Annotated in this window: 48 protein-coding genes and 1 tRNA gene (2 of these 49 cut by a window edge); 21 read left to right on the top strand and 28 right to left on the bottom strand. The window is 70.1% G+C overall.

Annotated elements, in window-relative coordinates:
• Nucleotides 1-29 carry the final stretch of a LacI family DNA-binding transcriptional regulator gene (locus tag OG828_RS39205; RefSeq protein WP_328367733.1) on the top strand. The gene continues 991 nt to the left of window position 1, outside the view, so 29 of the gene's 1020 nt are visible here — the last part of the coding sequence; the start codon falls outside the window, past its left edge; it ends in the stop codon at nucleotides 27-29.
• 81 nt (nucleotides 30-110) lie between these two features.
• On the opposite strand, the gene prcA is transcribed toward OG828_RS39205, so the two are convergent.
• The 6 genes from prcA to arc all read right to left on the bottom strand — a co-directional run bounded on the left by prcA (nucleotide 111) and on the right by arc (nucleotide 6226).
• Nucleotides 111-857 (bottom strand): proteasome subunit alpha, encoded by a 747-nt coding sequence (gene prcA / locus OG828_RS39200; protein WP_328367731.1) that lies wholly within the window; start codon nucleotides 855-857, stop codon nucleotides 111-113.
• 59 nt (nucleotides 858-916) lie between these two features.
• The gene (gene prcB / locus OG828_RS39195; RefSeq protein WP_328503847.1) at nucleotides 917-1762 is read right to left on the bottom strand and encodes a proteasome subunit beta; all 846 of its coding nucleotides are present in this window, start codon (nucleotides 1760-1762) and stop codon (nucleotides 917-919) included.
• The gene (locus OG828_RS39190; RefSeq protein WP_328367726.1) at nucleotides 1714-2307 is read right to left on the bottom strand and encodes an endonuclease VII domain-containing protein; all 594 of its coding nucleotides are present in this window, start codon (nucleotides 2305-2307) and stop codon (nucleotides 1714-1716) included. The genes prcB and OG828_RS39190 overlap by 49 nt, the downstream gene beginning before the upstream one ends.
• Nucleotides 2308-2339: 32 nt before the next feature.
• Entirely contained in the window at nucleotides 2340-2558 is a 219-nt protein-coding gene (locus OG828_RS39185; RefSeq protein WP_094055289.1) for a ubiquitin-like protein Pup, read from the bottom strand.
• 155 nt (nucleotides 2559-2713) lie between these two features.
• Nucleotides 2714-4225, bottom strand: a complete 1512-nt coding sequence (dop, locus tag OG828_RS39180) for a depupylase/deamidase Dop (protein WP_328503846.1) — start codon at nucleotides 4223-4225, stop codon at nucleotides 2714-2716.
• A gap of 234 nt (nucleotides 4226-4459) precedes the next feature.
• Nucleotides 4460-6226 carry a proteasome ATPase gene (gene arc, locus OG828_RS39175; protein WP_328367714.1) on the bottom strand — a complete coding sequence of 589 codons (1767 nt, stop codon included), beginning with the start codon at nucleotides 6224-6226 and terminating at the stop codon, nucleotides 4460-4462.
• Nucleotides 6227-6730: 504 nt separating this feature from the next.
• Between arc and OG828_RS39170 the strand changes: the two genes are divergently transcribed.
• Nucleotides 6731-7036, top strand: a complete 306-nt coding sequence (locus OG828_RS39170) for a ferredoxin (protein WP_210574857.1) — start codon at nucleotides 6731-6733, stop codon at nucleotides 7034-7036.
• 53 nt (nucleotides 7037-7089) lie between these two features.
• On the opposite strand, the gene OG828_RS39165 is transcribed toward OG828_RS39170, so the two are convergent.
• The 3 genes from OG828_RS39165 to OG828_RS39155 form a co-directional block, all read right to left on the bottom strand.
• Nucleotides 7090-7668: a hypothetical protein gene (locus OG828_RS39165; protein ID WP_328503845.1), complete on the bottom strand. Its 579-nt coding sequence runs from the start codon at nucleotides 7666-7668 to the stop codon at nucleotides 7090-7092.
• A gap of 358 nt (nucleotides 7669-8026) precedes the next feature.
• Nucleotides 8027-8929 (bottom strand): tRNA (adenine-N1)-methyltransferase, encoded by a 903-nt coding sequence (locus OG828_RS39160; RefSeq protein ID WP_328441465.1) that lies wholly within the window; start codon nucleotides 8927-8929, stop codon nucleotides 8027-8029.
• A gap of 38 nt (nucleotides 8930-8967) precedes the next feature.
• The gene (locus OG828_RS39155; RefSeq protein WP_328367703.1) at nucleotides 8968-10482 is read right to left on the bottom strand and encodes a site-2 protease family protein; all 1515 of its coding nucleotides are present in this window, start codon (nucleotides 10480-10482) and stop codon (nucleotides 8968-8970) included.
• Nucleotides 10483-10655: 173 nt separating this feature from the next.
• Here OG828_RS39155 and OG828_RS39150 point away from each other — a divergent pair, with 173 nt between their 5' ends.
• Together OG828_RS39150 and OG828_RS39145 are read left to right on the top strand one after the other, a co-directional pair.
• Nucleotides 10656-11657, top strand: a complete 1002-nt coding sequence (locus tag OG828_RS39150; protein ID WP_328503844.1) for a RecB family exonuclease — start codon at nucleotides 10656-10658, stop codon at nucleotides 11655-11657.
• Between the two features lie 122 nt (nucleotides 11658-11779).
• Complete coding sequence (locus OG828_RS39145) at nucleotides 11780-12451, top strand: response regulator (protein WP_210574852.1); 672 nt, start codon at nucleotides 11780-11782, stop codon at nucleotides 12449-12451.
• A gap of 71 nt (nucleotides 12452-12522) precedes the next feature.
• Here OG828_RS39145 and OG828_RS39140 read toward each other — a convergent pair whose 3' ends face one another.
• The 4 genes from OG828_RS39140 to metH form a co-directional block, all read right to left on the bottom strand.
• Nucleotides 12523-14103 carry an ABC transporter substrate-binding protein gene (locus OG828_RS39140; protein ID WP_328503843.1) on the bottom strand — a complete coding sequence of 527 codons (1581 nt, stop codon included), beginning with the start codon at nucleotides 14101-14103 and terminating at the stop codon, nucleotides 12523-12525.
• A gap of 67 nt (nucleotides 14104-14170) precedes the next feature.
• Nucleotides 14171-15778, bottom strand: a complete 1608-nt coding sequence (locus tag OG828_RS39135) for an ABC transporter substrate-binding protein (protein ID WP_328367691.1) — start codon at nucleotides 15776-15778, stop codon at nucleotides 14171-14173.
• A gap of 420 nt (nucleotides 15779-16198) precedes the next feature.
• Nucleotides 16199-16900 (bottom strand): HAD family hydrolase, encoded by a 702-nt coding sequence (locus tag OG828_RS39130; protein ID WP_328503842.1) that lies wholly within the window; start codon nucleotides 16898-16900, stop codon nucleotides 16199-16201.
• A 149-nt stretch (nucleotides 16901-17049) separates the two neighbouring features.
• Nucleotides 17050-20562, bottom strand: coding sequence for a methionine synthase (metH, locus tag OG828_RS39125; protein ID WP_328441460.1), 3513 nt, complete (start codon nucleotides 20560-20562; stop codon nucleotides 17050-17052).
• Nucleotides 20563-20869: 307 nt separating this feature from the next.
• Between metH and OG828_RS39120 the strand changes: the two genes are divergently transcribed.
• From OG828_RS39120 to OG828_RS39085, 8 genes are all read left to right on the top strand, one after another.
• On the top strand, nucleotides 20870-21634 hold the full coding sequence (locus OG828_RS39120; RefSeq protein ID WP_328367682.1) for an IclR family transcriptional regulator: 765 nt from the start codon (nucleotides 20870-20872) through the stop codon (nucleotides 21632-21634).
• Nucleotides 21635-21953: 319 nt separating this feature from the next.
• Nucleotides 21954-22748: an MIP/aquaporin family protein gene (locus tag OG828_RS39115; RefSeq protein ID WP_210574841.1), complete on the top strand. Its 795-nt coding sequence runs from the start codon at nucleotides 21954-21956 to the stop codon at nucleotides 22746-22748.
• 62 nt (nucleotides 22749-22810) lie between these two features.
• Nucleotides 22811-24352 carry a glycerol kinase GlpK gene (gene glpK, locus OG828_RS39110; protein WP_328367679.1) on the top strand — a complete coding sequence of 514 codons (1542 nt, stop codon included), beginning with the start codon at nucleotides 22811-22813 and terminating at the stop codon, nucleotides 24350-24352.
• Between the two features lie 46 nt (nucleotides 24353-24398).
• A complete protein-coding gene (locus tag OG828_RS39105) occupies nucleotides 24399-26015 on the top strand; it encodes a glycerol-3-phosphate dehydrogenase/oxidase (RefSeq protein ID WP_328441459.1) in 1617 nt (538 codons plus the stop codon).
• A 167-nt stretch (nucleotides 26016-26182) separates the two neighbouring features.
• Nucleotides 26183-26635 (top strand): phospholipase, encoded by a 453-nt coding sequence (locus OG828_RS39100; RefSeq protein ID WP_328503841.1) that lies wholly within the window; start codon nucleotides 26183-26185, stop codon nucleotides 26633-26635.
• 68 nt (nucleotides 26636-26703) lie between these two features.
• Complete coding sequence (locus OG828_RS39095; RefSeq protein ID WP_328367672.1) at nucleotides 26704-27453, top strand: nucleoside phosphorylase; 750 nt, start codon at nucleotides 26704-26706, stop codon at nucleotides 27451-27453.
• Between the two features lie 85 nt (nucleotides 27454-27538).
• Nucleotides 27539-28210 carry a FadR/GntR family transcriptional regulator gene (locus tag OG828_RS39090; RefSeq protein WP_210574836.1) on the top strand — a complete coding sequence of 224 codons (672 nt, stop codon included), beginning with the start codon at nucleotides 27539-27541 and terminating at the stop codon, nucleotides 28208-28210.
• 233 nt (nucleotides 28211-28443) lie between these two features.
• Nucleotides 28444-29424, top strand: a complete 981-nt coding sequence (locus tag OG828_RS39085; protein ID WP_328367668.1) for a PAC2 family protein — start codon at nucleotides 28444-28446, stop codon at nucleotides 29422-29424.
• Nucleotides 29425-29481: 57 nt separating this feature from the next.
• Here OG828_RS39085 and OG828_RS39080 read toward each other — a convergent pair whose 3' ends face one another.
• Nucleotides 29482-30450 (bottom strand): SMP-30/gluconolactonase/LRE family protein, encoded by a 969-nt coding sequence (locus OG828_RS39080; protein WP_328367665.1) that lies wholly within the window; start codon nucleotides 30448-30450, stop codon nucleotides 29482-29484.
• Between the two features lie 317 nt (nucleotides 30451-30767).
• Between OG828_RS39080 and OG828_RS39075 the strand changes: the two genes are divergently transcribed.
• Together OG828_RS39075 and OG828_RS39070 are read left to right on the top strand one after the other, a co-directional pair.
• The gene (locus tag OG828_RS39075; protein WP_328503840.1) at nucleotides 30768-32495 is read left to right on the top strand and encodes a S8 family peptidase; all 1728 of its coding nucleotides are present in this window, start codon (nucleotides 30768-30770) and stop codon (nucleotides 32493-32495) included.
• Between the two features lie 35 nt (nucleotides 32496-32530).
• The gene (locus OG828_RS39070; protein WP_328367659.1) at nucleotides 32531-33085 is read left to right on the top strand and encodes a hypothetical protein; all 555 of its coding nucleotides are present in this window, start codon (nucleotides 32531-32533) and stop codon (nucleotides 33083-33085) included.
• A 60-nt stretch (nucleotides 33086-33145) separates the two neighbouring features.
• Here the strand turns inward: OG828_RS39070 and mshC are convergent, their stop codons facing one another.
• The 4 genes from mshC to OG828_RS39050 all read right to left on the bottom strand — a co-directional run bounded on the left by mshC (nucleotide 33146) and on the right by OG828_RS39050 (nucleotide 36655).
• Complete coding sequence (gene mshC, locus OG828_RS39065) at nucleotides 33146-34375, bottom strand: cysteine--1-D-myo-inosityl 2-amino-2-deoxy-alpha-D-glucopyranoside ligase (RefSeq protein ID WP_328503839.1); 1230 nt, start codon at nucleotides 34373-34375, stop codon at nucleotides 33146-33148.
• A 118-nt stretch (nucleotides 34376-34493) separates the two neighbouring features.
• Nucleotides 34494-35315, bottom strand: coding sequence for an SCO1664 family protein (locus tag OG828_RS39060; RefSeq protein ID WP_328503838.1), 822 nt, complete (start codon nucleotides 35313-35315; stop codon nucleotides 34494-34496).
• The gene (locus OG828_RS39055) at nucleotides 35279-35869 is read right to left on the bottom strand and encodes a DUF3090 domain-containing protein (RefSeq protein ID WP_328367652.1); all 591 of its coding nucleotides are present in this window, start codon (nucleotides 35867-35869) and stop codon (nucleotides 35279-35281) included. Before OG828_RS39055 ends, OG828_RS39060 begins: the two co-directional genes overlap by 37 nt.
• A 99-nt stretch (nucleotides 35870-35968) precedes the next feature.
• Nucleotides 35969-36655, bottom strand: a complete 687-nt coding sequence (locus OG828_RS39050; protein WP_328367649.1) for a histidine phosphatase family protein — start codon at nucleotides 36653-36655, stop codon at nucleotides 35969-35971.
• A 62-nt stretch (nucleotides 36656-36717) separates the two neighbouring features.
• On the opposite strand from OG828_RS39050, the gene corA reads away from it, so the two are divergent.
• Complete coding sequence (corA, locus tag OG828_RS39045; protein ID WP_328503837.1) at nucleotides 36718-37716, top strand: magnesium/cobalt transporter CorA; 999 nt, start codon at nucleotides 36718-36720, stop codon at nucleotides 37714-37716.
• Nucleotides 37717-37732: 16 nt separating this feature from the next.
• Here the strand turns inward: corA and OG828_RS39040 are convergent, their stop codons facing one another.
• Together OG828_RS39040 and OG828_RS39035 are read right to left on the bottom strand one after the other, a co-directional pair.
• Nucleotides 37733-38521 (bottom strand): ferritin-like domain-containing protein, encoded by a 789-nt coding sequence (locus OG828_RS39040; RefSeq protein WP_328441452.1) that lies wholly within the window; start codon nucleotides 38519-38521, stop codon nucleotides 37733-37735.
• Between the two features lie 220 nt (nucleotides 38522-38741).
• On the bottom strand, nucleotides 38742-39797 hold the full coding sequence (locus OG828_RS39035) for an LLM class F420-dependent oxidoreductase (RefSeq protein WP_328367642.1): 1056 nt from the start codon (nucleotides 39795-39797) through the stop codon (nucleotides 38742-38744).
• A gap of 119 nt (nucleotides 39798-39916) precedes the next feature.
• Between OG828_RS39035 and OG828_RS39030 the strand changes: the two genes are divergently transcribed.
• Both OG828_RS39030 and OG828_RS39025 read left to right on the top strand, forming a co-directional pair.
• Nucleotides 39917-40900 carry an aldo/keto reductase gene (locus OG828_RS39030; RefSeq protein WP_210574824.1) on the top strand — a complete coding sequence of 328 codons (984 nt, stop codon included), beginning with the start codon at nucleotides 39917-39919 and terminating at the stop codon, nucleotides 40898-40900.
• On the top strand, nucleotides 40897-43227 hold the full coding sequence (locus OG828_RS39025) for a helix-hairpin-helix domain-containing protein (RefSeq protein ID WP_443062469.1): 2331 nt from the start codon (nucleotides 40897-40899) through the stop codon (nucleotides 43225-43227). The genes OG828_RS39030 and OG828_RS39025 overlap by 4 nt, the downstream gene beginning before the upstream one ends.
• Before the next feature lie 90 nt (nucleotides 43228-43317).
• On the opposite strand, the gene OG828_RS39020 is transcribed toward OG828_RS39025, so the two are convergent.
• Entirely contained in the window at nucleotides 43318-44046 is a 729-nt protein-coding gene (locus OG828_RS39020; RefSeq protein ID WP_328503836.1) for a hypothetical protein, read from the bottom strand.
• A 47-nt stretch (nucleotides 44047-44093) separates the two neighbouring features.
• Here OG828_RS39020 and OG828_RS39015 point away from each other — a divergent pair, with 47 nt between their 5' ends.
• Nucleotides 44094-44282, top strand: a complete 189-nt coding sequence (locus OG828_RS39015) for a DUF5703 family protein (RefSeq protein ID WP_005485166.1) — start codon at nucleotides 44094-44096, stop codon at nucleotides 44280-44282.
• 68 nt (nucleotides 44283-44350) lie between these two features.
• Here the strand turns inward: OG828_RS39015 and OG828_RS39010 are convergent, their stop codons facing one another.
• The 3 genes from OG828_RS39010 to OG828_RS39000 form a co-directional block, all read right to left on the bottom strand.
• A complete protein-coding gene (locus OG828_RS39010; RefSeq protein WP_328503835.1) occupies nucleotides 44351-45151 on the bottom strand; it encodes a chaplin in 801 nt (266 codons plus the stop codon).
• A gap of 117 nt (nucleotides 45152-45268) precedes the next feature.
• Entirely contained in the window at nucleotides 45269-45502 is a 234-nt protein-coding gene (gene chpH, locus OG828_RS39005) for a chaplin ChpH (protein ID WP_210574820.1), read from the bottom strand.
• Between the two features lie 145 nt (nucleotides 45503-45647).
• Nucleotides 45648-46973 (bottom strand): M20/M25/M40 family metallo-hydrolase, encoded by a 1326-nt coding sequence (locus tag OG828_RS39000; RefSeq protein WP_328367631.1) that lies wholly within the window; start codon nucleotides 46971-46973, stop codon nucleotides 45648-45650.
• Between the two features lie 187 nt (nucleotides 46974-47160).
• On the opposite strand from OG828_RS39000, the gene OG828_RS38995 reads away from it, so the two are divergent.
• From OG828_RS38995 to OG828_RS38985, 3 genes are all read left to right on the top strand, one after another.
• Nucleotides 47161-47245, top strand: a tRNA-Leu gene (locus OG828_RS38995).
• 295 nt (nucleotides 47246-47540) lie between these two features.
• Nucleotides 47541-51407 carry a Pls/PosA family non-ribosomal peptide synthetase gene (locus tag OG828_RS38990; RefSeq protein WP_328503834.1) on the top strand — a complete coding sequence of 1289 codons (3867 nt, stop codon included), beginning with the start codon at nucleotides 47541-47543 and terminating at the stop codon, nucleotides 51405-51407.
• 68 nt (nucleotides 51408-51475) lie between these two features.
• The gene (locus tag OG828_RS38985; RefSeq protein WP_328441448.1) at nucleotides 51476-52846 is read left to right on the top strand and encodes a M1 family metallopeptidase; all 1371 of its coding nucleotides are present in this window, start codon (nucleotides 51476-51478) and stop codon (nucleotides 52844-52846) included.
• A gap of 107 nt (nucleotides 52847-52953) precedes the next feature.
• Here OG828_RS38985 and OG828_RS38980 read toward each other — a convergent pair whose 3' ends face one another.
• The 4 genes from OG828_RS38980 to OG828_RS38965 all read right to left on the bottom strand — a co-directional run.
• Nucleotides 52954-53850: a peptidoglycan-binding protein gene (locus tag OG828_RS38980; protein ID WP_210574815.1), complete on the bottom strand. Its 897-nt coding sequence runs from the start codon at nucleotides 53848-53850 to the stop codon at nucleotides 52954-52956.
• Nucleotides 53850-55397, bottom strand: coding sequence for a DUF6519 domain-containing protein (locus OG828_RS38975; RefSeq protein ID WP_328503833.1), 1548 nt, complete (start codon nucleotides 55395-55397; stop codon nucleotides 53850-53852). The genes OG828_RS38980 and OG828_RS38975 overlap by 1 nt, the downstream gene beginning before the upstream one ends.
• A 77-nt stretch (nucleotides 55398-55474) precedes the next feature.
• On the bottom strand, nucleotides 55475-57631 hold the full coding sequence (locus OG828_RS38970) for a hypothetical protein (protein ID WP_328503832.1): 2157 nt from the start codon (nucleotides 57629-57631) through the stop codon (nucleotides 55475-55477).
• Nucleotides 57631-57671: the 3' portion of a putative baseplate assembly protein gene (locus OG828_RS38965; RefSeq protein WP_328503831.1), read on the bottom strand. The gene runs 3721 nt beyond the window's last position; only the last 41 of its 3762 coding nucleotides appear in the window; its start codon lies off the right edge, out of view; the stop codon is at nucleotides 57631-57633. Before OG828_RS38965 ends, OG828_RS38970 begins: the two co-directional genes overlap by 1 nt.

Below are 57671 nucleotides of genomic sequence, written 5' to 3'. Positions count from 1 at the left end.
GCTCCACAGCGCCGCCCAGCACCCCCTGACACGCCTGTGCCCCGTCCGCACGACAGCGGCCGGGGCACACAAGGCAAGGCAGGGCGAGCAGCGGGCCTACATCGGCCGACCTACTCCTCGTCCTCGGAGCTCTCGGCCTCCGCCGCGGTCTCCGCACCGTCCGCCTCCAGCAGCCGGCCCAGCTGCGGACCCGTGATCCGCCTGAACTTCCGCGCCTGCGGACGCGTACGGTCCAGCACCGCGACCTCCAGCCGCTCCGCCGGAATCTCCCGCTGCGTACCGTTGGTATCCCGGGACAACGCCTGCACGGCCAGCTTCAGCGCCTCCGCCAGAGACATACCGTCCTGGTGACGCTGATCGAGATAACTACTGATCTGCTCCGCATTGCCACCGACCGCGACCGAACCATGCTCATCGACGATCGAACCGTCATGCGGCAACCGGTAAATCTGATCGCCCTCCGGCGTCTCCCCCACCTCGGCGACGACCAGCTCCACCTCGTACGGCTTCTCGGCCGCACTCGAGAAGATCGTGCCCAGCGTCTGGGCGTACACATTGGCCAGACCACGAGCGGTCACGTCATCACGGTCATAGGTGTAACCACGCAGGTCGGCGTACCGCACGCCACCGATCCTGAGGTTCTCGTACTCGTTGTACTTACCGGCCGCCGCAAAACCGATCCGGTCATAGATCTCGCTGAACTTGTGCAGCGCGCGGGACGGATTCTCCCCGATGAACACGATGCCATCGGCATACTGCAACACGACCAGGCTGCGGCCACGCGCGATGCCCTTCCGGGCGAACTCCGCACGGTCGGTCATCGCCTGCTGAGGTGAGACATAGAACGGCGTCGACACCGGCTACCCATCCCTTTCTGTCGAAGTCACTGGATCACCTTGCAACAAGAGCCCGCCGCCTACAGCAGCGCGGCCCGCGGGCCGTCCGGCTGCTCCAGACGCCGCTCCAGAATCGAGCGGGCGATCTCGGAGGACTCCTCCTCCGTCAGCCGACGGAAACCGTCCTCGGTGATCACAGTGACGATCGGGTAGATCCGGCGCGCTACATCCGGACCACCGGTCGCCGAGTCGTCGTCTGCCGCGTCGTACAGGGCCTGCACCACAAGAGTCGTGGCCTCGTCCTCGGCCAGATCGCTCCGGAAGAGCTTCTTCATGGCACCGCGCGCAAAGATCGAACCCGAACCGGTGGCAGCGAAGCCGTGCTCCTCGGAACGGCCGCCGGTGACGTCGTACGAGAAGATCCGCCCCTTGCCGCGATCCACGTCGTAACCAGCGAAGAGCGGCACCACAGCCAGCCCCTGCATGGCCATACCGAGGTTCGACCGGATCATGGTCGACAGACGGTTCGCCTTGCCCTCCAGCGAGAGCTGCGCGCCCTCGACCTTCTCGAAGTGCTCCAGCTCCAGCTGGAACAGCTTCACCATCTCCACGGCGAGACCCGCCGTGCCGGCAATACCCACGGCCGAGTACTCATCCGCCGGGAACACCTTCTCGATGTCCCGCTGCGCGATGACGTTACCCATCGTGGCCCGACGGTCACCGGCCAGCACGACGCCCCCGGGGAACGTGGCCGCCACGATCGTCGTGCCGTGCGGCGCCTCGATCACGCCCTTCGTGGGAGGCAGTTGCCGGTTACCGGGCAGGATGTCCGGCTGATGCTCGGACAAGAAGTCCATAAAGGACGACGACCCAGGCGTCAGGAAGGCAGCCGGTAGACGCCCGGTGCTACGAGTGTTGGCTTCCACGAGGATCCTTCCAAGTAGGCGGCAACCCGACGGGCAGCGTCGGGATCGTCTCCCAATTTGCCGATGGCTGAATTGCAGTTGAAGCACAGTACGCCACGGACCCTACCCGTCGAATGGCAGTGATCCACATGCACAGCCGGAGCGTTCAGGCAGATCACGCAGAGCCCCATCTGGGAGGCGATCATCTCGTCCCGCTCGGCTTCGGTCATGCCGTACTGACGCTTCAGATGTCCCGCACGACCCTTGGCCGCTCGGCATGCCTTGCAACTCGTTGAGAGGCCGTCGGAGGCTGTCGCATTGCGATGCCACTCACTGTGTGGCTTGATCTCGCCACAGCTCCGGCAGAACTTGTGGCCCTCGGGTGTTTCCACTCGTGGCCGGACATTTCTTCCCTTCGCCAGTTGCCGCTCCTGGTGGTAGGCCGCCCAGCACGCCCGACAATAGGCCTGCAACCCATCGCGGGCTGACCTGTTACCAGCGAAGGCTGCCCGCGGCTTGGATACCTTGCACCGCGAGCAGCGCTTCTCTCGTTCTTCGCTTGCCAACTCCAGCTCCCCCGCCACCTTCGATTCGAAGGCTACTGGCCACCCTTCTGAACGAAACTTCGAACGAAGTCCTCCGCATTCTCCTCGAGGACATCATCAATCTCGTCCAGCACGGAGTCCACGTCATCGCTCAGCTTCTCTTGACGCTCCTTGAGGTCCTCCGAAGCCTGCGACTCTGCCGCCTGCTCCTCGACCTCCTCGGTGGAGCGCGTTGCCTTCTGCTGGCCGCCGCCGGTGTCCTTGGTCGCCATAACCCTCACCCCGCTCGGTTCGACGTTCTTGATCAGACCCTACAAGCAGGGTCCGACATCGGCCCCGCAGTTTCCTCAACGTCCGGGGACCACCTCGATGATTCCCGGACGCCGGGGTTTCCACCCTGCCGGGCCGTTTCTGCCCGGGTGTTCGTTCAGCCGCCGGAGAGGACCCTGACCAGGTCTTCTGCCGTGCGGCAACGGTCCAGGAGTTCCTTGACGTGATTACGCGTTCCGCGAAGTGGTTCCAGGGTTGGGACGCGTTGCAACGAGTCCCGCCCGGGAAGATCGAAGATCACGGAGTCCCAGGAGGCCGCGGCGACGTCGTCCGCGTACTGCTCCAGGCACCGGCCACGGAAGTACGCCCGCGTGTCCTCCGGCGGCTTGGTACGGGCCCGCTCGATGCCCGGCTCGTCCAGGAGGCGCTTCATGCGCCCACGGGCGACGAGACGGTTGTAGAGGCCCTTCTCCTCGCGTACATCGGCGTACTGGAGGTCGACCAAATGCAGCCTCGCGGCGTCCCAGTCCAGGTCGTCCCGGCGTCGGTAGCCCTCCATCAGCTCCCTCTTGGCAACCCAGTCGAGTTCGCCGGCGAGGCTCATGGGGTCGTTCTCGAGCCGGTTGAGGGTGTCTTCCCAGCGGGCGAGGACGTCCTTGGTCTGGTCGTCGGCGTCGGCGCCGTAGCGCTCCTCCACGTATTTGCGGGAGAGCTCGTAGTACTCCATTTGCAGCTGGACCGCGGTGAGTGTGCGGCCGCTGCGGAGGGTGACCAGGCGCTTGAGGGTGGGGTCGTGGGAGACCTGGTGGAGGGTGCGGACGGGCTGGTCGACGGCGAGGTCGACCGCGATGAACCCGTCCTCGATCATCGACAGCACCAGGGATGTCGTGCCGAGTTTCAGGTAGGTGGAGATCTCGGCGAGGTTCGCGTCGCCGATGATCACGTGGAGTCGGCGGTATTTCTCCGCGTCCGCGTGGGGCTCGTCGCGGGTGTTGATGATGGGGCGCTTGAGCGTGGTCTCGAGGCCCACCTCGACTTCGAAGTAGTCCGCGCGCTGGCTGAGCTGGAAGCCGTGTTCGTGTCCGTCCTGGCCGATGCCGACGCGGCCCGCTCCGGCGAAGACCTGTCGGGAGACGAAGAAGGGCGTGAGGTGGCGCACGATGTCCGAGAAGGGGGTTTCCCGCTTCATCAGGTAGTTCTCGTGGGTGCCGTAGGACGCGCCTTTGTTGTCGGTGTTGTTCTTGTACAGGTGGATGGGCTGGGCGCCGGGGAGCTGGGCGGCTCGTTCGGCGGCTTCGGCCATGATGTGTTCGCCGGCCTTGTCCCAGAGCACGGCGTCCCAGGGGTTGGTGACCTCGGGTGAGCTGTATTCGGGGTGTGCGTGGTCGACGTAGAGGCGTGCGCCGTTGGTGAGGATGACGTTGGCCAGGCCGATGTCCTCGTCGGTGAGCTGGCTGGCGTCGGCGGCCTCGCGGGCGAGGTCGAAGCCTCGCGCGTCCCGCAGCGGGTTCTCCTCCTCGAAGTCCCATCGGGCCCGCCGGGCCCGGTGCATCGCCGCCGCGTAGGCGTTGACGATCTGGGACGAGGTGAGCATGGCATTGGCGTTGGGGTGGCCGGGGACGGAGATCCCGTACTCCGTCTCGATGCCCATTACTCGCCGTACGGTCATGCGGCCCTCCTTGCCCGGCGGCGTCCTCGGTCGGGGACGCTGCTCAAGTACCGCTGGCGCTCCGGTGCGTGTGCGGTGCCCGTCCCCGCACTGCGCGACTCGGCGGTACCGAAGAGCCTAGAACGCCTTTGCGCTGGTGGGGAGATCATTTGCGTCATTGCCTTGCTCCAGCCGTGGCCTGAAAAGCAGTCGGCTGCGGGTACCCGGTGAGGGCACCCGCAGCCGCCCTGTCTTTTACAGGTACTGACCGGTGTTCGCCACCGTGTCGATGGAGCGTCCGGTGTCGGCGCCCTGCTTTCCGGTGATGAGGGTACGGATGTAGACGATCCGTTCGCCCTTCTTTCCGGAGATTCGGGCCCAGTCGTCCGGGTTGGTGGTGTTGGGCAGGTCTTCGTTCTCCTTGAACTCGTCCACGCAGGCCTGGAGGAGGTGGGCTACGCGGAGGCCCTTCTGCTTGTGCTCGAGGAAGTCCTTGATCGCCATCTTCTTGGCGCGTCCGACGATGTTCTCGATCATGGCGCCGGAGTTGAAGTCCTTGAAGTAGAGGACTTCCTTGTCTCCGTTGGCGTAGGTGACCTCGAGGAAGCGGTTTTCCTCGGTTTCGGCGTACATCTGCTCGACCGCGGTCTGGATCATGCCCTGGACCGTCGAGGACTTGTCGCCGCCGTGCTCGCCGACGTCCTCGGGGTGCAGCGGGAGGCGTTCGGTGAGGTACTTGGCGAAGATGTCCTTGGCGGCTTCGGCGTCCGGGCGCTCGATCTTGATCTTCACATCGAGGCGGCCGGGGCGCAGGATCGCGGGGTCGATCATGTCCTCGCGGTTGGAGGCGCCGATGACCACGACGTTCTGCAGGCCTTCCACGCCGTCGATCTCGGCGAGCAGCTGGGGGACGATGGTGTTCTCCACGTCCGAGCTGACACCGGAGCCGCGGGTGCGGAAGAGGGATTCCATCTCGTCGAAGAAGACGATGACGGGTGTGCCCTCGCTGGCCTTTTCACGGGCACGCTGGAAGACCAGGCGGATCTGCCGTTCGGTCTCGCCGACGTACTTGTTGAGGAGCTCAGGGCCCTTGATGTTGAGGAAGAAGCTCTTGCCGGTGGCCTGGCCGGTGACTTCGGCGACCTTTTTGGCCAGCGAGTTGGCGACGGCCTTGGCGATGAGTGTCTTGCCGCATCCGGGGGGCCCGTACAGCAGGACGCCCTTGGGCGGCCGCAGTTCGTGCTCCTTGAAGAGGTCGGGGTGGAGGTACGGGAGCTCGACGGCGTCGCGGATCATCTCGATCTGGCCGCCCAGACCGCCGATCTGCTCATAGCCGATGTCGGGAACCTCTTCGAGGACGAGTTCCTCGACCTCGCTCTTCGGAACGATTTCGTAGACATAGCCGGAACGGGGTTCGAGGAGCAGGGCGTCGCCGGGCCGGATGTTGACGTCCAGCAGTGGCTCGGCGAGCCGTACCACCCGTTCCTCGTCGGTGTGCCCGAGTACCAGGGCGCGTTCGCCGTCCTCGAGGATTTCCTTGAGGGTGACGATGTCCCCGACGCGCTCGTACTCCATGGCTTCGACCACGTTGAGCGCTTCGTTGAGCATTACTTCCTGGCCGCGCCGGAGCTCTTCGAGTTCGACGCTCGGGCTGACGTTCACGCGGAGTTTGCGGCCGCCGGTGAAGATGTCGGCGGTGCCGTCCTCGTTCGCCACGAGGAAGACTCCGAAGCCGGCCGGCGGCTGTGCGAGCCGGTCGACTTCTTCCTTGAGGGCCACGATCTGGTCGCGGGCCTCACGGAGCGTGTTGGCGAGTCGCTCGTTCTGGGCGGACACGCCGGCCAGGTTGGTCTGCAGCTCGACGATCCGCTCTTCGAGAATCCTCGTGTGCCGCGGAGAGTCGGCGAGCTTGCGTCGCAGGACGGCGATCTCCTGCTCAAGGTAGGCAATCTGCCCGGCCGGGTCGTCGGACCCTCGTCCCGGGCGGATGCCGCGGTTCATGTCGTCGTCGTGGGCTGCCACGGTCCTCACCTCCTCCAAGGGGAGCTGGACGCTTCCAGACCCTACCTGGGTGGGTGTCGATTGAAACCCCTAGATCACAAAGACTGTCAAGGTGTGTCGTCGGTCACCCAGCGCTCTCCCTCACGCCGTGTGGATACCCAATCAACGGGATTCAGAAGCGGCCTGTTCCAAGTGTGGAGTGGTCAAAATCCTTCGCGCCGGGCGTGAGTTGCCGGTGTCGTCGGTCGTCGGAGGGCTTGCGGCGCTTGGGCGGTGGGGCGCTGCGGTGGTCGCGGAGGGCCTGGATGGACGTTGGGGGCGGCGTCGCGGGCGTTGACTCAGCGTGGCGGTGAGGGGTGGCTGGAGTCACATGTAAGGCGGCTCGGGAAGATCGTGTTCGCCCTGAGAGATCGGGGTCTGGGGCGGCTGTCGAGCGGTGCTGGACTTCGTCTCGACCATGGTCGCTCTTCGGTCGGAGGTAGGGTCGGGAGGGTCCAACACCGGGCGCAGGAGACGGCGGGAGCGATGAGCGTGCAGCAGGAGGCCGGGGTCGACGGTGAGGCTCTGGAGGTCTGGATCGATCAGGATCTCTGTACCGGCGACGGCATCTGCGTCCAGTATGCGCCTGAGGTGTTCGAGCTGGACATCGACGGTCTGGCCTATGTGAAGGGCTCGGGCGACGAGCTGCTGCAGGCCAAGGGCGCCACAACACCCGTACCGCTGCCGCTTCTCACGGATGTGGTCGACTCGGCGCGGGAGTGCCCGGGTGAGTGCATCCATGTGCGTCGGGTGACGGACCGGGTGGAGGTCTTCGGTCCTGACGTGGAGTGACGATGCTGGTGCGTTGCGTCACCGGCGTCTGATGTTCCGGGGTCTTGCGAGTTTCAGACGCTGCGGGCTTCGGAGGGCTTGGAGCGCTCGAACGTCCCGTTCTTCCACTGCCATTTCGCGCTGTCCTTGACGTCGGGGCAGCAACGGGGCACGTCGGACGACGAGTAGCCGAGCAGGGTGCCGAGGACGGTGCCGTCCTGTACGGCGATGCCGCTGACGATGGTGCGGTCCTTGGGGTCGACGAGCGTGGCCACGACGCGCGGCTTGCCGGTGTCGGCGTCGGTGGTGAGGACGTACAGACCGTCGGGCGGGGTGCCCATGGGGGCGTCGCAGTGCACGACGGCGACGGTTTCGGGGTTGCCGTCGCCGTCGAGGTCTCCGGAGGCCTTCTTCACCACGACGGCTTTCACGGGGCCGCATTCGATCGGGAAGTCGGCGTGAGCGGGGTCGGGCGCGGGGGCGGTCGCCTGGCCGGTCTTGGAGTCCGGGCCGGCGGCCTGGGCGGCGGTGGCCGCGTCGGGCTGGAGGATCGAGGAGAGGGCGACGACGCCGGCGAGGGCGGTCGCGGTGGCGAGCCAGTGGATCGGGCGGGTGTGCGTGTGCGCGAGTTCCGGAACGGCGGATTGCTGCACTAGGAGCGTCTCCTGTGAGGGCTGTGCCGGTGGGGGTGGCCAGCATGGTGCCACACGTCACAGTGCGGGGGAACGGCGGGGGTGGGCAGATGTTGTGCCGTTCGCCGCCTGTTGTGTTTTTGGCCGTCGCGTCCTGTCCCGGCGTCAACGCAAAGGCATCGTGGCCGAGTTCCGGGGTGTTCCCGGGAACTCGGCCACGTGGTTCGTCCGTTGATTGCGGCACAGGGCCGCCCTGAGCAGGTCGGGCAAAGTCCACTGCGGTTCGCAGCGCCCCCGCAGGGGCGCGGGGAACTGCGCGACCAGCCACAACGGCGCCGCAGACAACCGACGACACATCGCGGCACTTCCAGCGGAGCGCTTAGCGTGCGGTGCCTCCGTCGGCGTTGGGGCCGGTGTAGTCCTCGCCGTAGGCGCCCTTGGCGGGGCGGCGGCGGCGCATGGGGGGTTCGACGCCGTCGGCGAGGCGGCGGGCGGTGAGCAGGAAGCCGGTGTGGCCGATCATGCGGTGGTCGGGGCGGACGGCGAGGCCCTCGACGTGCCAGTTGCGGATCATCGACTCCCAGGCAGTCGGCTCGTTGAAGCAGCCGATCTCGCGGATGGACTCGACGGTCCGGGCGAGCTGGGTGGTGGTGGCGACGTAGCAGCAGAGGATGCCGCCGGGGACGAGGGCCTTGGAGACGGCTTCCAGGCATTCCCAAGGGGCGAGCATGTCGAGGATGACGCGGTCGACATCGGCGTCGCTGAGGTTGTCCTGGAGGTCGCCGACGGTGAGCTGCCAGGCGGGGTGGGGGCCGCCGAAGTAGCGCTCCACGTTCTGCCGGGCGATGTCGGCGAAGTCCTCGCGGCGTTCGTAGCTGTGCAGCATGCCCTGGTCGCCGATGGCGCGCAGCAGGAAGCTGCTGAGGGAGCCGGAGCCCACGCCCGCTTCCACGACGCGTGCGCCGGGGAAGATGTCGGCGAAGGACAGGATCTGCCCCGCGTCCTTGGGGTAGACCACGGCGGCGCCGCGGGGCATGGACAGGACGTAGTCGGGGAGCAGGGGGCGCAGCGCGAGGTAGGCGACGTTCCCGGTGGTGCGGACGACGCTGCCTTCGGGTGCACCGATCAGTTCGTCGTGCGGGAAGGAACCCTTGTGGGTGTGGAAGTTCTTCCCGGCTTCGAGCGTGAACGTGTAGTGACGGCCCTTGGGATCGGTCAGCTGTACCTGGTCCCCGACCTTGAAGGGCCCGCGTCGGCGGGCGGCACCGGTCGGTTCGGACATGTGACCAGCCTACCGGCGTTTATCTGCGGCGCCGACCACTAGGAGGGCCGGGCCATCGCCTTCACGAACGCGCGTTCCACGTCGGCGGCGGACAGAACGCCGTAGATTTCGCCGGTGTCCTCGACGACGAGGTATTCGGTGGCGGGGGTGGCGCGCAGGGCGTCCAGGAGGTCTTCGCCGGACAGTTCGGCGGAGACGCGCATGCCGTCGGTGAGGTCCTGGGCGAGGCCGCTGACGGCGACCCAGGGGCGGCGGTGTTCGGGGACGCCGACGATGGCGGCCTCGCGGACGAGGGAGAGGGGCTGGCCGTCGGCGTCGACGACGACGAGGGCGCGGGCTCCGGCCTCGTTGGCGCGGCGCAGGGCCTCGGAGAGGGGGGTGTCCGTCTCGACGGGGACGGCGCGGCGGGTGAGGTTGCGGGCGCGCAGCTCGGGGAGGTGTTCGCGCAGGCGGGCCATGCGGAGGCTGTTGCCGGCGCCGGTCCAGATGATCGCGGCGAGGATCGCGGCGAGCAGGGCGTCCATGACGGTGTCCATGCCGACGTTGTCCACGGCGTCGCGGCCGAGTGCGCCTGACTGGGTGAGCAGGGGCAGGCCGATCAGGACGGAGACGGCGAGGGCGCGGCCGACCCAGGCGGCGGCGATGGTGCCGCTCATGGGTTTGCCGGTGATCTTCCAGATGACGGCGCGGAGCATGCGGCCGCCGTCGAGGGGCAGGCCGGGGAGCAGGTTGAAGGCGGCGACGATGAGGTTGGAGATCATCAGGCCGGCCAGCAGGACGCCGGGGACGGTGCCGGGCTCGACGGGTTGCAGGGCCAGGTAGAAGAGGCCCGCGAGGACGAGGGAGAGCAGCGGGCCGACGAAGGCGAGGACGAATTCGCGGCCGGGGGTCTCGGCTTCCTTCTCGATCTCGGAGACGCCGCCGAAGAACTGGAGCTGGATGCGGCGGACCGGGAGCTTGAAGCGGAGGGCGGCGACGGTGTGGGCGAGTTCGTGGACGAGGACGGAGGCGTAGAAGGCGACGGCGAAGAAGAGGGAGACGAGGTAGCGGGCGGCGCCGAGTTCGGGGAGTACGCGGTCGAGCTGGCCGCCGAACACCCAGGTGATCAGTGCGGCGACGAGGAACCAGCTGGGCGCGACGTAGACGGGGACCCCGAAGGGGCGTCCCATCAGCAGCCCGCCTCTGGGGTCGCGGGGGCGCGGGGGCTGGGGGCCTTTGCCGGCGTCGGTGTGTGCGAGGGGTCGGTCGGCGTGGTCCTGGGCGGTGTGCGAGGGGTGGTGCGCGGGGCTCACGGGCGGGCGCTCGCCGCTGGAGGGCGGGGTTCCGGGTTGCGCGTCGCCGCCGGGAGCCGCATCCGTGGACCGGCTGTCCTGGTCGTCGGTGGCGGCGCTGTCCGGGGGCGTCGTCGGGTCCAAGTGCCGTGCCTCCGTGGCCTGTTCGTCGGCCGGATCGGGGCGTGCGGGGTCCGTGGCCGGGGCCGTGCGACCCCGGTGGCGCTCGGTCGGCTCCTCGTTGCCGGACCGCGGCTGCCCGCTCCCGCCGCTCTCGTCCACGGTGTCCCCTCGTTCGCAGCGTCTCCCGCTCCTGCCGGGCGGAAGGTCTCGGGTCGATGGTATGCGGCCGTCGGGACGCGTTCGCCCCGGCACCCCCTGTGTTTGCACTGCCGTCGCGGCGGTCACGACCGTGACGGGGTCACTGTCAGTGGTGGGCCGTAGGGTCTGTGGTCATGGAGACGAGCACCGAGGGCGCGGCGGAGGCCCACAGCGGCGGTAGGACGGCGGCGGCCGAGGCGGCGGTCGCGGCCATACCGCATGCGCGACCGCAGGCCGAGCCACCCGTCGCCGCGCCCGCCGAGCCGCCCCTCCGCGAGGCCGCGCCCCCGGTCTCCCTCTCCCCTTCGCGCGCCAGTGACTTCATGCAGTGCCCGCTGCTGTACCGGCTGCGGGTGATCGACCGGCTGCCCGAGAAGCCGAGTGAGGCGGCGACGCGGGGCACCTTGGTGCACGCGGTGCTGGAGCGGCTGTTCGACGCCCCGGCCGCGGAGCGTACGGCGCCGCGGGCGAAGTCGCTGGTGCCGGGGCAGTGGGAGCGGCTGCGGGAGAGCCGGCCGGAGGTGGTGGAGCTGTTCGCCGACGATCCGGAGGGCGCGCGGCTGGCCCGCTGGCTGGGTGAGGCGGAGCAGTTGGTGGAGCGCTGGTTCACGCTGGAGGATCCGACGCGGCTGGAGCCGGCCGAGCGGGAGATGTTCGTCGAGGCGGAGCTGGATTCGGGGCTCAGGCTGCGCGGGATCATCGACCGGGTGGATGTGGCGCCGACGGGTGAGGTGCGGATCGTCGACTACAAGACGGGCAAGGCGCCCCGGCCCGAGTACGCCGAGGGTGCGCTGTTCCAGATGAAGTTCTACGCGCTGGTGGTGTGGCGGCTGAAGAAGGTCGTGCCGCGGCGGCTGCAGCTGGTCTATCTCGGCAGCGGTGATGTGCTGACGTACGACCCGGTCCTCGCCGATCTGGAGCGGGTGGAGCGCAAGCTGCTGGCGCTGTGGGAGGCGATCCGGCTGGCGACGGAGACGGGTGACTGGCGGCCGCGGCCGACGAAGCTGTGCGGCTGGTGCGACCACCAGGCCCACTGCCCGGAATTCGGCGGCACTCCCCCGCCGTATCCCTTGCAGGTGAAGGTGACCGGGCAGGGTTCGGCCGGGGGGCCGGAGGGTGCTCCCCAGGGGGCGTAGCCGCCGCGGGTGCGGGTCGCCGACCGGAGGTCGCGGGCAGCGTGGTCGCTGCCTGTCGGGGCGGGCGAGTCCGGCGGCGGCCCGCAGGGCAGAATGGGGCCGGACTAGCGAAGGAGACTTACGTGGCCATCCGCGTCCTACTGGTCGACGACCAGCCGCTGCTGCGTACCGGCTTCCGGATGATTCTGGAGGCCGAGCAGGACATCGCGGTCGTCGGTGAGGCCGGAGACGGCCTTCAGGCTCTCGACCAGGTGCGGGCCCTGCAGCCCGATGTGGTTCTGATGGACATCCGTATGCCGCGGATGGACGGTGTGGAGGCGACCCGGCAGATCACCGGGCCGGGGCGGGACGGACCGGCGAAGGTGTTGGTGCTGACCACTTTCGACCTCGACGAGTATGTGGTGGAGGCGCTGAAGGCGGGGGCCAGTGGGTTTCTGCTGAAAGACGCCCCGGCCAATGAGCTGGTGCAGGCGATCCGGGTGGTCGCGGCGGGCGAGGCGATGCTCGCGCCGAGCATCACGCGCCGGCTGCTCGACAAGTACGCCACGCATCTGCCGTCCGGCGAGGAGCCCGTGCCGGACACGCTGCACACGCTCACCGAGCGTGAGGTGGAGGTGCTGAAGCTGGTGGCGCGCGGGCTGTCGAACGCGGAGATCGCGGCGGACCTGTTCGTCAGCGAGACCACGGTCAAGACGCATGTCGGGCACGTCCTGACCAAGCTGGGGCTGCGTGACCGGGTGCAGGCCGCGGTGTACGCGTACGAGAGCGGGCTGGTGCGCCCGGGAGCGCAGTAGCCGGGTGTCCTACGACACCGAGGGCGCCCCTTCGCCGGAAGGGGCGCCCTCGGTGTTCGTGCCGATGCGGGTCAGTCCTTGCTGAGTTCCCAGAACCGGAACACGGTCGAGGCGTCGAGGCAGTACTCGAGGCCGTAGACGTTGTCGCGGGTGACGGCGTACTGCTTGCCCTGCCACAGCGGCAGCACGGGCACGTCCTCGGCGACGATGTCCTGGAGCCGGCCGTAGTCGGAGTCGGTCGCGGCGCGGTCGCTCTCGGACGCGGTGCGCGGGATGAGCGTGCCGGTGATCGTGCTGTTGGTGTAGTTGTTGCTCAGCACGTTGCCCTCGCCGAAGAAGGGGCCGGTGAAGTTGTCGGCGTCCGGGTAGTCCGGGACCCAGCCCTTCACGTACACGCCGTACTTGCCGTCGGCGATGTCCTGCTCGTACCGGTCGAACGCCACGGACTTGACGTCGGCGTCGAACAGGCCGCTGGCGTTGAGCTGGCCGGCGATCGCCTTGAGCTCGTCGTCGGTGGCGGGGCCGTAGCGGGACGGGGTCGACCAGAGGGTCAGCTTGACCTTGTCGGTGATGCCGTCGGCGCTCAGGGCGGCGGCTGCCTTGGTCTTGTCGGGCTTGGCGCCGTAGGTGTCGAAGAAGGCCGTGTTGTGGCCGGCGATACCGGCCGGGATGATCGAGTACAGCGGGGTCGCGGTGCCCTTGTAGATGTCCTCCATGAGGGCGTCGCGGTCGAGCAGGTGGGCGATTGCCTTGCGGACGCCGGGCTTTCCGGTGACCGGGTCGTCCATGTTGAAGACCAGGTGCTGGACCTCGGCACTGTTCCCGTCGACGATCTCGACGCCCGAGCCGGGGTCGGCCTTCTCGATGTCGGCGATGTCGCTCGCGGCGAGGCCTCGGTAGGCGATGTCGACCTTCTTGTCGAGCAGGGCCGTCTTCAGCGCGGTCTGGTCGCCGTGGAAGAACTTGAGGGTGACCCCGGTGTTCCGTACCTCGGCGGTGCCCTTGTAGTGCTCGTTGACCGAGAAGACGGCCTCGTCCTCGCTGAAGGAGTCGAGCTTGTACGGGCCGGAGCCGACCGCTTCGCCGTCCTTGCGCAGGCCGCTCGCCTCGTACGACTTCTGGTCGACGATGGAGCCGGCGCCGGAGGCGATCTTGCTGGGGAAGGTGGCGTCCGCGGTGTTGAGGCGGAAGACGACCGTCTTCTCGTCCGGCGTCTCGACCTTCTCGAGCATGGGGAACATGATCGCGGGGCCGGCTTCGTCGTTGATCTTCAGCATGCGGTCGAAGGAGAACTTCACGTCCTCGGAGGTGAGCGCGTCACCGTTGCTGAACTTCAGGCCGTCCTTCAGCGTGCACTGGTAGACCCTGGTCGAGGTGTCCGTGAAGGCACACTCCTCGGCGGCCTCCGGCTGCGGTTCGGTGGCTCCCTTGGGGAAGCTCAGCAGCGACTGGAAGACGTTGTTGAACAACAGCCAGGATCCGGGGTCGTAGCCGGAGGCGGGGTCGGTGGCCAGGACGTCGTCGGACATCCCCATGACCACGGAGGAGCCTTCGCTCCCCGAGTCCCCGTTTTCCGTGCCGCATCCGGTCAGCAGTCCGGAGGCCAGTCCCGCCACGATCGGCAGGACTGGCCACTGGTTACGCATATTCACGTGCAGGTGCCTTGTCGTCGGTTCTCGATTGCGGGGCCGTCGTCCGCGGCCCCGGAGACGGGAGTGGTCAGCCGCTGACTCCGCGGCCGAGCTCCCACAGCTGAAGCGTGGAGGAGGCGTTGAGGGCGTAGGCGGTGCCCGTGATGTCGTCGCGGGCGGCGACGTACTGCTTGCCCTGCCACAGCGGCAGCATGGGCACGTCGTCGGCGACGATGTCCTGAATCTCCGTCAGGCTCTTGACGGCGGACAGCCGGTCGGCCTCCCGGCGGGACTCCGGGATCAGCGCGCTGCGGATCTGGCTGTTGTCGTACGGCGAGCCGAGGAAGTTGTCCTTGTCGAGGAACGGCGCGAGGTAGTTGTCGGCGTCCGGGAAGTCCGGGAACCAGCCCATGCCGTAGACGTCGTACTCGCCCTTCTGCTCGGCCGGGCGGAAGGTCTCCCAGAGGGCGCCCTCGATCTGGACGTCGAACAGGCCGCTGGCGTTCAGCTGCTTCTGGAGCAGCTCGAACTCCTCCTTGGTGGCCGAGCCGTAGTGGTCGGTCGTGTAGTGGAGGGTCAGCTTCACCGGGGTGGTGATGTCGGCCTTGGTCAGCATGGCCTTGGCCTTGGCCACGTTCGGGTCGCCGTACTTGTTGAAGAACGCGTTGGTGTGGCCGGTGATGGTGGCCGGGACCAGCGAGTAGAGCGGCTCCGCCTGGTCGCCGTACACCTTGGAGACCAGGGCGGCGCGGTCGATGATCTGGGCCATCGCCTGGCGCACGGCCTTGGTCTTCACCGTCGGGGCGTCGGTGTTGAAGGCGAGATAGCGGATTTCCAGACCGGGCATCTCGACGATGTCCTCGTCGGTGCCGGCGGCGGCGGTGGAGAGCTTCTGGATCTGCTTGGGCGACATGGTGCGCGTCATCACGTCGATGTCACCGTCGTCGAGCGCGGTGCCCATCTCGCCGGCGTCGGCGAAGGAGCGCAGTTCGACCTTGTCGTTGTTCACCTTCAACGTCCCCTCGTAGTTGGGGTTCTTGGTGAACACGGCCTTGACCAGCTCGTCGTTCTTGACCTCGGACGAGAAGGTGTACGGGCCGGAGCCGTCGATCGCGAAACCGTCGCGCAGCTTGTTCTTCTCGTAGTCGTCGGGGTTGACGATGCCGGCGACCGGCGTCGACAGCTTGAACGGGAAGGTGGCGTCGGCGGTCTTGAGGTGGAAGATCACCTCGCGGTCACCCTGCGTCTCGACGGTGTCGATGGTGGACAGCAGCGCGAACACACCGCTGTCGGCCTGGATGGACCGGGCGCGCTCGATGGAGTACTTCACGTCGGCCGCCGTGACGTCGTCGCCGTTCGCGAACTTGAGGCCTGCGCGGAGTGTGCAGGCGTAGCGCTCGTTGCCGGTGTCGGTGAAGCCGCACTTCTGGGCGGCCTCGGGCACCGGTTCGCCCTCGCCGCGGGGCTGGATCATCAGCGTCTGCACGGTCTGGCGCAGGACGTTCCAGGTGCCGACGTCGTAGGCGTACGCCGGGTCGAGGGGCGCGGGTGCTTCCGTCGAGGCGTTGAACCGGTCGGTGGTGCCGACGACGATCGCGTCACCGCTGCCGCTGCCGCTGCCCGACGTGCCGCAGGCTGCGAGCACCGGCGCGAGCAGGCCGATGACGGCCGGCAGCACCAAAGTCTTGCGGTTCATGCTCGAGTTTCTCCAGAGCTGTGAGTCCGTGTACCCGGCATGCAGGGGTGTCGCAGCGGGGCACGGGGGTAGTGGCGATGTTCTCGCGACGAGATTAGTCCGCACCTGCACAAGGCTTGGCCACACCCGGAGTTGAGGCCCCATCACGCAGTGAAACCGGCTGTGGACGCACCGAAAACCCGACAGCGGAAGGATTCGTGCAGCATCCACTCAATCGGGACACAAGGTCCTGTCCCAGCCGTTAAATCGGGGGCGATCTGCACACGTCGACGACCCTGTCGACCCCCCGGACAGTGGGGAACGTCACAGTCCGAACGGTCGGTTCGAGGGCCTGAATTCGGCCATCCAGCGCCGTGTGAATTCTTTTACCGAGGCCCGTATGGAATTCCCCCGCTATCGCGCCGCACGCTCGGTGAACGCCTAGCCCATTTCCGTCATCAGCCGGTGCAGAAATGCCAGGTCGACCTCTTCCAGGGAGGTCACGATCGTGCGCCGGGCGGCCGGGGCCATGGGGGTCACCGAGGGCACGGCCACCACCTGGCAGCCGGCGGCCTCGGCCGCCGCCACACCGGTCGCGGTGTCCTCGATGACCGCGCATCTGGCCGGATCCACGCCGAGCCCGGCCGCCGCGAACAAGTACGGCTCCGGGTCCGGCTTGGTGCGCCGCACCTCGTCCCCGGCGACCGTCAGGGCGAAGTGGTGGGCGCCGAGCGAGGTGAGCACCCGGTCGATGATGCGCCGGTGCGAGGCGGAGACCAGGGCGGTCGGGATCTCGTACGCCGACAACTCGCCCAGCAGCCGGGCAGCACCCGGCATCAGCGGCAGGGCGCGGTCGATACGGTCCTCGAAGCCCTGGTTGAGCAGGACGGTGAGCTCGGCGAGGGTGATCTCGGCGCCGGTGGCCTCGATCAGGAACCCCGCGCTGCGGCTCATCGGGCCGCCGACCACGACATGGCGCCAGGAGTCGTCGAGGGCGTGGCCGAGACCGGCGAAGACCTCGACCTCGACGTCCCACCAGAAGCCCTCGGTGTCCACCAAGGTGCCGTCCATGTCGAGGAGCACGGCCTGAAGTGCCGACCCTTCGGCCGTTCGGGTTCCGAGCGCGGGGACCGTGCTGGTCATCCGGCCTACCTCCTTGAGGGACGATCAGGCCGGCTCCCGGGAAGGGAGCCGGCCTGCGGTGGACCGACCAGTGTACGACTTCTTCGATCAGCGTGCCCGATCGTCCTCGAGCATGCCTGAACCCGCAGGTCAGCGGGTACGGCGACGCGTCACCGGGCGTTGAAGTACTTCGCCTCCGGGTGGTGGATCACGATGGCGTCCGTGGACTGCTCCGGGTGCAGCTGGAACTCCTCGGAGAGCCGGACGCCGATGCGCTCCGGCTCAAGGAGTTCGGCGATCTTGGCGCGGTCCTCCAGATCCGGGCAGGCGCCGTAGCCGAGGGAGAAGCGGGCGCCCCGGTACTTCAGGGCGAACATGTCCTCGACATCGGCCGGGTCCTCACCGGCGAAGCCCAGCTCGGACCGCACGCGCGCGTGCCAGTACTCGGCGAGCGCCTCCGCCAACTGCACGGACAGCCCGTGCAGTTCGAGGTAGTCGCGGTAGGAGTCGGACGCGAACAGCTTCGCGGTCTCCTCACCGATCCGCGAGCCCACGGTGACCACCTGGAGGCCTACGACATCGGTCTCGCCGGACTCCTCCGGGCGGAAGAAGTCCGCCAGGCACAGGTGCCGGCCGCGGCGCTGGCGCGGGAAGGTGAAGCGGGTGCGCTCGTTGCCGTCGTCGTCCAGGAGGATCAGGTCGTCGTCCTTGGACACGCACGGGAAGTAGCCGTAGACGACGGCCGCTTCCAGCAGGTTCTCGGTCTGCAGCTTGTCCAGCAGGCCCCGCAGGCGCGGGCGGCCCTCGGTCTCGACGAGTTCCTGGTACGACGGCCCGTCCCCGGTGCGGGCCTCCTTCAGGCCCCACTGGCCCTTGAAGAGAGCGCCCTCGTCGAGCCAGGAGGCGTACTCCTTGAGCTGGATGCCCTTGATGACGCGGGTGCCCCAGAACGGCGGCGCGGGCACGGGGTTGTCGGTGGCGACGTCGGAACGGACGTGCCCCTCCTCCGGGCGCTCCTCGACCTGGACGGTGGCCGCCCGCACCCGGCGCTGCTTCAGCTCGGGCAGCTTCGCGCCGGGCACGCCCCGCTTGACGCCGATGAGGGCGTCCATCAGGCGCAGGCCCTCGAACGCGTCGCGGGCGTAGCGGACTTCGCCCTCGTAGATCTCGTGCAGATCCTGCTCGACGTAGGCGCGGGTGAGCGCGGCGCCGCCGAGGATGACCGGGTAATCGGCCGCCATCTTGCGCTGGTTGAGCTCCTCCAGGTTCTCCTTCATGATCACCGTGGACTTGACCAGGAGGCCGGACATGCCGATGACGTCGGCCCGGTGTTCCTCGGCGGCCTCCAGGATCGCGGAGACGGGCTGCTTGATGCCCAGGTTGACCACGGTGTAGCCGTTGTTGGACAGGATGATGTCGACGAGGTTCTTGCCGATGTCGTGCACGTCGCCGCGCACGGTCGCCAGCACGATGGTGCCCTTGCCCTCGTCGTCCGTCTTCTCCATGTGCGGCTCGAGGTAGGCCACCGCGGTCTTCATGACCTCGGCGGACTGCAGCACGAACGGCAACTGCATCTGGCCGGAGCCGAACAGCTCGCCGACGACCTTCATGCCGTCAAGGAGTGTCTCGTTGACGATGTCCAGGGCCGGGCGCTCCTGGAGAGCGTCGTCCAGGTCCTGTTCGAGGCCGTTCTTCTCGCCGTCGATGATGCGGCGCTTGAGGCGCTCGTTCAGCGGCAGGGCGGCCAGTTCCTCGGCGCGGCCCGCCTTCAGGGACTTGGTGGTGGCGCCCTCGAACAGGGCCATCAGCTTCTGCAGCGGGTCGTAGCCCTCGGCGCGGCGGTCGTAGATCAGGTCGAGAGCTGTCTGGACCTCTTCCTCGGTGAAGCGGGCGATCGGGAGGATCTTCGACGCGTGCACGATCGCCGAGTCCAGGCCCGCCTTCACGCACTCGTCCAGGAAGACGGAGTTGAGCAGCATGCGGGCGGCCGGGTTCAGGCCGAAGGAGATGTTCGACAGGCCCAGCGTGGTCTGCACGTCCGGGTGGCGGCGCTTGAGCTCGCGGATCGCCTCGATGGTGGCGATGCCGTCCTTGCGGGACTCCTCCTGGCCGGTGCAGATGGTGAATGTCAGGGTGTCGATGAGGATGTCCGACTCGTGGATGCCCCAGTTGCCGGTCAGGTCCGCGATCAGCCGCTCGGCGATCGCGACCTTGTGCTCCGGGGTGCGGGCCTGGCCCTCCTCGTCGATGGTCAGCGCGATCAGCGCGGCGCCGTGCTCCTGTGCGAGCTTGGTGACCTTGGCGAAGCGGGACTCGGGGCCGTCGCCGTCCTCGTAGTTCACCGAGTTGATCACCGCGCGGCCGCCGAGCTTCTCCAGCCCGGCCCGGATCACGTCCACCTCGGTGGAGTCCAGCACGATCGGCAGGGTGGAGGCGGTGGCGAACCGGCCCGCGAGTTCCTCCATGTCGGCCACGCCGTCGCGGCCGACGTAGTCCACGCACAGGTCCAGCATGTGCGCGCCCTCGCGGATCTGCTCGCGGGCCATCTCGACGCAGTCGTCCCAGCGGCCGTCCAGCATGGCCTCGCGGAACTTCTTCGACCCGTTGGCGTTCGTGCGCTCGCCGATCGCCATGTAGGCGGTGTCCTGGCGGAACGGGACCGTCTGGTAGAGGGAGGCGGCGCCCGGCTCGGGGCGCGGGTTCCGCTCGCTCGGCGTGAGGTCCCGCACCCGCTCCACGACCTGGCGCAGATGCTCCGGCGTCGTGCCGCAGCAGCCGCCGATCAGGGACAGGCCGTAGTCGCGGACGAAGTTCTCCTGCGCGTCCGCCAGGCCCTCGGCGTCCAGCGGGAAGTGCGCGCCGTCCTTGGTGAGGATCGGCAGGCCGGCGTTCGGCATGCACAGCAGCGGGATGCGGGAGTGCCGGGTGAGATAGCGCAGGTGCTCGCTCATCTCGGCGGGGCCGGTGGAGCAGTTCAGGCCGATCATGTCGATGCCGAGCGGCTCCAGCGCGGTGAGCGCGGCGCCGATCTCGGAGCCCAGCAGCATCGTGCCGGTCGTCTCGAAGGCCATCGACACCAGCAGCGGCACGTCGGCGCCGGTCGCCTCCAGGGCCCGGCGGGCACCCAGCACGGAGGCCTTGGTCTGCAGCAGGTCCTGGGTGGTCTCGACGATCAGCGCGTCGGCGCCGCCGGCCAGCAGGCCCTCGGCGTTGGCCTGGTAGCCGTCGCGGATCGTGCGGTAGTCGATGTGGCCGAGGGTGGGCAGCTTGGTGCCGGGGCCGACCGAGCCGAGGACCCAGCGCTGCCGGCCGTCGCGGGCCGCGTACTCGTCGGCGGTCTCGCGGGCGATACGGGCGCCCGCCTCCGACAGCTCATGCACCCGGTCGGCGATGTCGTACTCCGCCGCGGCCGTGTGGTTGGCGCCGAACGTGTTCGTCTCCACACAGTCCACGCCCACCGCGAAATACGCTTCATGGACGGAGCGGACGATGTCCGGGCGGGTGACGTTCAGGATCTCGTTACAGCCCTCGAGGTTCTCGAAGTCCTCGAGGGTGGGGTCCTGCGCCTGCAGCATGGTGCCCATCGCCCCGTCGGCGACCACCACACGGGTGGCGAGCGCCTCACGGAGCGCGGACACGCGGGTCCGGCTGTCGGCGGAAGGGGTCAGCGGCGACGAGGCCATTAAGGGGCTCCCTTTGGTGCGACGGCTGTCGGCTTTGCGCAACCCGTGGGACGTTCCACAGTAGGCGCACGGCAGCCAGCGTAACCGGGTCCATGGCGGGATGGTCAGACGGTCCACGGGACGGACGCGGGATGACGAACGGGTCCCCTGCGGGATACGAGTGCGGGATACGGCAGGAACGGGTGGGCGACGGGTTCTCTCAGACCATTGGCGGCGGGTCTGCATGGACCGGTAGTGTTCGACATTGCCGAACGGCGGCAGCGGACGTCGCGGGTCGACGGTCGAAGGGGACGGAGGCAGGACGGCGATGGCACGGAACATCCAGTCGCTCGAACGGGCGGCCGCGATGCTGCGGCTGCTCGCGGGCGGCGAGCGACGGCTCGGCCTGTCGGACATCGCCTCATCCCTGGGCCTCGCCAAAGGCACCGCCCACGGCATCCTGCGCACCCTCCAGCAGGAGGGCTTCGTCGAGCAGGACGACAACTCCGGGCGCTACCAGCTGGGCGCCGAGCTGCTCCGCCTGGGCACCACCTACCTGGACGTGCACGAACTGCGGGCCCGCGCCCTGGTGTGGGCGGACGACCTGGCCCGCTCCAGCGGCGAGAGCGTCTATCTGGGCGTCCTGCACCAGCAGGGCGTGCTGATCGTGCACCACGTCTTCCGGCCCGACGACAGCCGGCAGGTCCTGGAGATCGGCGCGATGCAGCCCCTGCACTCCACGGCCCTCGGCAAGGTCCTGTCGGCCTACGACCCGGTCGCGCACAGCGAGGTGCTGGAGGCCGACCGCAAGGCGTTCACGGACCGGACGGTGTGCGAGCTCGACAGCTTCGAGCAGATCCTCGACGTGACCCGCGCGCGTGGCTACGCGGCGGACGTCGAGGAGACCTGGGAGGGCGTCGCCTCCATCGCCGCCCCCATCCACGACCGGCGGCGCATGCCGGTCGGCGCGGTCGGTGTCACCGGCGCCGTGGAACGGCTGTGCCGGGACGGCGAGGTGCGGCCCGAGCTGATCGCGGCGGTGCGGGACTGCGCCCGCGCGGTCTCCCGGGATCTGGGCGCCGGGCGGTTCTGAGCGCCGTACGCCGGCAAGCACATCCCACAAGCACGCCCGACAAGTACATCCAGCAAACCGGGGCACCATCGGGCGCTCCGGTTGTTGTCATGCCTTGTTAGGCGTTGTCATGGTTTGGCAAGGCGCTTGATCGATAGCTCACCGCGATCAATAACGATCGTGTTTTCGATAACAGAACTCTTGACGCGCCTGTAACGCCAGGGCAAGACTCCCGTCCATCGGTCGACATTGTCGAACACCGACCGGCAATAGGCGTTACAGTGTGACGACGCCAAGGGCCGGCAGTTCTCCCCCTGGACGAAGGACAAAGGAGTCGCGGGTGTCCAGCTCCGACATCTTCATCGGCGAGACCATCGGTACCGCCATACTCATCCTGCTGGGCGGTGGCGTCTGCGCCGCCGTCACGCTCAAGGCCTCCAAGGCCCGTAACGCCGGCTGGCTCGCCATCACCTTCGGGTGGGGTTTCGCCGTACTGACCGCCGTGTACACCTCCGCGCCGCTCTCCGGCGCCCACCTCAACCCGGCCGTGACCCTGGCGCTCGCGATCAAGGACGACGACTGGAGCAACGTTCCGACCTACTGGGGCGGACAGCTGCTCGGCGCGATGATCGGCGCGGCGCTCGTGTGGGTCGCCTACTACGGCCAGTTCCACGCGCACCTCACCGACAAGGAGATCGTCGGCGGTCCGGGCGCGCAGGCCACCACCGCCAAGGCCGTCGAGGCCCGCGAGAAGGGCGCAGGACCCGTCCTGGGCATCTTCTCCACCGGCCCGGAGATCCGGGTGGTGTGGCAGAACCTCGCCACGGAGATCATCGGCACCGTGGTGCTGGTGCTGGCCATCCTCACCCAGGGCCTGAACGCCGAAGGTGACGGCCTCGGCACGCTGGGCGCCCTGATCACCGCGCTGGTGGTCGTCTCGATCGGTCTGTCCCTCGGCGGCCCGACCGGCTACGCGATCAACCCGGCCCGTGACCTCGGTCCGCGTATCACGCACGCCCTCCTGCCCCTGCCCAACAAGGGCGGCTCCGACTGGGGTTACGCCTGGATCCCGGTGGTCGGTCCGCTGATCGGCGGCGCCATCGCGGCAGGCATCTACAACGTCGCTTTCGCTTAGAGCACGATTCAGCCATCGCGCCGTACAGACAGCCCCCACCTACGGAACCCCAGGAGCACACAGTGACCGACGCGCACACCGCCGGGCCGTTCATCGCCGCCATCGACCAGGGCACCACCTCCAGCCGCTGCATCGTCTTCGACCGGGACGGCCGTATCGTCTCCGTCGACCAGAAGGAGCACGAGCAGATCTTCCCGAAGCCGGGCTGGGTGGAGCACAACGCCACCGAGATCTGGACCAACGTCCAGGAGGTCGTCGCCGGAGCCGTCTCCAAGGCCGGCATCACCCGCGACGACATCAAGGCCATCGGCATCACCAACCAGCGCGAGACGACCGTGCTGTGGGACAAGAACACCGGTGAGCCCGTCCACAACGCCATCGTCTGGCAGGACACCCGTACCGACGCGCTCTGCAAGGAACTCGGCCGCAACGTCGGCCAGGACCGCTTCCGCCGCGAGACCGGCCTCCCCCTCGCCTCCTACTTCGCCGGGCCCAAGGCCCGCTGGCTGCTCGACAACGTCGACGGCCTGAAGGAGCGCGCCGAGGCGGGCGACATCCTCTTCGGCACCATGGACAGCTGGGTCATCTGGAACCTGACCGGCGGTGTGAACGGCGGCCATCACGTCACCGACGTCACCAACGCCTCCCGCACCATGCTGATGAACCTCCACACCATGGCGTGGGACGAGAAGATCGCCGAGTCGATCGGCGTCCCGCTGGCGATCCTCCCCGAGATCCGCTCCTCCTCCGAGGTGTACGGCGAGATCAAGGGCGGCAAGCTGGGCGACCTGCTCGGCGGCATCCCGGTCGCGTCCGCGCTCGGCGACCAGCAGGCGGCCCTGTTCGGCCAGACCTGTTTCTCCGAGGGCGAGGTCAAGTCGACCTACGGCACCGGCACCTTCATGGTGATGAACACCGGTGACAAGATCATCAACTCGTACGCGGGACTGCTGACCACCGTCGGCTACAAGATCGGTGACCAGCCGACCGTCTACGCCCTCGAGGGCTCGATCGCCGTCACCGGCTCGCTGGTGCAGTGGATGCGCGACCAGATGGGCCTGATCTCCACCGCCGCCGAGATCGAGACGCTCGCGCTCTCGGTCGAGGACAACGGCGGGGCCTACTTCGTGCCGGCCTTCTCCGGCCTGTTCGCCCCGCACTGGCGGTCCGACGCCCGCGGTGTGATCGCCGGTCTGACCCGGTACGTCACCAAGGCGCACCTCGCGCGCGCCGTCCTGGAGGCCACCGCCTGGCAGACCCGGGAGATCGCCGACGCGATGGTCAAGGACTCCGGCGACGAGCTGGTGGCCCTCAAGGTCGACGGCGGCATGACCTCCAACAACCTGCTGATGCAGACGCTCTCGGACTTCCTGGACGCCCCCGTGGTGCGCCCGATGGTCGCCGAGACCACTTGCCTCGGCGCCGCCTACGCCGCCGGTCTCGCCGTCGGCTTCTGGGCCGGCACCGACGAACTGCGCGCCAACTGGCGGCGGGCCGCCGAGTGGACCCCCCGCATGGACGCGGACACCCGCGACCGTGAGTACAAGAGCTGGCTCAAGGCCGTCGAGCGGACCATGGGCTGGATCGAGGACGACGAGAACTGACGACAGCCGCCAGCTCTCGAACTCTGATGAGGAGTAAGAACCCGAAATGACCAGTCAGTCCACCCTGCAGTCCGTGCCTGCCCTCGGGACGCGCCCGGCTTCCGGCTTCAACCCGAGCCGCGCCGAGACCCGGGAGCAGCTCGCCAAGGCGTCGTACGACCTTCTCGTGATCGGCGGCGGCATCCTGGGCATCTCCACCGCCTGGCACGCCGCGCAGTCCGGGCTCAGGGTGGCGCTGGTCGACGCCGGCGACTTCGCCGGCGCCACGTCCTCCGCCTCCTCCAAGCTGCTCCACGGCGGTCTGCGCTATCTGCAGACCGGCGCGGTGAAGCTGGTGGCGGAGAACCACTTCGAGCGCCGTGCGGTCTCCCGCCAGGTGGCCCCCCACCTGGCGAACCCGCTCACCTTCTACCTCCCCGTGTACAAGGGGGGCCCGCACGGCGCGGCCAAGCTGGGCGCGGGCGTGTTCGCGTACTCGGCGCTCTCCGCCTTCGGCGACGGCGTCGGCCATCTGCTCTCCCCCGCCAAGGCCCAGCAGGACGTGCCGGAGCTGCGCACCGAGAACCTCAGGGCCGTGGCCGTGTACGGCGACGACCAGATGAACGACGCCCGCATGGCTCTGATGACGGTCCGCGCGGCTGCCGAGGCGGGCGCGGTCGTCCTCAACCACGCCGAGGTGACCGGGCTGCGCTTCACCAAGGGCCGGGTGACGGGCGCGGAGCTGAAGGACCGCACGACCGGCGACGAGTTCGGCGTCAGCGCCCGTCTCGTGCTGAACGCGACCGGTCCCTGGGTCGATCACCTGCGCAAGATGGAGGACCCGAACGCGGCGCCGTCCATCCGGCTGTCGAAGGGCGCGCACCTGGTCCTGAAGCGGACCTCGCCATGGAAGGCCGCGCTCGCGACCCCGATCGACAAGTACCGGATCACCTTCGCCCTCCCCTGGGAGGACATGCTGCTGCTCGGTACGACGGACGAGGAGTTCGAGGGCGACCCGGCGGACGTGTCCGTCAACGACAAGGACATAGCCCAGATCCTCGACGAGGCCGCGTTCTCCATCCGCGACCAGCAGCTCGACCGTGACCTGATCACCTACGCCTTCGCGGGCCTGCGGGTGCTGCCGGGCGGCCCCGGCGACACGGCCAAGGCCAAGCGCGAGACCGTGGTGACCGAGGGCCGGGGCGGGATGCTGTCGGTCGCGGGCGGCAAGTGGACGACCTTCCGGCACATCGGCCGTACGGTCATGAAGAAGCTGGAGGCGCTTCCGGGGCACCCCCTCGGCGACGACTTCGAGCCGATCGCCTCCCTGCCGAAGAAGCTGCCGCTGCCGGGCGTCGCCAACCCGCGTGCGATAGCGCACCGGCTGCTGACGGACCGGCCGGCGCCGGGCCCGCGGATGGGTGCGGACACCGCGAAGCACCTGGCGACGCACTACGGTTCCCTGGCCTTCGACATCGCCCGGCTGGCGAACGAGAGCCCCGAACTGGGTGAGCGGGTCCACCCGGACGCCCCGGAGATCTGGGCACAGGTCGTGTACGCGCGGGACAACGAGTGGGCTCAGACGACGGACGATGTGCTGCGGCGCCGTACGACGTTGACGATCCGCGGGCTGGCCACGGACGACGTCCGGGCGAAGGTTCAGGACCTGCTCGACAAGAAGTAGGCGTTACGGCACGGAAGGGGCGGCTCCACGCCGACGGAGCCGCCCCTTTCGCATGCCGTTAACGGACCATTAAGGCACAAGAGGTGTGAAGGGCCTGATGGTGGATCAATCATCTTGTCATGAACCTGCGATCCGACGGACGGATCGCGGCCTCATGGAGGTGTGGGATGCACCGCAGACTCTCCACCGGTCTCGCCGCTTCGGCCCTTGCCCTGATCACCGTCACCGCAACTGCCGCCACCGCCACCGCGGTTCCCGCCGACAAGCCCCAGGTCCTCTCCAACTGGACCCAGACCAGCGCGTCGAGCTACAACACGTGGGCCGCCGCCCGCGCGAACCAGTCCACCTGGGCCGCCTACGAGTTCAACTGGTCCACCGACTACTGCTCCTCCTCCCCGGACAACCCCTTCGGCTTCCCCTTCGCCATGTCCTGCGCCCGGCACGACTTCGGCTACCGCAACTACAAGGCCGCGGGGGCGTTCGACGCCAACAAGGCCCGCCTCGACAGCGCCTTCTACGAGGACCTCAAGCGCGTGTGCAACAGCTACAGCGGCAGCACGAAGACCGCCTGCACCAGCACGGCCTGGACGTACTACCAGGCCGTGAAGGCCTTCGGCTGACAGCGGTCACTTCCCCGGGGCCGGGTGCGGTACGCCGCACCCGGCCTCCCCCTGGGTAACGTCACCTCATGCCCCATGATCTGCTGCCCGTCACCCGAATACCCCGCACCGGCCTCCCCGCGCACGCGATCGTCGTCGGCGACCCGGCGCGCGCGGCCCTCGTCGCCGCTCTGCTCGACGGCGCCGAGGAGGTCTCGTACCACCGCGAATACCGTGTCTTCAGCGGGAGTTGGAAGGGCCTGCCGGTCACCGTCGCCTCGCACGGAGTGGGCGCTCCGGGCGCGATCCTGCTGTTCCAGGAGCTGGCCGACGCGGGCGTGCACACCTTTCTGCGGTTCGGTACGGCGGGCGCGATGAAGCCGGGCATCGGCGACGGCGATCTGGTCATCGCCGAGGCGGCCGTACGCGACGACGGGGTCACCCACCAGCTGCTGCCGCCCGAGTACCCGGCGGTCTCCTCCCCCGAGGCGGTGTTCGCCCTCCAGCGCGCGGCACGCGAGGCGGGCGCCCCGCACCACCGGGGCATCGTGTGGACGCGGGCCGCGTTCCAGCCGGGGCTGCTGCCCCTCTTCCCGTACGGCGGCGCGGGGCTCGCGGCGATCGAGATGGAGCTGTCCGCGCTGCTGGTGACGGCCTCGCTGCGCGGCCTTGTGGCCGGGGGTGTGCTGGTCGTGGACGGTGCCAACGCCGACGAACTCGTCGACGAACAGGGCACCGGCGGATACGACCCCCACCGGGAGGTCGTGGCGGCGGGCGTCGAAAGAGGTGCCGTCGTATCCCTTCAGGCGCTGCGGCTGCTGGCGGAGCAGTTGCCCTGATCTGCGCATTCGGCGTCCCGTTCAGCATGGTGAACCCCCATAATGGCGTGAGACATCGGATGTCTGAACGACAGGGAGGCCGGCCATGGCAGTCACCGACGAGGCGATCGAAAAGATCAAGGGCATGATCGTCTCCGGCGCGCTGCGCCCGGGCGACCGGCTGCCCAAGGAGAGCGAGCTCGCCTCCGAACTGGGGCTGTCCCGCAACTCCCTGCGGGAGGCCGTGCGCGCCCTGTCCCTGATCCGCATCCTGGACGTGCGCCAGGGCGATGGCACGTACGTCACCAGCCTCGATCCGCAACTCCTCCTGGAGGCACTGAGCTTCGTCGTCGACTTCCACCGCGACGACACGGTCCTGGAGTTCCTGGCCGTACGCCGCATCCTGGAGCCGGCCGCGACGGCGATGGCCGCCTCGCGGGTCAGCGAGCAGCAACTGGACGCGCTGTCGGCCCAGTTGGACAAGCTCGGCGACGCGCCGTCGGTCGAGGAACTGGTCGCGTCTGACCTGGACTTCCACCGGGGCATCGTGCAGGGCTCGGGCAACTCGGTGCTCTGCTCGCTCCTCGACGGCCTCTCGGGGCCCACCACCCGCGCCCGTATCTGGCGCGGGCTGACCCAGGAGGACGCGGTCAGCCGCACGCTGCACGAGCACCGGATGATCCTCGCGGCCCTGCGGGACCGGGACGCGGAGGCGGCGAGGTCGTGGGCGACGGTGCATATCGCGAGCGTGGAGCAGTGGCTCCGGTCCACGTTGTGAGTTTCGCCGTAGGGGTGCTTGTCGTCTTGCGGGTGCTGGCTCGTTGTGGCTGGTCGCGCAGTTCCCCGCGCCCCTAGGTTGGTCCACTGGCCCGAGTGAGAGCTCCAGGGTGTTTTGGGGTGGCGGTCTGGGCAGTGATGCGTGCATTCCCCCCTCCAGGGGGCTGCGGGCACCCCCGTCGCACGCCGTAAGGTTGGGACGTCAGGCGAGGGCACGTCGGAAGGAGGCGCTGGGTGATCGAGCTCGAGGGGGTTCCCGAGCTGATCGACCCGGTCATGGTGGCCGCGTTCGAGGGCTGGAACGATGCCGGCGACGCCGCCTCCACCGCGGTCGCGCATCTGGACAGGGAGTGGAAGGGCGAGGTGTTCGCGGCGCTGGACGCCGAGGACTACTACGACTTCCAGGTGAACCGCCCCACCGTGTGGATGGACGCCGGAGTGCGCAAGATCACGTGGCCGACGACAAGGTTGTCGGTGGTGCGGATCGGCGGTGAGAAGCCCCGCGATCTCGTCCTCGTCCGCGGTATCGAACCGTCCATGCGATGGCGCTCGTTCTGCAACGAGATCCTCGGCTTCGCCCACGAACTGGGCGTGGAACTGGTGGTCATCCTGGGCGCCCTGCTCGGTGACACCCCGCACACGCGTCCGGTCCCGATCAGCGGGACGACGTCCGACGCCGACCTGGCCCGGCGGATGGACCTGGAGGAGACCAAGTACGAGGGCCCCACGGGCATCGTCGGCGTCCTCCAGGAGGCGTGCACCCACGCCGGCGTGCCGGCCGTGTCGCTGTGGGCGGCCGTCCCGCACTACGTGTCGCAGCCGCCCAACCCGAAGGCGACGCTGGCCCTCCTCAACCGCCTCGAGGACCTGATCGACGTACGCATCCCGCTGGGCGAGCTGCCCGAGGACGCGCGCGCCTGGCAGGTGGGCGTGGATCAGCTGGCCGCCGAGGACACCGAGGTCGCCGAGTACGTGCAGACGCTGGAGGAGGCCCGGGACACCGCCGAGCTGCCGGAGGCGTCGGGCGAGGCGATCGCCCGCGAGTTCGAGCGGTATCTGCGGCGCCGGGACACTCCGGGCGGCCACGCCACGGAGGGCGGAGAGGGCACGCCGTTCCTCAAGGACCGGGGTGACGGCCCCGGCGGTCGCGCCAAGCCGCCGAAGCCCCAGAAGCCGGAGACGGAGACGGACGAAGAGGATTCGTCCGAGGACTGAGACACAGAAGGGGCGGTACGGCTCTCCCGTACCGCCCCCGATGCTCTCAGCTTGTTCTCAGCGCGCCACAGCGACCAGGTCGTACGTGGTCGTCGGCGTCGGCGTCGTGGTGAACCGTGCGTTGGGCAGGTAGAGCCGGTCCCGGTACGCGGCGACCGTGGTCGGCACGTCGAAGTCCGGGTCGGTGATGCGGCGCCGGAAGACTCCGCTGGTGCCGTCCGGCGCGAGCGTGAACACGTCGATCGCGTTCTGCCGGTTCTGGACGACGTACAGCGTCCGCCCGAACAGCAGCAGGCCGTCGCCGTTGGTGAGCGGGGCCGCGTCACCGAGGTCGACGATCTTGGTGACGCCGGTCTTCGGGTCCACCCGGTGCAGGGCGCCGACCCCGGACTGCACGACCAGCAGGGCCGAGCCGTCAGGGGTGCGGGTGATGCCGTTGGCGTTGACGACCTCGCCGGGGACCTGGCTCCAGTCGCCGCTCAGGGTGAGCGTCACGATGTCGTCCGCGTCCGGCAGCGCGCCGCGCCGGCCGAGCGGCAGGGCGTAGAGCGCGGGCTGGTAGGAGTCGGTGAACCAGGCCGTGCGGGGGGTCAGGAACACATCGTTGGCGAAGGTCGGGGTCGCCGTGGTGAGGACGTAGGACGCGATGATCGCGCCGCTGCGGGCGTCGACGACCCGGGCGCCCTGGCCGCGTCCGGCGACGAACAGCCGTCCCCGGTCGTCGAGTTTGAGGCCGACGGAGGGCGTGCCGGGCCCGGTCGAGATGATGCCGCCCTTGCCGGTGCGCAGGTCGGCCCGGTAGATCGAGCCGTCGCCGAGCGAGCCGAGGTAGGCGTAGGGCCCGCCGCCGATGGTGATGCCCTCCGGGCGGAAGCCGTCGGGCAGCGGGATCACGGTCGGCCAGGACTTCCCGGAGGCCGAGGCCGTCGTGGCCCCGGCGAGCACGGCACCGGCGGTCGCGGCACCGGCCGTGAGGAGTCTGCGGCGGGTGGGGCCATGTGCGAAGGAGCGATGCGTGGGTGCCACTGTGCGTCCTTCCGCGGAGGGACCGGCCGACTGGCTGGTCCAACGGTCAACTGACGCGTCCACCCCATCACATGGCGGGGGGCTCCGCAGCTCTCCCCCGTCCCTCGACAGCCAGTAGACAGCTTCTGGCCGGATTGTTACGGGACATCTCTTTCACGCCAATTGCACACGGTACCCAATTCAACTTGTTTCAAACCCAGTTGACGAACTTGGGGGTGGACGAGTCGCCGTGGGAGTGCTTGGTTGTCCCCCGTACCCGTACGACTCGGCACCATCCGCTACTTGGCATCCGCACGGACCGAAGGGAGCGGTACCCGATGACCGACCAGGTACATCCGGCGCAGGGCCCGGGGGCATCCGGGCCGGGGCCCGACGGAGCGGGCTTCACCTATCGAGGAGCCGAGCAGGAACTGATCGTCGTCGCCCGGCCCGAGGCCCGGCTGCGCGCCCAGACCGAGGGCGTCCGCTCGTCCGCGGGCGCCGATGTGACGGCCCTCAACATGTTCCTCAGCGACGAACAGCTCGCTCTGGAACCGCTGTTCGGCAGCGAGGAACGGCTCCAGCAGTCGGCCGCCGCAGGTGCGGAGGACACTCCTGACCTCGCGCTGTTCTACCGCGTACGCGGCGGCGAGAGCCGTGCGCAGGAGCTGCGCTCACGGATCGCCGCGCTGCCGGGGATCGACACGGCGTATGTGAAACCCGGCGCCGTGCCCGCCTCCCTGCCAAGCGCCGAGGAGAACCGGCGGCTGAAGGAAGGCGCCCCGGTCACACCCGACTTCAGCAGCAGGCAGGGCTACTTGCGTCCGGCGCCCGAGGGCATCGACGCGCACTGGGCCTGGCAGCGGCCCGGCGGCACCGGCCAGGGCGTGACCGTGATCGACGTCGAGGGCGCATGGCAGCTGGGCCATGAGGACCTCGCCGCCAAGCTGGCCGGCGTCGTCGTCGGCACCCCGCTGACCGACGTCGCCTGGCGCAACCACGGCACCGCCGTGATCGGCGTGATCGGCGGTGACCGCAACGAGTACGGCGTCAACGGCATCGTGCCCGACGCCGTGACCGCGGCCGCGTCCGTCCACGGCATCGGCACCGCGGCGGCGATCCACGCCGCCGCCGACCGGCTCGCGCCGGGCGACATCGTGCTGATCGAGCTCCACCGACCGGGCCCGCGCCTGGACTTCGCCGAGCGCGACGACCAGAACGGCTACATCGCGCTCGAGTGGTGGCCCGACGACTACGCGGCCATCCGCTACGCCACCGCCAAGGGCGTCATCGTCGTGGAGGCCGCCGGCAACGGCGGCGAATCCCTCGACGACGCCGTCTACGAGCGCCGCCCGGACGAGTTCCCGGAGACCTGGCGCAACCCCTTCAACCCCTCCAACCAGTCCTCCGGCGCCGTCCTGGTCGGTGCGGGCGCACCGCCGCCCGGCACGCACGGCCGCGATCACGGCCCGGACCGGTCACGGCTCGCGTTCTCCAACTACGGCGCCCGGCTGGACGCCCAGGGCTGGGGCCGCGAGGTCACGACCACCGGCGGCTTCTGGGACCGGCCCGGCGATCTGCAGGGCGGACCAGAGGAGATCGCCTGGTACACGGACACGTTCTCCGGTACGTCCGCCGCCTCCCCGGTGGTGGTCGGCGCGCTGGCCGCGCTGCAAGGCATGCTCAAGGCGGCCGGCCAGCCCCCGATGGCACCGGACCGTGCCCGTGCGGTACTGCGGGCCACGGGTTCCGCGCAGCAGGACGCACCGGGCCGGCCCGCCTCCCAGCGGATCGGCAACCGGCCCGACATCAAGGCGGCGGTGACCCAGCTGCTGCCGCAGGCGGTCGGCTCGGGCCGGGCCGAACGGTACTGGGACGAGTTGCTCCCGTACCCCCGTGAACTCCCGCCGCGGCTCCGGCTGTTCGTGGCCGGCGCCTGGCGCAACCTGAACCACCCGTCCCCCGAGATCCGCCAGGCGGTGCACACCGCCTTCGCGGGGGGACGGCCCGATGTCCGAGTGTGGTTCTCGGACGACGAGATCGTCGGCCTGGTGATCACCGGCTGACGCAGCCCATCACATCAAGGGAAGGTGACACCCGTATGAGCACCACCCCGCAGATGAGTCACATGGGACTACAGCAAGGCCAGCAGTTCCCCAGCACGTCGCCGTACCAGCAACAGGGCTACGGTCAGCAACAGCCGTACGGCATGGGCATGAGCGGCACGCTGGAGCAGCTCCAGCAGCTCGGTCAGCAGCAGCCGTACCAGCAGTTGCTGCAGCAGCTGGGCCAGCAGCAGCAGTTCGGTCCCCAGCAGGGGCAGCAGGACCAGCAGGCTCAGCAGGCCGAGCAGCAGGTGCAGCAGCAGTTGCAGCAGGTCGCGCTGTCGGCGGTGCAGCAGGTCGTCCAGCAGGTGCAGGCGCAGGCCCTCACCTCCGGTGTGGCGAACGGCTTCATCGACATCGTCCACCCACTCCAGGGACAGCCGCACCAGATCTTCCTGCGCATCAACAACCAGTTCCGGGTCCTCAACAACCCGAACCCGCAGATCCACCAGCAGATACAGCAGGCCTTCGCATTTGGCCACCAGGTCGTCGGCATCTGGGACACCCAGTCGCCGAACGTGCTGCGCAGCGTACGGATCCAGCGGATCTGACGCGCGTGTGAGAAAAGGGGCCGCTTCCTCCCTGGAGGAGGAAGCGGCCCTTCCGCGTGCTTACAGGGCCACGCCCAGCAGAGCGTCCACCGCGCGCGATACGACGCCGGGGGCGCCCTCGTCCGTGCCGCCCCGCTCCTGCTGGAGCGCCGCCCAGCGGTCGACGGCGGCGAGGGCGGCCGGGGCGTCCAGGTCGTTCGCCAGGGCCTCGCGCATCTGCGCGACCAGCGTCTCGGCGGGCGGTCCGTCGGGGCGGGAGACGGCGGCACGCCAGCGGTCGAGGCGCGCGAGGGCGTCCTGGAGGACCTGGTCGGTCCACTCCCAGTCGGCCCGGTAGTGGTGGGCGAGCAGGGCCAGCCTGATCGCGGCCGGGTCGACGCCCTCGCGGCGCAGCGTGGAGACGAAGACCAGGTTGCCCTTGGACTTCGACATCTTCTCGCCGTGCAGCGCGACCATGCCGGCGTGGACGTACGCCTTGGCCATGGGGAACTCGCCGGTCAGCACCTGGGCGTGCGAGGCGCCCATCTCGTGGTGCGGGAAGGCGAGGTCGGAGCCGCCGCCCTGGATGTCGAAGCCCATGCCGAGGTGGTCCAGGGCGATGGCGACACACTCGATGTGCCAGCCGGGCCGTCCGCGGCCCAGCGAACCGCCGTCCCAGCTGGGCTCGCCCTCGCGGGCGGCCATCCACAGCATCGGGTCCAGCGGGTTCTTCTTGCCCGGCCGGTCGGGGTCGCCGCCGCGCTCGGCGGACAGCAGCCGCATGGCGGCCGCGTCGAGACGGGACACCTTCCCGAAGTTCGGGTCGGACTCGACGGAGAAGTAGATGTCCCCTTCGAGTTCGTAGGCGGCGCCCGCGTCACGCAGCCGCTCGACGAGCGGCACGATGCCGGGTATCGCCTCGACCGCGCCGATGTAGTGCTGCGGCGGCAGCATCCGCAGGGCGGTCATGTCCTCGCGGAAGAGGGCGGTCTCCTTCTCGGCGAGGGCGACCCAGTCGATGTCGTCCCGCGCCGCCCGCTCCAGAAGTGGATCGTCGACGTCGGTCACGTTCTGGACGTAGTGAACCTGCCGCTTCGTGTCGAGCCACACGCGCTGCACAAGGTCGAACGCGTTGTAGGTCGCCGCGTGACCGATGTGGGTCGCGTCGTACGGGGTGATGCCGCAGACGTAGATACGGGCGACGGGACCGGGGTCGAGGGTGACGAGCCCATCGGTCGCTGTGTCGTGGATCCTCAGGTCGCGGCCCTTGTCAGGCAGGGCGGGGACCTCGGAAGCGGGCCAGGCATGCATGTCATGAGCCTAACCGGACGGAAGTTCCATATTCGAACCGGACCAGGCCGGATGGCCGGTGGCGCACTCTTGCGCAACGCCGTCGGCCGTGCCCGTTGTTCCCCTGCACCGGCGGCTCCTACACCGGCGGCCACGGAATGGCGGGCCACTCGCCGCTCGGCGCCGGATGGACCCCCGAGGTGAGCAACGCGTCCACACGCGCGCGCGTGCCGTCGAGTTCGGCGCCGGTGATCAGCCCGGCCAGACGCTCCGCCAGGGCTCCGCCGTCCCCCAAGGCGTCCTTGAGGCCCTTGAGGACGTCGACGGCCTCACCCGTGAGCGGCTCGCCCGCCCACCCCCACAGCAGCGTGCGCAGCTTGTTCTCGGTGTTGAAGGTCACGCCGTGATCGATGCCGTACAGCCGCCCGTCGGCGGCCGGCAGCAGATGGCCGCCCTTGCGGTCCGCGTTGTTGATCACGGCGTCGAGGACGGCGAGGCGGCGCAGCCGTGCGTCGTCGGCGTGCACCAGCAGGGCCGTCTTTCCGTCGCCGACCTCGGCGAAGCCGATCGCCTTCCAGCCTTCCTCCGGCTCCTCACCGTCGACGAGGGCGAGCAGCTCGCTCTCCTCCGGTTGCGCCTCGATCCACAGCTGGACCATGCCCTCGCCGTACGGCCCGTCACGCAGCACGGTGGGGGGCACCAGGCCCCATCCGGTGGCCTCGGAGACCTCGTACGCGGCGACCTCGCGCCGGGCGAGGTTGCCGTCGGGGAAGTCCCACAGGGGGCGCTCGCCGCGGACGGGCTTGTAGACGCAGTGCGCCTCTTCGCCCTCGTGGGAGACGGAGCAGTACAGCACCGCGTTCGAGGCGTCCCGGATCTGCCCGCGGACCGTGAGCTCACCCCGGGTGAGCAGTTGGGCCGTGGTCACGCTCCGCGGCGGTATCCGTTCTGGCGCGGACATACGTGTCCTTCCGGGTCGAGCGGGAGGCTGCACAGCGGGCACGGCGGCCGCCCGGCGTTGACGACGTCCAGGGCGCGCTTGGCGAACGCGCGGGCCTGGGCGCCGGTGAGCCGGACCCGCAGCATCGGGGGCCCGTTCTCCTCGTCCTGGAGCAGCCGCTCCTCGGCCTCGGCGAGGTCCTCCTCGGAGTCGGCGTCCAGCTCCACGAGGGCCTGCGCCTCGACGATCATGCGCTGTTCGTCGCCGTCCCAGGCGAGGGCCATGGTGCCGACCCGGAACTCCTCCTCGATGGGGGCTTCCAGCGGGGCCGTGTCGGCGACCTCGGTGGGCGCCACGGCAGGGACGGCGGCGCTGCCGCCACTGCGTCGTACCACCTCGTCGAGCAGTTCGTCCATGCGCTCGGCGAGCGCGGCGACCTGGGTCTTCTCCAGAGCCACGCTGGTCACCCGGGATCCTGCGATGGCCTGGAGGAAGAACGTACGGCGCCCGGGCAGTCCGACCGTGCCGGCCACGAAGCGGTCCGGCGGATCGTAGAGGAACACCTGACGGGACACGTCCTGTCTCCATTGGAATCGACATCGGGACCGGCCGCTGCGGCCACCGGAACTTGCGTCAGGGCCGCCTCGACCGCTTCACCCTACTGCGGTTGACGATCACGGTGCGCCCGCATCGCCCCCGACCCGGGCGTCTCCTGACGGGGGTTCCGCGCGCGGCGCAAGGGAGGCGAAATCCCCGGTGTCACCGAGGCGAACGAGAAACGGCCTGAGGCGGGTGTAACGGATCGCGGTGATGGAACACGGTTCTACGGAGATCCGCTGGAAGAGGTCGAGATGGAGTCCGAGCGCGTCCGCCACGAGGGACTTGACGATGTCGCCGTGCGAGCACATGAGATAGACGGCGTCGGCGCCGTGGTCGCGCTCCACGCGCGCGTTCCACTCACGCACCGCCTCGGCGGCACGGGTCGCCATCGCCCGCATCGACTCACCGCCGGGAAATTGCGCCGCCGACGGATGCGTCTGCACGACCTCCATCAGGGGCTCGTCCATCAGCTCGGCGAGCTTGCGCCCGGACCAGTCGCCGTAGTGGCACTCCCCGATCCGCTCGTCGGTGTGCGCGGTCAGTTCCGGCCGGGCGTCCAGCAGCGGCCGTATCGTCTCCTGGCAGCGCTGCAGCGGGCTGGTGACGACCTCGGAGATCGGCAGCTCGGCGAGCCGCCCGGGCAGCGCCGCGGCCTGCGCGGCGCCACGCTCGTCGAGGGCGACCCCGGGCGTCCACCCGGCGAGCAGTCCCTCGGTATTGGCGGTGGATCGTCCGTGCCGGACGAGGATCAGCGTGGGCATGCGGCCAAGGGTAGGCGTCCATCCGGGTGCGCTTCGGGGCCGAGGGCGGGAGAATACGCTCCGTGATCGTCGACTGCGCCATATACCAGGACGGGATGCGCACGGAGGGGCCGCGGGATCTCTCCGACGCCCTGGCACAGTGCAGGGTGGGCGGGGACGCGTTCGTGTGGATCGGGCTGTACGAGCCGACGGAGCGCGAGTTCGACCAGGTGTCGGAGGAGTTCGGGCTGCACCCGCTGGCTGTCGAGGACGCCCTGACCGCCCACCAGCGCCCCAAACTCGAGGTGTACGACGACTCGCTGTTCATGGTCCTCAAGCCGGTCGCGTACGAGCCCAAGAGCGACGACGTCACCTCCGGCGAGGTCATGATCTTCATCGGTGACTCGTTCGTGGTGACCGTGCGGCACGGCGAGGAGGCTCCGCTCACGGCGGTCCGCAAGCGGCTGGAGGCGGAGCCCGAGATGCTGCGGCACGGCCCCACGGGGGTGCTGTACGCGATCTCGGACGCCATCGTCGACCACTACGTGGACGTGGCGGGCGAGCTGAGCACCGACCTGGAGGAGCTGGAGGCGGAGGTGTTCTCGCCGACCGGCGGCGGCACCCGGCACACCGCGTCCCGCATCTACAACTTCAAGCGGCAGATCCTGGAGTTCCGCCGGGCCACCGGTCCGCTGGCCCAGCCGCTGGACCGGCTCGCGGGCACCGGCCAGTTCGGTCTGCGCGTGCCCTTCGTGCCGGAGAAGGCGCAGCCCTTCTTCCGCGACATCAACGACCACCTGATGCGCGTGAACGAGTCCGTCGAGGGCCTGGACCGGCTGGTGTCGGACATCCTGTCGGCGCATCTGGCCCAGATGAGCGTCCGGCAGAACGACGACATGCGGAAGATCTCCGCGTGGGCGGCCATGGCCGCGGTCCCCACGATGATCGCGGGCATCTACGGCATGAACTTCGACCACATGCCGGAGCTGCGCTGGGTGTGGTCGTATCCGGCGCTGATCCTGGCCATGGCCGCCCTGGAGGTCTTGCTGTACCGGCTGTTCAAGAGCCGGGGCTGGCTGTAGGCGCTGTTCCCAGGCTTCAGGCGAACTCGGGGGCCGAGGTGGCGGGGCCGCCGAGTGCGTCGCGTCGTTCCGGCATCTTCAGGCTGACCATGCGGCGCCAGCCCGCGATCCGCTCGTAGGCGTAGATCGCGTGGATGCCCGCGGCGAGCAGCGCGGCCTTCGGCTTCGGCCAGCCGAGGATGCGGCCCATGTGGGACATGACGGCGAGGCTGACGTCCCGGTAGATCCGGATCTCGGCGAGCGCGCACTCCCGCAGCGTCCGCTGGATGGCCGGGCCGTGTCCGGCGCGGGCGAAGCGCAGCAGTTCCTCGTGGCAGTAGGCGAGGTGGTTGTCCTCGTCGTTGGAGATCATCTTCACCGCCCGGCCGAGGTCGGGGTGGTCGGCGAAGTGCTTGCGCAGCAGCTCCATCTCCTCGGAGGCGCGCTGCTCGGTGACCCGGCTGTGCGAGAGGTAGGTGACGATGTCCTGGACGGTGAGCGGCTCGTCGCGCTTGAGCTTGTCGTGCGCGAGGCCGATGCCGTTCTGCTCGAGGAGCATGGTGTAGTCGGTCTCGGGCGGTACGGGGACGGGGTCGAGGCCGCGCTTCTTCATCAGGGCGTTGAAGATCCGCCCGTGCTTGTCCTCGTCCGCGCCGTGCCGGGTGATCTTGGGGGCGAGTGCGCGCTCGCTGTCCGGAACGAGCGCGGCGATACGGGCGTTCTCCCACCCGCCCTGGGACTCCCCGCTGGCGGCGATGGAGCAGAACAGGCGGAAGGACTCGTCGTTGTCGAGGATCTCCTGGAACAGACTCTTGGCCGAAAGCATCGTGCGCACCTCTCTGCAGGATTCCGCAAAGAACGAGTCAAATGCGGTGCGAGGGACGCTGCAACAGCTGTGTCGGACAACTCCGCCAAAAGGATGACCCCGGGCTCAGCCGAGGGCGTAACCGCGGGGCCACGCGCGCGTTGTGCTGCGTGACGGCCGTGGCGGGGAAGACCCCCGAGCCCCCACCACGGCCGTAGAACTTCCCTCCGAGTTACGCCACTTACGCCAGCCCGGCCCGTTCCAGGGCCTCGGTGCCGGCCCGCAGCGAGGCGAGCCGCTCGTCCAGCGTGAAGCCCGCCGGGTTGAGGGACAGGGTGGTGACGCCGGCGGCGGCGTAGGCCTTCATCCGGTCCGCGATGCGATCGACGGAGCCGAGCAGCGTGGTCCGGTCGATCAGCTCGTGCGGTACGGCGGCCGCCGCGCCCTGCTTGTCGCCGGAGAGGTACTTCTCCTGGATCTCGGCGGCGGCCTGCTCGTAGCCCATGCGCCGGGCGAGCTGGTTGTAGAAGTTCTGCTTGGCGCTGCCCATGCCGCCGACGTACAGCGCGGTGTACGGGCGGAAGGCGTCGGCCAGGGCGGTCACGTCCTTGTCGGCACCGACCGCGAGCGGCAGCGTCGGGCAGACGTCGAAGCCGTCCATGGTCTTCCCGGCCTTCTCCCGACCGGCCCGCAGATACTTGATCGCGGTGTCCTCGAGGTGGTCGGCGGAGGGGAAGATGAGCAGCGCCCCGTCGGCGATCTCACCGGTCTGCTCCAGGTTCTTGGGGCCGATCGCGGCGATGTACAGCGGGATGTGCTCGCGCTCCGGGTGCACGGTCAGCTTGATCGGCTTGCCGGGGCCGCCGGGCAGCGGCAGCGTCCAGTGCTCGCCGTCGTACGACAGCCGCTCCCGCGTCATCGCCTTCCGTACGATCTCCACGTACTCGCGGGTCCGGGAGAGCGGCTTGTCGAACTTGACGCCGTACCAGCCCTCGGAGACCTGCGGCCCGGAGACGCCGAGGCCGAGCCGGAAGCGGCCGCCGGAGAGCGAGTCGAGCGTGGCGGCGGTCATGGCGGTCATCGCCGGCTGCCGGGCCGGGATCTGGAAGATGGCCGAGCCCACGTCGATGCGCTCGGTCTGGGCGGCGACCCAGGTCAGCACGGTGGCCGCGTCCGAGCCGTACGCCTCGGCGGCCCAGCAGACGGCATACCCGAGCCGGTCGGCCTCCTTCGCGACCGCGAGATTGTCCGCGTCCATTCCGGCGCCCCAGTAGCCGAGGTTGATCCCGAGCTGCATGGCGGATTCCCCTTACCGATCAGTAACGTCCCTTGTCCGGAGACCTTAGCGCGGGGGTGGGGAAACTGGTCATCCACAGGCCCCCACATGACAGGTCGTGGCCAGTAATCTCGGCGTCCATGGAGCAGAGGCATCTCGGCCGCACCGGCCTGCGCGTGTCCCGCATCGGGCTCGGCACCCTCACCTGGGGCAGGGACACCGACGAGCACGACGCCGCGGACCTCTTGAAGACGTTCTGGGAGGCGGGCGGGACGCTCATCGACACGGCCGACGTGTACGGCGACGGGGAGGCCGAGTATCTGCTCGGACGCCTCATAGAAGGCCTGGTCCCGCGCCGGGATCTGGTCATCTCCACGAAGGCGGGCAGCGTGCCCGACCCGGACGTCCGCGTCGACGGCTCTCGCGGCCATCTGCTCGCCGCGCTGGACGCCTCGCTGGCCCGGCTCGGCACGGAGTACGTCGACCTGTGGCACATCCACGCCTACGACCCGTTCACGCCGCTGGAAGAGACCCTGCAGGCCCTCGACATGGCGGTCAGCAGCGGCCGGGCGCGCTATGCGGCCGTCTCAAACTTCTGCGGCTGGCAGCTCGCCAAGGCGGCCACGTGGCAGCTGACGGCGCCGGGGGTACGGACCCGGCTGGCGGGCACGCAGCTGGAGTACTCGCTCCTCCAGCGCGGCGTCGAACGCGAGGTGCTGCCCGCCGCCCTCGACCTCGGCATCGGCCTGTTGCCCTCCTCCCCGCTCGGCCGCGGGGTCCTGACCGGCAAGTACCGCAACGCGACGCCGGCCGACTCGCGGGGCGCCTCCGAGCATCTGGCGCCGTTCGTCGCGCCGTACCTCGACGACACCGCGAGCCGGATCGTGGACGCCGTGGCTACGGCGGCGGACGGGCTCGCGGTGACCCCGCTCCAAGTGGCCCTCGCCTGGGTCCGCGACCGGCCCGGGGTGTCCGCGCCCATCGTCGGCGCGCGCAACGCGCAGCAGCTCACGGCGGCATTGTCAGTGGAGGCCCTTAGTCTTCCTGACGAGATCTGCCGGGCGCTCGACGATGTGTCAGCGCCCGTGCACCGCTATCCCGATCACGACTGGAGCATGCTGTGAGCACGGACCCCGAGCCCACGGATGAAGCCGCGCACGCCGACCGGGGGACCCCGGACGCCGCGCGGGAGGGCACCACCCGGGAGACGGGGACGACGGAGGGCGGGTCGGCCGAGGCCGGCGCGGACGGCGACCTGGGCGCAGGCGACGCAGGCGGGACTCAGCGCCAGGACGCAGCCGACACCGGCGAGACCGAGAGCCTGGACGCAGCCGACACCGGCGAGACCGAGAGCCTGGACGCGGCCGACACCGGCGAGGCGCAGAGCCGGGGCGCAGTCGATGCGGGCGAGGTCCAAGGTCAGGGTGATGAAGCCGCTGTCGCTGCCAAGTTGTCCGAGGCTGAGGCTGAGCTTGCCGCGCAGCGGATTGAGCGGGAGCGGATCGAGCGTCGGAAGGCTGAGAAGGCGGCGCCCATTACGGCTGGGGCGAAGCTCAGTGGGACGGCTGCCGATCTGCTCGCGGCTGTGCGTGCTGTGGAGAGCGGGGAGAAGCCCGCGGCCACCGTGTTCAGCGAGCCGGAGCCGACGCCCCGACGCCCCGCCCCCGAGCCCGTGCGCCGCCCGCAGAGCGAGGCGGTCCAGGCGGCCGGCGCGGCCACGGCCCCCGCGGCCGAGGCCGTCGACGCCGTGCGCGGTGTGCTGGCCGACGGCGGCGCCCCGAAGACGCTCGCCCCGCAGGTCGCCGCGGCCCTCGGCGAGGGCGCGGGCGACGTGCTGCGGGCGGACCCCTGGCAGTTGCTGCGGGTCACCGGGGTGCGCCCCGAGCAGGCCGACGGGTTCGCGCGGGCGCTGCTCGGGGCCGAGTCCGGCCCCGACGGCGAGCGGCGCGGCCGTGCGCTCACCGTCTGGCTCCTGGAGCAGGCCGCCCTGGCGGGGCACACCGCCCTGGAGCTGCCGGCGCTCACCGCCGCACTGACCCAGCGGGGCGTGCCGGACGCGGACACCGCCGTACAGAACACCCTCGCGGAGGGCGAGGCCCTGGCCTTCCAGGACGCGTTGGACGACAAGGGCAGCGACGCGACCGACGAGGACGACGAGGAGCGGCCGGTCCGGGTCCTCGTCGGCCTGGAGCGGTACGCCCTCGCCGAGGAGAGCCTCGCCGACGGACTGGCCCGGCTGATCAACTCGGTGCCCAAGCAGGACGGTTCTGCCGACGCCTGGGAGCGGGCCGCGTCGGCGGCGGGCTCCGCGGGCGAGTTGATCCGCGCGGTCGCGTCCCACGGTCTCGTGCTGCACACGGGCGGCGAGGCATCCCTGACCGAACCGGCGGCGCTGCTGCGCACGGCCTCCGAACTCGGCCTCCGCGCCTGGGCCGCCACCCACAGCCCGCTGGGCCGTACGCGGTTCGCGGCGCTGCTGAGCGAGCCGGACGGCTCCCGGGTCACCACCGTGTCCGGCCTCCTCTCCGGTGCCGAGGGCCCCGGCCGGGACACGGACGGCGCTCTGGACCTCGACCTCCTCGTGGTGCTGGACGCTCCGCAGCTGGACGTGGAGACGGCGGCGCTGCTCTCGGAGTCGCTGCCGGACGGGGCGCGGCTGCTGCTGGCCGGGGATCCCGGGGTGCTGTGGTCGGCGGGTCCGGGACGCGTGTTCGCGGATCTGCTGGCGGCGCGTGCCTGCCCGCAGATCGCCTCCCGGCAGCCCGACCCCGGTCCGCTGGGCGAGCTGGTCTCCGGGATCGGCATCGGGGAGCTGAACCAGGTGGACTCCCCCGGCAAGGAGCTGGTGATCGTGCCGGTGCGGGACGCGGGTGAGGCCGTGCACCGGACCGTGCAGCTCGTCGCGGACTCGGTGCCGCGGGCGATCGGCGTGCCGGCCGAGCAGACCGTCGTCATCACGCCCGGCCACGGCGGCGCGGCCGGTACGCGCGCGCTGAACACGGCACTGAAGGAGCGGCTGAACCCCGGCCCCGGCCGGTTCGGCGGCTTCGACCCCGGCGACCGGATCGCCTACTCCCCCGCGCCGGGCCGTACTCTGCCGGGCCAGGTGGTGAAGGCCGACACCGACGGGCTGCACCTGTCGTGTGCGGGCGCCCCGGTCGTCGTACCGAAGGAGCAGGTGGAGCAGTCCGTGCGGCACGGGTGGGCGCTGACCGCGCACCAGGCGGTGGGTGCCCGGTGGCCCGCGGTGGTCGTGGTGCTGCCCGGCGACGCCGCGCAGGCCCTCAGCCGGCCCTGGGTCTACACCGCCTTCGGCCGGGCGGAGCGCCATCTGTCGGTGGTCCACGGCGTCGAGCAGGCGCTCCCGCGCGCGGTGGCCGAGGTCCCGCCCAAGCCCAGGACGACCCGCCTGCCCGTTCTGCTGGCCCCGCAGATCCCGGCGGCGGGCTGACGAGGGGACGCCCGGCACGGACGACGGCGGTGGCCGCGGAGGGCGTAACCTCCGTGACCACCGCCGTCGTACCGGACGGTGTTCAGCCCGTCAGCGGTCCGCGTCCAGCCGCTCCAGTTCCTCTTCCTCGACCTCGTCCTCGGCCTCTTCTTCGTCCTCGACCACGTCCGGGTCGAGTTCGTCCTCGAGGTCGTCGTCCACGTCGTCCTCGATCTCGTCGTCGAAGACGGCACTGACGTCGAACCGGCAGACCACCTGCTGCGGGTCGATCGCCTCGAACGGTGCCTCCAGCCACTCGCCGGGTTCGGCGGGGTCGTCCGCCGCGGTCACCCAGAGCGTGGAGTCGCCCTCCTCCAGGCCGAACTCCTTGTGCCGTGAGGCGATCTCGTCCGGTTCGAACTCGCCGAACAGGAGTCCCAGCGCCCCGTGCACGGTGCCGGATGCCCCCGGGCCGTCCCTGCTCTCGTCGTCCGCTGCCTCGACCCGCTGGGCCTGAGCCAGCAGCCGCTGCGGTTCCACCACGGCGTAGTCGCGGCGGATCAGCACGCTCAGCGCGTTCGGCTCCTCGGGCCCCGCGTACGGCGGCAGCGCGTCTTCGGTACCGGGGATCTCGAAGGGGGTGACCTCGTCGTAGCGGTCGTAGAGCAGTTCGTCGTACGCCTCGGCGGCCGCGGCGAGCTGGTTGAACGCCTCGTAGACGGTCGGGTCGTCCTCCCCCGACCGGCGTTCGACCGCGGCCAGGTGGCGGTCGAGCGCGGTCTTGACCGCCTCGGCGGCGGCGCGTACCTCGGCAGCGGTGGGCTGCTCAGCATCAGACATAGAGCAGACGCTATCCGTACCGGGGCTCTGCCCGCACAATAGATGCGATGCCGGAATACGAATTTGTCGACGTGTACGTGCCGCGCGGGGTCTCTCGCAAGGACGCCACACGCCTGCTGACGGACCATGCCGAGTACGGACACTGGGAGTTGGACCGCCTGAGTCTGCTGCGGGACGGGAGCCGCAGGGTGCGGCTGCGCCGACGGATCATCCGCCAGGTGCGCGCCACGTGGTGAGCTGAGGCAGGAGAAGAACGGAGCGGGCCCCGCCACGGCGGGGCCCGCTCCGTTTCTGTGCGGTGCCGCTACGCCGAGGCGCGTGCCCTGCGGTAGAGGACCGTGCCCGCCAGCAGTGCTCCCGCGCCGACCGGCAGGACGAGGCCGAGGGGAAGGTCACCGCCGGTGTGGGCGAGCTGGGCGCTGCCCTGCGGCTGGGGGATCGACTGGGCGCCGGGCTGGTTGCCCCGCGCGGAGCCGTTGCCGCCGTCCGGGGTCTCGTCGTCCACGCTCGGCGGTGTACCGGGCTCCACGGGGTTGCCGGGCTGCCCGGGATCGCCCGGCTGTCCGGGGTCGCCGGGCTGCTCGGGGTCGCCCGGCTCGTCCGGATTCCCGGGCGGCGGCGTCTCGTGGTCGCCCCCGCCGGGAGGTGTGCTCGGCTGCCCGCCGCCGGAACCGCCGTTGTTCGCGCAGTCGTTGCCCTTGGTGCCGTTGCCGACGCCGATGATGTCGACGCTGTTGCCGCAGACGTTCACCGGGACGTGGACCGGCGCCTGGACGTGGTTGCCCGAGCCGATGCCCGGGGAGTCCTTGGCGTGGCCGTCGGCCTGCGACCCGCCGCCGGAGCCGCCGTGGCCGCTGTTCCCGCCCTGGTTGACGCACTTGTTGCCCATCGCCGGGTTGAGGAGCCCGACGACGTTGACCGTGTTGCCGCAGACGTTCACCGGCACGTCCACCGGCGCCTGCACCGTGTTGCCCGACAGCACGCCGGGCGAGTGCGAACTCGAGCCGTTCGCGCCCGAGTCGGCGTGTGCGTGGCCGCCGGCGGCGGCGATCACGCCGGTCGCGGCCGCCACGGTCATCAGGCCTTTGCGGGTGACCTGTCTCATTGCTGCTTACCTGCCTTGTCCCTGCGTTACCGACGCGGAAAGACCGGCCGGCCCCGGAGCGCCTGGCATGCGCGCTCCGGGACCGGCGGTGTGGACGAGAACCTCAGAGAGGCAGCGTCACTTGTTGACGCAGGTGTTGCCGAAGGCGGGGTTCAGCAGCCCGATCACGGAGACCGTGTTGCCGCAGACGTTCACCGGGACGTGAACCGGGGCCTGAACGACGTTGCCCGAGAGGATGCCGGGGGAGTGCACGGCGGCACCCTGAGCACCCGAGTCGGCAACGGCAAGGCCCGCACCCGCGAGAACCAGACCACCAGTGGCGGCAGCAGCGGCGACGACCTTCTTGATCATTATTCCTCCTTGTTGGCAATGCGATCCAAAGTCGCGGATCACATCAGCAGTAACGAGGAGGAACTAATAGGGCTACGAGCTTATGGTCGCCTTCACCCTTCCTGGGCGATCTCCGTACGGGCGGGCGAATACCGGCGTCAACACGTCATGACGCGTCGATGAACCGGTCGAGCACCCGCACCCCGAACTTCAGCCCCTCCACCGGCACCCGCTCGTCGACACCGTGGAACATGCCCGCGAAGTCCAGCTCCGGGGGCAGCTTCAGCGGCGCGAAGCCGAAGCAGCGGACGCCGAGGTCGTCGAAGGACTTGGCGTCGGTGCCGCCGGAGAGCATGTAGGGGACGGCCCGGGCGATCGGGTCTTCGGCGCCGAGGGCGCTCTGCATGGCGTCGACGAGCTTGCCGTCGAAGTCGGTCTCCAGCGCCTTGTCGCCGTGCACGTCCTCCCGCTGCACCCGCGGGCCGAGGATCCGGTCGAGGTCGGCGAGGAACTCCTCCTCGTATCCGGGCAGGAAGCGTCCGTCGACGTGCGCGGTCGCCTGGCCGGGGATGACGTTGACCTTGTAGCCGGCGCCGAGCATGGTGGGCGCCGCCGAGTTCCGCAGCGTCGCGCCGACCATCTTGGCGATGCCGCCGAGCTTGGCCAGCGTCTCGTCCATGTCCTCGGGGTCGAGCTCGGTGCCGAGCGCGTCGGACAGCTCGTCGAGGAAGGACCGTACGGTCTTCGTGACCCGTACCGGCCACGTGTGCCGCCCGAGCCGCCCGACGGCCTCGCACAGTTCGGTGATGGCGTTGTCGTTGTTCGTCATCGAGCCGTGACCGGCCGTGCCGTCCACGGTGAGCCGCATCCAGTGCATGCCCTTCTGGGCGGTCTCCACGAGATACAGCCGCAGCTTCTCGTTGACGGTGAAGGAGAACCCGCCGACCTCGCCGATCGCCTCGGTGACGCCCTCGAAGAGGTCCGGGTGCTTCTTGACCAGGTGCTTGGCGCCGTACGTCCCGCCCGCCTCCTCGTCCGCGAGGAAGGCGAGGACGATGTCGCGCGGGGGCTTGCGTCCGCTGCGCAGCCGGTCGCGGACGACCGCGAGGGTCATCGCGTCCATGTCCTTCATGTCGACGGCCCCGCGGCCCCACACGCATCCGTCCGCGATCTCGCCGGAGAAGGGGTGGTGGGTCCAGTCCTGGGCGTTCGCCGGTACGACGTCGGTGTGCCCGTGGATCAGCAGCGCGGGCCGGGAGGGGTCCTCGCCCTCGATCCGGGCCACCGTGGACGCGCGTCCCGGGTGGGACTCGAAGATCTGCGGTTCGAGCCCCACCTCGGCGAGCTTCTCGGCGACGTACTCGGCCGCCTTGCGCTCGCCGGGACCCGAGTGGTCGCCGTAGTTGCTGGTGTCGATCTGGATGAGCTCGCGGCAGAGGTCCACGACCTCGTCCTCGCCGGTGACGCTGCTGGCCGTGTCCGTCCCGCTCACGCTGCTTCCTCCCACTGTCACTGCTGGTGGTCCCCCCACATCCTCCCTCCCCCGCCGGTCCGCCCCAAGACCCCGCCCGCCCCGTCACACGCCGTTCACGCGGCGACAGGGGGTGATCGGCCACCCTCCGGAGCCTGGTAATGTTTCCTTCGTCGCCGCGGGGGGAACCCCGCACGACACTCACCTTGTCCGGGTGGCGGAATGGCAGACGCGCTAGCTTGAGGTGCTAGTGCCCTTTATCGGGCGTGGGGGTTCAAGTCCCCCCTCGGACACACTCTGAAAACCCCACTCCATGTGGGGTTTTCTGCTGTCCGCCACCGCTGCCGGACACGCTCCGCGATCAAGTGTGCGCCATCTCTCGTCGGGTGGGCAGACACCGAGGTCACAGCACCCGGCCACCCCTCCCCCGGCACCCCGGACAGCTCACTCATGTGGCCGCAAGGTAACGCGGAGACTAACGTCGGACTAAAATTTCCGGCTTGTCGGAGCTGGAGCCGGACAACCCCAGGCAAACCTGCGGGCCCACCAGCGCCCCGGAGGCTTCCGGGATCGAGACGCGAGGACCCGATGGCAGCCATACACGAGAGCAGTGCTCTCGGCCTGCTCGATGAAGAGATCCGCGAGCGATTCGGTAGTACCGCACGTTTCTCGGGCGGGGCCGCCGCCTCTCCCCGGACGCTTGTCGACATCTTCGAGGCGTCCGTCCGGTCCTACCCGGACGAGCTCGCCCTGGACGACGGCACACGGAGCCTGACCTACCGTGCGCTGGCCGTCGAGGTCGCGGCGCTGCGGCGCGGGCTCGCCGACGCCGGTGTGGGACTCGGTGACCGGGTGGGCGTGCGGGTGCCGTCCGGGACCAATGATCTGTACGTCGCGATCCTCGCCGTACTCGCCGCCGGCGCCGCATACGTTCCGGTGGACGCCGAGGACCCGGACGAGCGGGCCGAGTTGGTGTTCGGCGAGGCGGACGTGCGGGCCGTCATCGGTGCCGACCATGTCATCACCGCCCACAGCAGGGCGGACGTTCCCGCCGACCGGCCCGGTGTCGAGCACGACGCCTGGATCATCTTCACCTCCGGGTCGACCGGGAAGCCCAAGGGTGTGGCCGTCACCCACGAGAACGCCGCCGCGTTCGTGGACGCCGAGGCCGCGCTGTTCCTCACCGACGACCCCATCGGTCCAGGTGACAGGGTCATGGCGGGCCTGTCGGTGGCTTTCGACGCGTCCTGCGAGGAGATGTGGCTCGCGTGGCGCTACGGCGCCTGTCTGGTGCCCGTCCCCCGCTCGCAGGTCCGCAGCGGTGCCGATCTCGGTCCCTGGCTGGTGGAGCAGGACATCAGCGTCGTGTCGACGGTGCCGACGCTGGCCGCGCTGTGGGAGCCGGAGACCCTCAACGACGTACGACTGCTGATCTTCGGCGGGGAGGCCTGTCCGCCCGAGCTGGTGCAGCGGCTGGTGACCGAGGGGCGCGAGGTGTGGAACACCTACGGGCCCACCGAGGCGACCGTCGTGGCGTGTGCGTCGCTGATGAGCGGCGAGGAGCCGATCCGGATCGGGCTGCCGCTGAACGGCTGGGAGCTGGCCGTCGTCGACGAGGCCGGGCAGCCCGTGCGGATGGGCGAGAGCGGCCAGCTGGTGATCGGCGGGGTCGGGCTCGCCCGGTACCTGGACGCCGAGAAGGACGCGGAGAAGTACGCGCCGCTGGACTCGCTGGGCTGGGAGCGGGCGTACCGCAGTGGTGACCTGGTCAAGGCGGAGCCCGAGGGGCTGGTCTTCCTCGGGCGGGCCGACGAGCAGATCAAGCTCGGCGGGCGGCGGATCGAGCTGGGCGAGGTGGACGCCGCGTTGCAGGCGCTGCCCGGTGTCGCCGGTGCCGCGGCGGCCGTACGCACCGCCCGCAGCGGCAATCAGCTGCTCGTCGGGTATGTCGTCACGCAGGACGGCTGGGACCACGCGGCCGCCGTCGACAAGCTGCGGGCCGAGCTGCCCGCGGCCCTGGTGCCGCTGCTCGCGCCGGTCGAGGACCTGCCGACGCGGACGAGCGGCAAGGTCGACCGCAACGCGCTGCCCTGGCCCCTGGAGGGCATGGAGACGGGCGGCAAGGCCGAGCAGCTCTACGGCACCGAGGCCTGGCTCGCCGAGCAGTGGACGGAAGTCCTCGGCATCCCGGTGGGCAGCGCCACCGACGACTTCTTCGCGATCGGCGGCAGCAGCCTGGCCGCCGCCCAGCTGACGACGCGGCTGCGCACCCGCTACCCGAGCGCGGCCGTCCTCGACATCTACCAGCAGCCGACGCTGCGCAAGCTGGCCCGGCACCTGGAGGAGTCCAACCAGGACGACACCGCCCGGCGGACGATCGCTCCGGTGCCGAAGCGCGCCCAGGTGATCCAGCTGTTGGTCCTGCTCCCCCTGTTCACGCTGCTGGGGCTGCGCTGGATGGTGCCCCTGGCCGCGCTGGGGAACGTACTGACCGCGTACTCCTGGCTGCCGACCGCCCCTTGGTGGCTGGTCGCGTCCGGGGCGCTGCTGCTCTTCAGCCCGCCGGGACGGCTCGCGATCGCCGCGGGCGGGGCGCGGCTGCTGCTGCGGGGCGTGACGGCCGGGCGGTATCCGCGCGGCGGGAGCGTGCATCTGCGGCTGTGGGCCGCCGAGCGGCTCGCGGAGTTCAGTGGCGCGACCTCGCTGACCGGGTCGTGGCTGGAGCGGTACGGCCGTGCGCTGGGCGCCAGGATCGGGCAGGACGTCGATCTGCACTCGCTGCCGCCGATCACCGGCATGCTCAAGCTGGGCCGGGGCGCCGCCGTCGAGTCCGAGGTCGATCTGTCCGGGTACTGGCTGGACGGTGACCGGCTGGAGATCGGGCCGGTGAAGGTGGGTGCGCACGCCGTGGTCGGCACGCGCAGCATGCTGTTCCCGGGTGCCCGTGTGGGCAAGCGGTCCGAGGTGGCGCCGGGTTCGGCGGTCGCGGGGCAGATTCCGACCGGTCAGCGCTGGGCGGGCGCGCCCGCGGTCAAGCTCGGCAGGGCGAAGCGGAACTGGCCCAAGGACCGGCCGCGGCGCGGCACGTTCTGGCGCGCGATGTACGGCATGACGGGCATCGCCCTGACACTGCTGCCCGTCCTCTCGCTGGTCGCCGCCCTGCTGGTCGCGGGCGTCTTCGTGGCGCCGGGCGCCGGTCTCGGTGAGGCCCTGCGGGGCGCCGCGATCGCGCTGGTCCCGGCGACGCTCGCCTTCGGGCTGGCGTACGCCCTGCTGATCCTGATCGCCGTACGGCTGCTGAGCCTGGGCCTGCGTGCGGGCACGTATCCGACGCACAGCCGGACCGGCTGGCAGGCGTGGACGATCACGCAGCTGATGGACCTCTCCCGGGAGACCCTGTTCCCGCTGTACGCCGGGCTGGTCACGCCGGTGTGGCTGCGGCTGCTGGGCATGCGGATCGGCAAGGGCGCCGAGGTGTCGACCGTGCTGGCGCTGCCCAGCCTGACGACCGTCGGTGAGGGGGCCTTCCTGGCCGACGACACGCTGACCGCGCCGTACGAGCTCGGCGGTGGCTGGATGAAGGTCGGGCGCGCGGAGATCGGGCGGCGGGCCTTCCTGGGCAACTCGGGGATGACCGCGCCGGGGCGGAGCGTGCCGGACGGCGGCCTGGTCGGGGTGCTGTCGGCGACGCCGAAGAAGGCGAAGAAGGGCACGTCGTATCTGGGGCTGCCGCCGGTAAGGCTGCCGCGCAGCGCGAGCGACGGCGACCAGAGCCGGACGTACGACCCGCCGGCGCGGCTGCTGTGGGCGCGCGGTCTTGTGGAGCTGTGCCGGATCGTGCCGGTGTTCTGCTCGGCCGCGCTGGCCGTACTGACGGTGGCGGCATTGAGCGCGCTGGGCGGCTGGGCCTGGCTGCTGGGCGGTGTCGTGCTGCTCGGGGCGGGCGGGCTCGCGGGCCTGCTGTCGATCGTCGCCAAGTGGGCGCTGGTCGGGCGGCACCGCAGCGGGGAGCACCCGCTGTGGAGCTCCTTCGTGTGGCGCAACGAGCTGGCGGACACCTTCGTCGAGGTGGTCGCCGTACCGTGGCTGGCCGGGTCGGTGCCGGGTACGCCGGTGCTGACGGCGTGGCTGCGGGGGCTGGGCGCGCGGATCGGCAAGGGCGTGTGGGTCGAGAGCTACTGGCTGCCGGAGACGGATCTGGTGACGCTGGGGAACGCGACGACCGTGAACCGGGGCTGTGTGCTGCAGACGCACCTCTTCCACGACCGGATCTTGCGGACGGATACTGTTGTCCTCCGTGAGGGCGCGACGCTGGGTCCTGGCGGAATCGTCCTGCCGGGCAGCGCGGTCGGGGCCCGCACCACACTGGGTCCCGCGTCACTGGTGATGGCGGGGGAATCCGTTCCCGACGACACTCGCTGGCTGGGCAACCCGATCGAAGCATGGCGTCGGTGACCGCGACTGTGACGACGTCGGGGGATGCAGGACGTCGTACGAGCGCAGCGCGAGGAGCAGACGCAGCAGTGGCAGTTCAGCAGTCCGTGGGTGCGGACCCGTACTTCCCCGACAACGGTGATCCCCGTTACCGGGTGCATCGGTACGAACTCGCGCTGGACTACCGCCCGGGGCCGAACCGGCTGGCCGGCACGGCCCGGATCAACGCCATTGCGGGCCGCTCGCCGGTCGGCGAGTTTCAGCTGAACCTGGCCGACTTCAAGGTCGGCCGGGTCCGGGTGGACGGACGGCAGCCGCACTACACGCATCGCGGTGGCCGGCTGCGGATCCGGCCCGCCAAGCCGATCCGTGCGGGGGCCGCGTTCACGGTGGAGGTGCACTGGTCGGGGAACCCCAAGCCGGTGAACAGTCCCTGGGGCGGGCTCGGCTGGGAGGAGCTGGAGGACGGGGCGCTGGTGGCGAGCCAGCCGATCGGGGCGCCGTCCTGGTATCCGTGCAACGACCGGCCCGCGGACAAGGCGTCGTACCAGATCTCCATCACGACGCCGTCGGCGTACCAGGTGGTCGCGGGCGGGCGGCTGCTGACCCGGACCACCAAGGCGTCGACGACAACGTGGGTGTACGAGCAGGCGGCGCCCACGTCGAGCTATCTCGTCGGACTGTCGATCGGCAAGTACCAGACCGTGCTGCTCGGCGACCCGGGGCCGGGCGGTGTGCCGCAGCACGGGCACATTCCGGCGCATCTGCTGCCGGAGTTCTCGCGGGACTTCGCACGGCAGCCCGCGATGATGGAGCTGTTCCAGGAGCTGTTCGGGCCCTATCCGTTCGACGAGTACGCGGTCGTGGTCACGGAGGAGGAGCTCGATGTGCCCGTCGAGGCGCAGGGGTTGTCGCTGTTCGGCGCGAACCATGTGGACGGGGCGCGGGGTTGGGAGCGGCTGGTCGCGCATGAGCTGGCGCATCAGTGGTTCGGGAACAGCGTGACCATCGCGGACTGGCGGCACATCTGGCTGAACGAGGGGTTCGCCAAATATGCCGAGTGGTTGTGGTCGGAGCGGTCGGGCGGGCCCACGGCGCAGCAGCTTGCCGCCGCGGCTCACCGGTCGCTGTCCTCGTTGCCGCAGGATCTGAAGCTGGCCGATCCCGGGCGGAAGTTGATGTTCGACGACCGGCTGTATCAGCGGGGCGGGCTCACCGTGCACGCGTTGCGCTGCGCGATGGGTGACGCGGACTTCTTCCGGATGCTGCGCGCGTGGGCGGGGCTGCACCGTAACGGTGCGGTCAGCACGGGGGTGTTCACCGCGCACGCGGGGCGGTTCACGTCGGAGCCGCTGGACGGTCTGTTCGCGGCGTGGCTGCAGAAGGGGGCGCTGCCGCCGTTGCCCGAGCAGGATGTGCGGGTGCCTGTGCGGCCCAGTTTTCCGCCGGGTAGCGCCTGAGAGCTCGGGCCGCACGGTTGTCTTGCGGGTGCGGGTTGACTGTGGCTTGTCGCGCAGTTCCCCGCGCCCCTTTCGGGGCGCGGTCTGCACGCGTGTCTACAAGTCCCCTAGCTGTGGGGGACCTTTAGCTTGTCCCAGCTGACCTTTCCCGGTATGCCGTCCGCGTCCTTGCCCTTGAAGCGGAGTTTGTGCTGCCAGGCCTGGTAGGAGCGGCGGTCGGCCTCGGTCCATTCGGGGCTGGGGCCCTCTTCGTAGCGGCCGCAGCCCTCGGCGACCAGGCGGCGGCCCATCGCGGTGATGATGGGGGACTTCTGGCCGACGTGGAAGAAGCCGCTGCCGGGGAAGGGCTCGTAGGTCGGCTTGGGCGGGGCCGGCTTGGGGTCGGGTTCCTTGCCGCCGGTGTCGCCGCCCTTGCCGGCCAGGCGCTGGGCGATGCGCTTGCGCATGCCGTCCATGGTGAAGCCGCGTGGGTCCACCTTGCCGGGCTGCCACTCCTTGTGGCCGATGACGGAGCGCTCGGTCCAGCCGTGGTGGCGGCAGATCGCGGCGGAGACCTTCTCGATGGCTTCCTTCTGGACCTCGGGCCAGGGGTCCTTGCCGTTGCCGAGGTTGATGCACTCGAAGCCGTAGAAGTGGCGGTTGCCGTCGGTGTCGGCCTCGTTGTCGGGGGGCAGTTTCGTCTCGTTGATCACGGCACGGAGGACGTCGTTGTCGCCGAGGCCCGCGTGGTTGGCGCGGCCGTTGCCGACGAGGTGGATGTGGCCCTTCTTGTCGATGACGCCGTGGCAGAGCGGGCCGGGCAGGCTGGAGTAGCCGTCGTAGCAGATGTCGACGGAGGCGTTGGTGCCGGAGGTGACGGTGTGGTGGATCATCACGCCGTTGACCGGACCCCAGGGACCCTTGCCGTTGCGGTTGTGGTGGCGCCAGTTGCGGACCTCGTGGACCGTCAGGCCCTCCGCGCGCAGGATCTCCACCATCTTGGACGCGCTCAGTGGCTTGGCCATCACTCGTCTCCTTCCGCCGCGCGCTCGGCGTCCGCCGTGGTCTGCGACCGGCCGCCCGAGGGGTCCTCCGCCGTCTGTTCCTCCCGGCGGGCCTGGGCCTCGGCCGCCAGGGCCGCCTCGTCCGCCGGCGGGATGCTGCTGGCCAGCGCGGTGAACGCGAGCCGCAGGTCCACGGTGCCGCCCTCGCCCTTCACCAGCGCGAGCGGGGCGTAGGAGCGGACGATGCCGGCCGGGGCCTTGAGGAGGGGGCGGCGGGCCGGGTCGGCGGGCCACTCGACGCTGCCGGTGGCGGTGCGGGCGGGGATCAGCCAGTGGTCACCGGTCCGGTACGTGGCGCCCTTGGCGAAGTAGACCTCGACCCCGTCCTCCAGGGGCAGCCACTCCCCCTCCTCGATCCGCACCGCGCCGCCCTTCAGGGCTGCCGTACGGCCCTTGCGCTTCGGGCCCCCTTGGTGGTCCCAGCGGCGCAGGAACGGATTGAGGTGGGGCAGCCGCCCGACCTGGCCCTCCGGCTCGGCGGACAGCCGCACCCGGCGGCCCGGCAGGTCCAGTTCCTCGACCCGCAGCAGCGGCAGGGGTTCGAGGCGGGAGGCGTACGCGGTGTCGGTGAGCTCGACGTGGTCGCCGACGTCGAGGTCCAGTTTCTCGTCGTGGCCGAGGGTCGCCAACTGCACCCAGGTGCCGTCGAGTTCGTCGACCGGGAAGACCACGGAGCCGTTCTCGCGGGACCACTTGAAGGTGGCGTCCTTGGCCTCGCCGCCCTCGTGGATCTCGACCCGGTACAGCTGGTTCTCCGGGCCGCGGTAGCGGGCGTCGGGCTTGACCAGGCACGGGTCCTCGTCCGCGTGGTCGGGCCGTTCGCTGCGGGCGGCGAGCCGGGCGGTGGGGGTGGACTGCTTGTGCGCCCACTGGGTGAAGGCGGACCGGACGTCCTCCTTCGGCGGGTTCACGTCCTCGATCTCCAGCGCGGCGAGCGAGAGCGGCAGCACCTGCCAGACGACCTTCACGCGGGCGGCGGTGTCGGGCAGCGCCGTGCCGAGCGCGACCTCGCGCAGCGCCGGGTCCTCGGCGGCGCTGACCGCGCGCTCCCACACCTTCAGATAGACGAGGAACGGCGACTGGGTGGGCGAGGGCAGCCGGTCGCCGGGCTTCTCCCGGTCACGGAAGCCGTCGGGCTGGTCCCAGTACGTCCAGTACGCGGGCGGCTGCGCGGTCTCCTGCTCGTCGGCGTCCTCGTCGGGGACGGGCGTGCCGGGCGCCGGGCGGTTCGCGTCGAGCAGGATGCCGTCGACGTAGTAGCGGCCGCCGTGGATGTGCAGGGTGTCGATGTCGTGCTTGCCGCCGATGTACTCGATCCGGAAGCCGGCGGCGTCGCGCGGACCGCCGTGCTGTCCGATCAGGTCGGCGGCGAGAGTGCGCGCCCGGTGGAGCTCGATCGCGGTCTGCTCGTTGGCGTCGGCGTCGAGCTGGACGCGGCCCTGCTGGGCGATGACCGCGGAGTAGTGCCGCTCCGGGCGGAACGTGGAGCGGGAGAGGTCAGCGTGCATGAAGGGGGTCCCCCTGGTTCAGGAAAATGCGGGTCGGGCGTACGGCGGCACTGCTCATGTCTCTAAGAAGATCCCGGTCATGTCACGAAGAAGATCCCGGCATCCGTGCCCGCGGGCGTGTACTCCTCCAGCCGCGCGCGCAGACCGTCCTCGCGCTGCGGCCGGTACAGGTCGTGGAAGGCGCCCATCTCGGCGCCGTCGTCGGATCCTCGCCGGATCTCCTCGGGGCCGCGGTCGGCCAACTGCCCGTACCACGGGGTCCCGTAGCGCACGGCGGCGAACAACGGGCGTACGGCTGTGCAGCGGTGACGTCGTGGGGTGCGCGAGCCGGCGGGCACGGCCGAGTACCGGATGCAGCCGATGCCGCGCCTGGCCACGTGCAGCTTCCCGGTGAGGACGGAGTTCTCGACGATCTCCACGGCGTGCGTGTGAATTTCGCCGATCACGGTCGTCCGGTGCAGATGGAGTACGGCGTGGGCGTGGCGGCAGTCCGGGGCGGACAGGGCCTCGCGGTCGTCGCCGGTGGCGTCGAGGATGGTGTCACGCAGGTGGATGCCGAGGGGTTCCTCCGTGACCTCGTCGCCGATGACCTCGATGGTGCCGAGGATGCTGTGCTCGACCTGGAGACAGGCGGTGGTGCGTTCCAGGACGACGCTGGGTTCCTCGGGCGAGTGCGGCTCGCACTCCGGCTCCAGCGACCAGCCCGGCACCAGTGTGCAGTGGCGTACGACGACGGCGCCCATCGGGCCGGTGACGTTGATGCCGCGGCCGGCGACGAGGAGCCCGTCGATGACGAGGCGGGGACGCTCGTGCGGGGCGCAGTCCTCGGAGACGGCACGGATGTTGAGGGCGTCCGGGCGGTTGCTGTACCAGTCGAGCAGCCGGATCACCGGCCGGGTGCCCTCGGCGGCCCGCAGTTCGAGGCGGTCGCCCGGGTCGAGGTCGAAGTCCAGCTGCTCCTGGTAGGCGCCGCTGTGCGTGATCTCGATGATGCCCTCGGGCCCGGTCCGGTCGGCCCGCCGGTCGTGCTGCCAGGCCCGGTAGGCGTCCATGATCTGCCGGTACGGCTGTCCGGGGCCGACCCGGTACGTCTCCGCGTCGGGCCGCGGCTCCCGGTTCCGCTCGTACTCGCCGCCGCCCATGTCGGCGCCGAACGCGTAGTGGTAGTCCACCCAGACGCCCTGCCGGGGCGCCGACCGGGCGCCGAACGCGATCCGGCCCAGCTCCGGGTCGACGGCCACCTGCCCGCGCTTGGGACGGTAGCGCCACTCGGACAGGTCGGCCACGACGATGTCCTGCGGCGGTACGGGCTTGTCCTCACCGTCGCGCCGGACGACGAAGCTCTTGCCGGGGCCGTAGTAGTCGGCCAGCCGGTCGTGCAGCATGCGGCGGGTGATGAAGGCGGGCACGTTGTCGACCGCGGCGATGTGGGTGGGCGACGGCTCCGGGACGGGCTTGGTGACCAGGGGGCTGTCGTTGCCGAGGATCGAGAAGGTGTAGAGGTGGCGGGCGCGGTCGATGCAGTACGCCGGGGACGACGTCAGCGAGTACGCCTTGAGCCGCCACACGAACAGGCCCACGCCGGCCGGGGTCCAGCCGCCCTGCCGGTAGCGGGAGTCGGCGCTGCGGACGTCGACGGTGCGGGCCGATGTGGTGAACGGGCCGCCCGCGAGGGCGAGTTCGGAGGAGTTCCGCAGGTCGGCGAGGCGCCCGCGGACGGCGCGCTCGGTGCCGCCGTGCAGCTTCACGGGCTGGTTGTGGGCGACCAGGCGGGACAGCTCGACGGCGCGGGCGGGCCAGCCGGTGATCTGCTCGGAGAGTTCCTCCAGGAGGTGGAGGGTGCCCTTGCGGCGGCGGTTGGCGACGGTCGCGGCCACGTCGGCGCGCGGGGCGACGGCCTCGGCGAGTGCCGCCCGGCCGCCCTCGTGCAGGCCCGTGGTGAGGACGCGCTCGTAGCCGGGCAGGGTGCGGTAGCCGACGAGGTCGCCGAGGTATGGCAGCACCCAGGGCGCCGCGGTCTCCACGAACAGGTCCTCGTAGCCCTGCTCGACACCGTCGCGGACCCGGTCCAGCTGCTCGGTGATCACGGCCAGCAGCGCGCGCAGCGCCTCGCCCTCCTCGGCGTCCCGCAGCAGATGCCAGCGGGGCAGCAGCGCGGCCAGCCCGTCGGGCTCCCGGGACGTCGCCGGGGCGGTCGTCGGCTCGAACTGGACGTCCGTCGAGTTCACGGCCATCACTTGACCTCCGTCAGGATCAGGGTGTCCGCGGCCTTCG

This window comes from Streptomyces sp. NBC_00457 (assembly GCF_036014015.1).
Lineage (GTDB): Bacteria > Actinomycetota > Actinomycetes > Streptomycetales > Streptomycetaceae > Streptomyces.
This window is presented reverse-complemented; position numbering and strand designations above follow the sequence as displayed.

Bases quoted from the DNA above. Each gene is read 5' to 3' on its own strand.
- OG828_RS39185 (WP_094055289.1), bottom strand. From the start codon at position 2,558: ATGGCGACCAAGGACACCGGCGGCGGCCAGCAGAAGGCAACGCGCTCC.
- dop (WP_328503846.1), bottom strand. From the start codon at position 4,225: ATGACCGTACGGCGAGTAATGGGCATCGAGACGGAGTACGGGATCTCC.
- OG828_RS39170 (WP_210574857.1), top strand. From the start codon at position 6,731: ATGAGCGTGCAGCAGGAGGCCGGGGTCGACGGTGAGGCTCTGGAGGTC.
- OG828_RS39160 (WP_328441465.1), bottom strand. From the start codon at position 8,929: ATGTCCGAACCGACCGGTGCCGCCCGCCGACGCGGGCCCTTCAAGGTC.
- OG828_RS39150 (WP_328503844.1), top strand. From the start codon at position 10,656: ATGGAGACGAGCACCGAGGGCGCGGCGGAGGCCCACAGCGGCGGTAGG.
- OG828_RS39135 (WP_328367691.1), bottom strand. From the start codon at position 15,778: ATGAACCGCAAGACTTTGGTGCTGCCGGCCGTCATCGGCCTGCTCGCG.
- OG828_RS39130 (WP_328503842.1), bottom strand. From the start codon at position 16,900: ATGACCAGCACGGTCCCCGCGCTCGGAACCCGAACGGCCGAAGGGTCG.
- metH (WP_328441460.1), bottom strand. From the start codon at position 20,562: ATGGCCTCGTCGCCGCTGACCCCTTCCGCCGACAGCCGGACCCGCGTG.
- OG828_RS39120 (WP_328367682.1), top strand. From the start codon at position 20,870: ATGGCACGGAACATCCAGTCGCTCGAACGGGCGGCCGCGATGCTGCGG.
- OG828_RS39105 (WP_328441459.1), top strand. From the start codon at position 24,399: ATGACCAGTCAGTCCACCCTGCAGTCCGTGCCTGCCCTCGGGACGCGC.
- OG828_RS39100 (WP_328503841.1), top strand. From the start codon at position 26,183: ATGCACCGCAGACTCTCCACCGGTCTCGCCGCTTCGGCCCTTGCCCTG.
- OG828_RS39095 (WP_328367672.1), top strand. From the start codon at position 26,704: ATGCCCCATGATCTGCTGCCCGTCACCCGAATACCCCGCACCGGCCTC.
- OG828_RS39090 (WP_210574836.1), top strand. From the start codon at position 27,539: ATGGCAGTCACCGACGAGGCGATCGAAAAGATCAAGGGCATGATCGTC.
- OG828_RS39075 (WP_328503840.1), top strand. From the start codon at position 30,768: ATGACCGACCAGGTACATCCGGCGCAGGGCCCGGGGGCATCCGGGCCG.
- OG828_RS39070 (WP_328367659.1), top strand. From the start codon at position 32,531: ATGAGCACCACCCCGCAGATGAGTCACATGGGACTACAGCAAGGCCAG.
- mshC (WP_328503839.1), bottom strand. From the start codon at position 34,375: ATGCATGCCTGGCCCGCTTCCGAGGTCCCCGCCCTGCCTGACAAGGGC.
- OG828_RS39060 (WP_328503838.1), bottom strand. From the start codon at position 35,315: ATGTCCGCGCCAGAACGGATACCGCCGCGGAGCGTGACCACGGCCCAA.
- OG828_RS39050 (WP_328367649.1), bottom strand. From the start codon at position 36,655: ATGCCCACGCTGATCCTCGTCCGGCACGGACGATCCACCGCCAATACC.
- OG828_RS39040 (WP_328441452.1), bottom strand. From the start codon at position 38,521: ATGCTTTCGGCCAAGAGTCTGTTCCAGGAGATCCTCGACAACGACGAG.
- OG828_RS39035 (WP_328367642.1), bottom strand. From the start codon at position 39,797: ATGCAGCTCGGGATCAACCTCGGCTACTGGGGCGCCGGAATGGACGCG.
- OG828_RS39030 (WP_210574824.1), top strand. From the start codon at position 39,917: ATGGAGCAGAGGCATCTCGGCCGCACCGGCCTGCGCGTGTCCCGCATC.
- OG828_RS39020 (WP_328503836.1), bottom strand. From the start codon at position 44,046: ATGTCTGATGCTGAGCAGCCCACCGCTGCCGAGGTACGCGCCGCCGCC.
- OG828_RS39015 (WP_005485166.1), top strand. From the start codon at position 44,094: ATGCCGGAATACGAATTTGTCGACGTGTACGTGCCGCGCGGGGTCTCT.
- OG828_RS39010 (WP_328503835.1), bottom strand. From the start codon at position 45,151: ATGAGACAGGTCACCCGCAAAGGCCTGATGACCGTGGCGGCCGCGACC.
- chpH (WP_210574820.1), bottom strand. From the start codon at position 45,502: ATGATCAAGAAGGTCGTCGCCGCTGCTGCCGCCACTGGTGGTCTGGTT.
- OG828_RS38990 (WP_328503834.1), top strand. From the start codon at position 47,541: ATGGCAGCCATACACGAGAGCAGTGCTCTCGGCCTGCTCGATGAAGAG.
- OG828_RS38980 (WP_210574815.1), bottom strand. From the start codon at position 53,850: ATGGCCAAGCCACTGAGCGCGTCCAAGATGGTGGAGATCCTGCGCGCG.
- OG828_RS38975 (WP_328503833.1), bottom strand. From the start codon at position 55,397: ATGCACGCTGACCTCTCCCGCTCCACGTTCCGCCCGGAGCGGCACTAC.
- OG828_RS38970 (WP_328503832.1), bottom strand. From the start codon at position 57,631: ATGGCCGTGAACTCGACGGACGTCCAGTTCGAGCCGACGACCGCCCCG.